Here is a 57,671-nt window from a genome sequence, read left to right on the forward strand (position 1 = left end):
CGCGGCGCTGGCTTTCAATCGCGGGCCATTCGCTGCAGCCGTCTGAATTTGCCAAGCCGGGGTTTGTAGTGCTGTCGGCGTGGCTGTTCGCCGAGAGCGGCAAGCGCGCAGACATGCCTGCGGTTCCGCTGGCGATCATCCTGCTGCTGTGCTTCACGGGCCTGTTGCTGTCGCAGCCGGACGTTGGCCAGACGCTGCTCGTCATTGCTGTCTGGACGTCGCTGTATTTTCTTTCCGGGCAGCCGCTGCTGGGCGCTGGCATCATTGCGGGTTGCGGCGTGCTGAGCTTCGCATTCGCCTATTCCACGTTCGACCATGTGCGCTATCGCATCGACAAGTTCCTGTTCGCGACGCCGGGTGATTTTTCGCAGCTTGATCGCGCGATGCGCTCGTTTTCCGAGGGCGGATTTTTAGGACGCGGGCCGGGCGAGGGCGTCATCAAAACGGTACTGCCCGACGCGCACACGGACTTCATCTTCGCGGTCGTGGCGGAGGAATATGGCATCATCGCCTGCATGGTTCTGCTGGGGCTGTTCGCGTTCATCGTCATGCGTGCCCTTGTCACCGCCGCGCAGGAGAGCGATGCCGGAATACGTCTTGCCATACAGGGTTTGGCAATCCTGTTCGGCACGCAGGCGCTCATCAACATGGGAGTGAACGTGGGCCTGCTGCCCGCGAAGGGCATCACGCTACCGTTCATTTCATCGGGCGGCTCGTCGATGATTGCGGTTTCGTTGACGCTTGGCATGCTATTGGCGTTGACGCGGCATCGCCCGCACGCGACCCGGCTGAGAAAGCCCCCACTGCTGAACGACATGGCTCCCATGGATCAACGTTTGCAGACATCAGGATCGGCGCAGAAGTGAACAATACGCAGCACACTGTACTGTTGGCAGCAGGCGGGACCGGCGGGCATCTGTTCCCCGCGCAGGCACTGGCCGAGGAACTGGCCCGGCGCGGTATCGAGGTTGATCTGGCAACGGATATGCGCGGCGACCGTTATGGCACCGGCTTTCCCGCGCGCACGGTTTATCGTCTGCCATCGGCGACGCTGGGCAGCCGCTCGCCGATGGCGGTGGCGCGCACCGGATGGCTGCTGACGCAAGGCCTGTTCAACGCGTATCAGCTGCTGGGCCGCGTGCGCCCGAAGGTGGTGGTGGGCTTCGGCGGCTATCCGACGTTCGCGCCGATCAAGGCTGCGCAACTGCGTGGCATCCCGACGTTGCTGCACGAGCAGAACGCTGTGCTGGGACGCGCCAACCGCATGCTGGCCAAGGGTGCGACGGGGATTGCGACGTCGTTTGGCCAGACCAAGTTTCTGCTGCCGGAATGGCAGCCAAAGGTGAGGCTGATCGGCAACCCGGTGCGCAGTTCCGTGATGGCCGCGGCGCAGCTCGCCTATCGGGCGCCTGACGCTGACGGCCCGCTGAAGCTGCTCGTGTTCGGTGGCAGCCAGGGTGCGCGCTTCTTTTCCGAGGCGGTCCCTCCGGCGTTGGCGCTGCTGCCGGAAAGTTTGCGGCGGCGCCTGGAGGTTGTGCAGCAGGCGCGTGCCGAGGACGCCGACGCGGTGAAAGCCGCTTATGCCGAAAGCGGCATAAGGGCTGAGGTATCACATTTCTTTGCTGATCTTCCTGAACGGATGGCTGCGACGCATCTGGTCATTGGCCGCTCCGGCGCCTCGACAGTTGCTGAACTGACAGTCATCGGACGCCCGTCAATTCTGGTTCCGCTGCCGCACGCGATCGATAACGATCAGCTCCAGAATGCCGGCAGGCTTGCCGAATCCGGGGCTGCCTGGTGTATCGAGCAGAAGGATTTGTCGTCGCAGCGGCTTGCGCATGACATCGCAAGGCTGTTGGGTGATCCTGGACTCCTGACCTTGGCGGCAGACGCCACCAAAAAACTTGGGTTGCCGGATGCGGCTGTGCGTCTGGCCGATATGGCCGAAGAACTGATACGTTTGAAGTGATTCGGACAGGTTGGTTGTGTTGCGGCTGTGGGGGCTAGAGCAGTCGTCGCCATCGGCGAGCCATGATGCTGCTGCCAGTGGCTGACGTATAAGAACGAGGGATTACCGCATGCAGATGCCCCGCGAGATCGGGACCTTCCACATCATCGGAATCGGCGGGATCGGCATGAGCGCCATCGCCGAGATTCTTCTCGCAAAAGGCTATGCGGTCCAGGGCAGCGACCAGAAAGATTCGCCCAACGTGCGCCGGTTGCGCGCCAAGGGTATGCGGGTTTTCATCGGCCACGATGCGGTGAACCTGGTGGGCGCGCGCTGCGTCGTCATCTCGACGGCGGTGAAGGCTGGTAATCCCGAGCTTGAGGCCGCCCGCGCGAAGGGCATTCCAGTCATCCGCCGCGCCGAGATGCTGGCCGAGCTGATGCGGCTCTATTCGACTGTCTCGATCACGGGCACGCACGGCAAGACGACGACGACCTCGCTGACGTCACACATCTTTGCCGCTTCGGGCACCGATCCCACGGTTATCTCCGGCGGCATCATCCAGGACTGGGGCACCAATGCGCGCCTCGGCAAGGGCGACTGGATGATCGTTGAGGCTGATGAATCCGACGGCACGTTCGTGCGTCTGCCGACGCAGATTGGCGTCGTGACCAACATCGATCCGGAGCACCTCGACTACTTCAAGTCGGTCGAGAACATGCACCGCGAATACGAGAACTTCCTGCGCAACATTCCGTTCTATGGCCTGGCGGTCGTGTGCGTCGATCATCCCGTTTCGCGCGAGATGGTTGAGCGGCTGGAACTGCGCCGCGACGGGCGCCCGCTGCTGACATACGGCACCATGCCGGGGGCGGATCTGCGTCTCGTCGGGCTGGTGCATGAAGCCGGTGGCATCGTCATCGATGCCGACCTGAGCTCGCGCGTTGCCGGTGGTGAGCGTCAGCTGCGCGGCTGGAAAATTTCAGTGTCGGGCCAGCACAACGCGCTGAACGCACTGGCGGCCATCGCTGTTGCAAGCGAAGCCGGCATCAACGATGGCGCCATTCGCCGGGCGCTTGGAACCTTTGCGGGTGTGAAGCGTCGCTTCGAGCTGACCGGCGAGTGGAACGGCGCAGCCATCTATGACGACTATGCGCATCATCCGGCCGAGATCAGCGCTGTTCTGGCGGCCGCACGTGGTGGCGCACGCGGTCGCATCATCGCGGTGTTCGAGCCGCACCGCTATTCGCGCGTGAATGATCTGTTCGGTGAATTCTGCACGTGCTTTGGCGATGCCGACACGGTGGTCGTAGCGCCGATGTATTCGGCCGGTGAGCAGCCGCTGCCGGGCATCGATCAGCGTTATATCGCCGAGGGCATCCGTGCTGCGGGTCATCTGTCAGCGATCCACCTCGACAGCATCCAGGATCTGACGCCGATGTTGCGGCATCATATTCGCCCCGGTGACACGGTGATCTGCCTTGGCGCAGGCACCTCCACCGAATGGGCGCATGCACTTCCCGGTTGGCTTGCGGTCGATGAGCCGCGGCGCGTCAACGCGTAAACTGCCTGTTCCATCAGACATTAGCGGAGGCGCGACGTTGACGGTTTCCGATCTCAGCGCTGATCTGGCGGCTATGATGCCGGATCTGCGTGGTCGTCTTGCTGCGGATGTGCGGCTGGCCGACATCACATGGTTCCGGGTTGGCGGCGCTGCGCAGGCGCTGTTCACTCCAGCCGATGAAGCCGACCTGGCTTACTTCCTCGCCAACTGTCCGCGCGATTTGCCGGTTACGGTGATCGGACTTGGCTCCAACCTGCTGGTGCGCGATGGCGGCGTTGAAGGCGTGGTGATCCGCCTTGGGCGCGGCTTTGCCAACGTCACCGCTGAGCCGGGCAACCGCATCCGCGCCGGCACGGCTGTGCCGGATGTGAAAGTTGCGCGTGCTGCTGCCGATGCAGGCATCGCGGGGCTGGCTTTCTATCGGGGTATTCCCGGTTCGATCGGTGGCGCGCTGCGCATGAACGCCGGTGCGCACGGCAGCGAAACCAAGGACGTTCTGTTTGAGGCCCGCGCGGTCGACCGTCAGGGCAACATCCACGTGCTGTCGAATGCCGACATGGGGTTCAGCTATCGCCACAGCTCGGTGCCGAAGGATTGGATTCTTACCGAAGCGCTGTATCAGGGCCGCCCCGGCGCTTCCGCCGCCATCCTGCAAGAGATGGAAGAGGTGGCGCAGTATCGTGAGAAGAACCAGCCGATCAAGGAACGCACTGGCGGCTCCACGTTCAAGAACCCGCCGGGCCAAAGTTCATGGCGGCTGGTGGATGAAGCCGGGTGCCGTGGCCTGCGTGTCGGCGGCGCCAAGGTTTCGGAGATGCACTGTAACTTCCTGATCAACGACGCCAACGCCACCGCCGAAGACATTGAACGTCTGGGCGAGACGGTGCGTGCGCGTGTGAAGGCGAGTTCCGGCGTTGAACTGCAATGGGAAATCATCCGCCTCGGAGAACCGCTGCCCGGATGCCCGACAGGTGAAGCACTCGCGGAGGCGGAAGTTCTATGATCGGTAAGGCGCCGGAGCGTACGCGCGAGCATGTCGCTGTGTTGATGGGCGGCTGGTCGGCGGAGCGCGATGTCAGTTTGCGGTCCGGCGCTGCATGCGCCAAGGCGCTTGAGGGCGAAGGTTATCGCGTCACGCAGATTGACGTCGATCGCGATATCGCCGCGCGCCTGAAAGAAGTGCAGCCGGATGTGTGCTTCAACGCACTTCATGGCCGCTTCGGTGAGGATGGCTGTCTGCAGGGCGTGCTGGAGTGCCTGGCCATTCCCTATACGCACTCGGGCGTGCTGGCATCGGCATTGGCCATGCATAAGGAACGCGCCAAGGATGTGATGCGCCTTGCCGGTGTGCCGGTCGCGGAAGCGGAAGTTGTGACGCGCCGCGAAGCCATGGAGCGCCATGCGATCAAGCCGCCCTACGTGGTGAAGCCGGTTGATGAGGGTTCGAGCGTCGGCGTCGTTATCGTCGAGGTGGGCGCTAACGGGCCGCCTGCGCGCATCGGCGAGATCGGCAAGCCGGACGACCTGGTGATGGTGGAGCGCTACATTCCCGGCCGCGAGCTGACCTGCGCGGTGATCGGCGATTTCGTTTCCAACATCATCGAGATCAAGCCGCTGAAGGGCCTCGAATTCTACGATTACGAGGCGAAGTACGCGCCCGGCGGCTCTCAGCATGTTTTGCCGGCAGATGTTTCACCGGATGTTTACCAATTGGTCCAGAAATACACGTTGGCGGCGTGCAGCGCATTGGGATGCCGGGGCGCCGCACGTGCCGATTTTCGTTTCGACGATGCGGCCGCCGGAGGGACGGGTGAACTGATCTGCCTTGAGGTCAATACACAGCCGGGCATGACGGAGACGTCGCTGGTGCCTGAGCTGGCGCAATACGCGGGCTGGTCGTTTGGCGAGCTCGTCAGGTTTTTGGTCGAGGATGCGAGTTGCAACAGGTAGGGGGCGAGTTGGGAGTTGCGCAGCGAGTGCCGAAGGCACCGTCGCTCAAATCCGCTACAGGCCGCACTACCACAGAGACTGAACGTCCCCGCCGTCAACGCAAGGCAGCCGCCGACGCCAAGGCTGCGCCAAACACCAAGACATCGAAGCCCAAGACAAGCGCGCGGTCCGGCTCCGCGAGATCCGGGGCTGCAGGATCTGGCACAGCTAGGTCCGGATCGCTGCAGCTGCGCCGCCGTCCGATGCCCCGCTATACAACCTATGGCCGCCGTCTTGGCATGGCGCTGTTCATGGGGCTTTTCGGTGCGCTTGCTTTCTCGTTGCTGACCGATGGCGGCACCCGCACGCGGGAGGTCGCCAGTTTCCTGCCGGCTGCGGATCAGGTCCTCAGCTGGACCGGTCTGCGGATCGAGCAGGTGGCACTCACCGGCCAGCGCTTTACGTCCGATGCGGATGTATTTGAAGCTATCGATCTACCGAACGCCGGCTCGCTCGCAACCTTCGACGTGGAAGCGGCGCGCGAACGCGTTGAGGCGTTGCCGTGGGTTTCAACCGCAGCCGTCAGTCGCGTTTATCCGGCTTCGCTCGACATCCGTATCACCGAACGGCGGCCGACAGCGCTGTGGGCAAATGGTGGGCGTGAGTTTCTGGTCGATAACACCGGACGCGTGCTGTCGGGCCTGAAGCCCGGCACGATGGTTCGCTTGCCGCGTCTTGCCGGCGAAGGCGCGCCGCAGGATGCCAGAGCGCTGCTTGAGCTTATCGTGCGCTATCCGAACATTGCTGAGCGCTTTGTCTTGGCCGAGCGTGTCGGTGGCCGTCGCTGGACGCTGCATCTGAAGAATGGGCTTGTCGTTCACCTCGGCGCCGATCGCGAAGCGGTGGCGTTTGCCGCGCTCTCCTCGCCGGACGAGCTTGGCGGATTTCTCAACGCACGCAATGTCGTCATCGATCTGAGGGCCCGTGGCCGCATCGTTGTGCGCCGGGCCCCCGCGTCGACATCCATTATTCAACCCCCAAGTCAGAGTTAGTAGGTCGAGGAAGACCGTGATGCTCAACCGCGAAAAATCAGCCCCCAAAGGCTCCGAAATTGTCGGCCTGCTCGATATCGGAACGAGCAAGGTGGTGTGCATCATTGCCGCTCTGGAGCCTTCGCCGGTGCCCGGCGAGCCGCGCGTTACGCGCCTGCTGGGCCTGGGACATCTGCGTTCGCGCGGGCTGAAGTCAGGGGTGATCATCGATCTGGCTGAAGCCGAGGCGACGGTGCGGGCGGCCATTGCCCAGGCTGAGCGTATGGCGCGGGTGACGCTGGAGGAAGTGCTGGTCTCCGTTTCCTGCGGCCGGCTGCAATCGTCGAATTTTTCCGCCAGCGTCGATGTTCCGGGCGGCGTGATCCGCACCGACGATATCGATCGGCTAATGGCTGGCGGCCATGCCTTCGCCGAGCGCGACGGGCGCACGCTGATCCATCTCAATCGCATCGGCTACCGCATCGACGGCGTTGCCGGCGCCAGCGACCCGCGCGGGCTGGCAGCCAGCAAGCTTGCCGCCGATCTGCACACGGTGGCGGCCGACGAAGCGCCGGTACGCAACCTCATGCTGGTGGTGGAGCGCTGTTATCTGAATGTGCGCGCGCTCATCGCCACGCCTTATGCCAGTGCTCTTTCGGCCACCACTGAGGAGGAGCGCGCCCTGGGTGTGACCTGCATCGATATTGGTGGCGGAACCGCAACGGTTGCATCGTTTGCCGATGGGCACTTCATCCACGCCGCCACGGTACCGTTGGGCGGGCACCACATCACGCTAGATATTGCCCAGTCCTTGCAGACACCACTTGCGGAGGCGGAGCGAATCAAGACGCTATACGGCTCACTTGTTGTCGCGCAGTCCGATGAGTTTGAAACGTTTTCGTTCCCGCTTGCGGGTGATGAGGATGGGGCGCTCGGGCAAGCTACGAAGGCCGAACTTGCCGGAATTATTCGACCACGCGTGTCGAACATCCTGGGGCTGGTGCGTGAACGACTGGAAAAAGCCGGTGTGCTGGATTTCGCCGGTGAGCGTGTAGTTCTGACCGGCGGTGCCAGCGCACTGGTCGGTTTTGGCGAGTTTGCCGCTAACGCGCTGGGGCGTCCGGCACGGGTTGCAACGCCGCAACCGATCGCTGGCATGCCGCACGGCACTGCGAGTCCGGCGTTTTCGACCGTTGCGGGGCTGCTGGCCGTTGCCGCTTCGGGAAGTGGAGAGGTTCCGGTCAGACGGAGCCGCGAGGCGCTCGGTGGAGGTTACCTCGAGCGCGTCGGTGAGTGGCTGAAGGCTGGCTTCGCGTAATCCGATCCCGGCCTCAACTTATGGATCGGCGCTTCCAGGCGTCCGACCGGGCACAGGGGGCGGCCGAACGCGATGAGCATCAAGCTGCAGCTTCCAAAGCTTACCGATCTTAAACCGCGCATCATTGTCGTCGGTGTCGGTGGCGCCGGCTGTAATGCCATTAACAACATGATTTCCGCCGGTCTTGAGGGCGTGGAATTTGTGGTCGCCAACACAGACGCGCAGGCGTTGGCGACATCCACTGCTGAGCACCGCCTGCAACTCGGCGCTAGTCTGACCGAAGGGCTTGGCGCTGGCTCAAAGCCCGAGATCGGCGAAGCCGCAGCCGAAGAAGCTATCGAGGACATTCGCGCGCAGATTGCCGGCGCGCACATGGTGTTCATCGCCGCCGGTATGGGCGGCGGCACCGGTACCGGCGCAGCGGCGGTTATCGCCCGCGCGGCGAAGGAACTGGGCATCCTAGCGGTCGGCATCGTAACGAAGCCGTTCCATTTCGAGGGCGCGCGCCGCATGCGTGTTGCCGAGGCCGGCATTGCCGAAATCCGCAAGCACGTCGATACGCTGATCGTTATCCCGAACCAGAACCTGTTCCGCATCGCCAACGAGAAGACCACTTTCGCGGAAGCCTTCGTACTGGCCGATCAGGTGCTGTATTCCGGCGTTGCCTGCATTGTCGATCTGATCATCAAGGAAGGTTTGATCAATCTCGACTTTGCGGATGTGCGCACGGTTATGAGCGGCATGGGTTCGGCCGTTATGGGGACGGGCGAAGCGTCCGGCGAGCATCGGGCCTCGATAGCCGCTGAGGAGGCCATCGCCAATCCGCTGCTCGACGACGTCTCACTGCGAGGCGCGCGCGGCCTGCTGCTGTCGATTACCGGTGGCAGTAACCTGACGCTTTATGAAGTTGATGAGGCCGCGAGCCGTGTCCGCCAGGAAGTCGATCCCGAGGCGAACATCATCGTCGGCGCGACGTTCGACGATTCGCTGGGCGACAAGGTCCGCGTGTCGATCGTTGCTTCAGGGTTGGTAACGCCGCCGGCCGCCGGTCAGGATCGGAACGACGCACACAGCGCTTCGGCTCCGCCGGCACCGCCGCATGGGTATACCGGCGCGCAGCAGCGGGAAGATATGCATCGCGCTCCGCCTTCTCAGCCCGGTGGAATGGCGATGCAGCAGGCCCCGGCTAACCACTTCCAGCCTGCCCCCGGTTTCCAGGCGGCGCCTGAAATGGCGCCTTCTGCATCGCGGCCGCTTGCACAGCAGCAGCCGACGCACCAACAGCCGCCGCCGCATCCCCAGCCCCAGCGATCCGACGCCGGACGCAGCTTTCCGCAGCCGACTCGCTCCTCAGAGGAGGACATGCAGCGCCGTTTGAGCGAGGCGATCGGCGGGGAGGCATCCGGAGATCAGGTTCAGGCGCACGGGCACGGCCAAAGCCAAAGCCAGAATCACAGTCAGGGGCAGCCGTCCAGTGGCGAGGTCTGGCGCGCGCCCGGCAACGTGGTGATCGAAGAAGGGTTTTCGCAGCTTTCATGGCCGCGCGAGAGTGCAGCGCGCCGTACCGGTCAGACACAGGGCCAGCCGCCGTCCGCGGCTCAATCGGCGGCCGGTGCGTTTGTGCCTGCTCCTCCGGCTGATCTGCGTCGGAACGGACGCCGGATGCCGGAAGTGGAAGACTTCCCGCCGTTGGCTCAGCGCGAATACCGGGCGAAGGCGACCTTTGCCGCGACCGCCCACACGGAAGATCTGGGGCAGTTGCCGCCCGCCGTGCCGCAATCGGCTGGCGAGGAACCGCAGCGCCGGGGTATCCTGCAGCGCATAATGGCGCGTACGCGTCGCGACGACGTTGAGGGTGGTGTTGCTCATCAGCAACGCGAGCGGCAGGGCGACGATCGCTACGATCAAGGTTACGATAACCGTCCTCGGGGCGGTGACGGTCGCCAGTCGTCGAGCCCGGTAACCGACTCATGGTGGGAGCCCGGTAACGAATCACAAGAGGTGGATTCCGGGGATGACCCCGGACCGCTGCCGGAGTTCTTCAATCGTCGTCGCTAGAATTTGCCGCTGAGCCGCCTTAAAAGTGCAGAAAATAAGGCTAAAACGGCGTGTGTATTATAGTGGTAACACATCGTAAGAAACCGTGATTTGGCGTGTAACCGAGGCCCGGCGTATCGTTTGACTCGTTAACGACAGCGTTCGCTAAGTCCCTGCACTTCCTAGGGCGCAGCCTAAAAAGACGCCCCGATAAGTTAACGAAGATCGCAGTTTGGGACTCGAACATTGTTGGGGGTGGTGGCAACCAGGACACACTGGGAAGCCACTGAAATAGCATCGAGGGACAGGGGCAGATGTCGAATCGATTTATCGGCGCGCGGCAGACCACAATCGCGCGCGAAATCGAGGTGACAGGGACGGGGGTCCACAGCGGAGCGCCAGTTTCGGTCATCCTGCATCCTGCAGCGATCGATACTGGCCTCCGTTTTCTTGTCACCAAACGTAACCGCATCATCGCGGAAATTCCGGCCACCGTTGAGCACGTCAAGAACCTGACGCTCTGCACGGTCATCGGCAACGACGCCGGTGTAACCGTCGGCACGATCGAGCACCTTCTCTCTGCGCTGCGCGGTCTTGCGGTCGATAACTGCATCATCGAAATCGACAGCAAAGAAGTGCCGATCATGGACGGCAGCGCGGCGCCGTTCGTCGATCTTATCGACGAAGCAGGCATCCGCGAACTGCAGGCTCCCCGCCGTTACATCAAGGTTCTGAAGCCGGTGCGGGTCCAGGAAGGCGAGAGCTACGGTGAGCTCCTTCCGCACGCAGGTTTCCACGTCGACGTCGAGATCGACTTCCCGACACCGCTGATCGGCAATCAGCGCGTTGCCTTTGAGATGAGCCCCGGTGTTTTCCGTCACGAGATTGCCAAGGCACGGACCTTCGGCTTCATGAGCGACGTTGAGCGTCTCTGGAAGGCCGGTCTGGCTCTCGGCGCCAACCTCTCCAACACTGTCGCCATCGGCGACGATAAGGTGATGAACCCCGAGGGTCTGCGCTTCCCGCAGGAGTTCGTCCGCCACAAGATGCTGGACGCTGTTGGCGACCTTGCTCTGGCCGGTAAGCCGCTGCTGGCTGCATTCCGCTCCGTGAAGGGTGGTCACCGTCTCAACTCGCTCGTCGTTCAGGCTCTCCTTGCCGATAAAGACGCCTGGACCGTAGCTACGGTTCCACACGTTCGCGAAACCAAGCACGTGGACATGCACTTCGCAGTTGCCGCAGGCGAGTGATACGCGCCTGCCGGGCTCCGGTTTAGACGTCGAGTTTTCCAGTCGAGCCGCTGCCGTTGTTTTTGTCCTGAGCCCAGTTGTGACTGTTGAGCTTCAGGCGGCACGCAAAGCGCCATCGACTAAGGCGCGGGAAGCGCTCTTAGCGCGCTTTAAGCGGCGCGGCCCATATCTGACATCATCGGCAGCTAACCCAGCCGTCGTACTCGGTATCGAAGCGGAGCACGGCCAGCTTCGCCGCCTATTTTGGCTTTGAAAAACGCTGTCTTAGGTCGCCGATGCCGGTCGAGCCATGCATGTCTTCGATGCGGTGCCAGGCTCTTCCATCAAGCGCCAGTGTCTAGGTTTGTTGCGGTGATGCTTCACCACCCGCTGCGCTTCTTTCAGGCTTGATGGATGGGCAACGCGATAGCGCTCAAGTCCCAGAAGAACCATAATCATCCCATAGCGATCACGACCGTGTGGAGCGTCGTTCCGCCGTGGTATCGCCGCGGTGGCGGGATGTGCTAGGGGTAGCGTACTGCTGGGGCATTCCCCCGGGGGACTAAAAGAAAGCAGGCGAATGCCGCACGTGGGGAAAATCAGGGAAATCGGCCCGGCGCGCCGTGCGTTCACCGTCGTTTCGGTGATCGCGTTTGCTGCAGTGCTGGCCGCTTGTTCTTCCAACGACGCCATTCGTGCCCTGAACCCGGATCCGCCGTCCAAGATGTTTGCGGACGCGGATGCGCTGATGGCCAAGGGCAGCTTTGAGACCGCCGCGAAGAAATTTGAAGACGTCGATCGTGAGCATCCCTATTCGCCTGAGGCGCGCCGCGCGATCGTGATGGCGGCCTATTCCTACTACAAGGCTGGCAAGACGCCGGAAGCTATCGCCGCAGCGGAACGCTATACGACGATGCATCCCGGCACCAAAGAAGCGCCGATGGCTCATCACATCATTGCGCAGTCGTACTTCGACCAGATGAAGACGCCGAACCGCGATCAGGACACGACGCGCAAAGCGTTGGCGCAGTTCAAGATCCTGAAGGCACGCTATCCCGAAAGCACTTACGCGCAGAAGGCCGATAACCAGATCCGCCTTTGCGAGGATACGCTGGCTGCTCAGGAAATGGAGGTAGGCCGCTACTACCTCAATAAGGGTAACCACATCGCCGCTATCAACCGCTTCAAGACGGTGGTGACGGAATATCAGACGACGGCGCACGTTGAAGAAGCGCTCTATCGTCTGTCGGCTTCGTATCTTGCGCTCGGCATCGCGCCAGAAGCGCAGAACGCGGTCGCCGTGCTGGGACACAACTTCCCGAATTCGAGCTGGTACAAAGAGTCTTACGCGCTGCTGCAAAAGCAGGGTCTGATGCCTCAGGTCAGCGCAGGCTCGTGGATGACGGATGTCCTGAGCGGCCCAAGCAAACCGCCGGCAGCGCCGCCAGCGGCCGCGCCTGCACCTGCACCGGCCCCCGCAGCGCCTTCGGTGCCGGACTGGCCGGCCGCGACCACCACGTCACCGCCGCCGCCATCGTCGCTGGGCGGACCTAGCAGCTAATTGGGATCGGGGCTGGCGCATTGGCGCGCCCCCGTCGCCAGTCTTTCCACATGAGCCGAGCGCTCCACGCATGACCTGCGGTTGTGTTCGGCATTTGAACGACAGCTGCATCATCTCGCTGTGCATTCGCGCGCTGCGCGGTTTGCGCGTGTGGTGGCATCCGCTATCTCTCGGGTGAAACGCCCGTAAGATCGGACTTCGATGAGCCAGGATTTCAGCACCAAGCCCGTTGAAGATTTGAAGCGCGCCGAGGCGGCAACTGAGCTGCAGCGTCTGGCGACGCTTATCCGGCATCACGATGACCTTTATTATCGGCAGGACGCGCCGGAGATTTCCGACGCCGAGTATGACGCCCTCCGTCAGCGCAACGACGCCATCGAGGTGCGGTTTCCGAAGCTTGTGCGGCCTGACAGCCCTTCAAAGCGCGTCGGCGCTCCCGCAGCTGAAGGGTTCGGCAAGGTCAAGCATCGGGTGCCGATGCTGTCGCTGGGCAACGCGTTCGCTGCCGAGCACGTGAGCGAATTCGTGCAGCGCGTGCATCGTTTTCTGCGTCTGCCGGAAGATGCGCCGCTTGCCTTCATGGCCGAACCGAAAATCGACGGCCTGTCTATTTCGCTGCGCTACGTGAATGGCGAGTTGATTGAAGCGGCGACACGCGGCGACGGCATGGAAGGCGAGAACGTCACTCGCAACGTGATGACGATTGCTGAGATCCCGCATCGACTGAATGGCGCCAAGGTGCCCGACGTGATCGACGTGCGCGGCGAGATCTACATGGGGCATGACGATTTTGCGGCACTGAATGAACGGCAGACTGCTGCCGGCGGCAAGGTGTTTGCTAATCCGCGCAATGCGGCTGCCGGATCGCTGCGGCAGCTCGATCCAACGATCACCGCGTCACGTCCGTTACGCTTTTTTGCCTACGCATGGGGCGAGGCTTCGTCGTTGCCCGCCGATACGCAGTCGGGCGTCGACGAGGCGTTTGCTTCGTGGGGGCTGCCGGTCAATCCGCTTGCACAAGTGTGCAACGGAGCGGACGAGCTGATTGCCTACTACGACAAGCTTGCGGTTGAGCGCGCGAGCCTGCCGTATGACATCGACGGCATCGTCTACAAGGTGAACCGCCTTGATTTGCAGGAGCGGCTGGGTTTCGTTTCGCGCTCGCCGCGCTGGGCGATTGCGCACAAGTTTCCTGCGCAGCAGGCGATGACCATCCTGCGCGACATTGAAATTCAGGTCGGCCGCACGGGCGCGCTGACGCCGGTTGCACGGCTGGAGCCGGTGACGGTGGGTGGCGTTGTCGTCACCAACGCTACGCTGCACAACGAAGATGAGATTAAGCGCAAGGATGTGCGCATCGGCGATACGGTGATCGTGCAGCGCGCGGGTGATGTCATTCCGCAGATACTTGGCTTTGTGCCTGACAAGCGTCCGGCCGATGCGACGCCGTATGTATTTCCTGAGCGCTGCCCTGTGTGTGACAGCCACGCGGTGCGCGAGGTGCATGAGAAAACCGGCAAGGTGGATGCGGTGCGGCGCTGTACCGGTGGGCTCATCTGTGCGGCGCAGCGGGTGGAGAGGCTGAAGCACTTCGTGTCGCGCAACGCCTTCGACATCGAGGGGCTGGGCGAGAAAAACATTCAGGCCTTCTATGACGAAAAGCTGATTCAATCGCCTGAAGATATTTTCACGCTGGCGGCTCGCGATGCGCGCGCCGAGAAGCGGCTTGAAAGCTGGGAAGGCTGGGGGCCGCAATCGGCGACCAAGCTGTTCAGCGCCATCGCCGCGCGGCGTGAGATCGCGCTCGATCGTTTCATCTTCGCGCTTGGCATCCGCCATGTAGGAGAGACGACGGCGAAGTTGCTCGCGCGTTTTTACGGCACGGTGGAAAATTTCCGCGCATCGATGATGGAAGCGGCGCAAGACAAGGACACCGAGGCCTTCAAGGAGCTGACCAACATCGAAGGCATTGGCGAAGTGGTGGCGCAGGCCATCGCCGACTTCTTCGCTGAGCCGCACAATGTGACTGTGGTTGACGATCTTTTGAAGGAAGTTTCGCCGCAGCCGCTGGAGGCCGTCGATGCAACATCGGCGATAGCGGGCAAAACCGTTGTATTCACCGGCACGCTCACTATTTTGACGCGTAGTGAAGCGAAAGCCCAAGCCGAACGCCTGGGTGCGAAAGTTGCCGGTTCTGTATCCAAGAAAACCGATTATGTTGTCGCCGGGGCTGACGCGGGCTCGAAGCTTGCCAAAGCGCGCGAACTTGGTGTCGCGGTGATCGACGAGGTTGAGTGGCTGCGGTTGACCGGCGAGCGCGATAGCGGCTAGTTGCCCGGATAGACATACAACATTGATTCATTGTCGGCGGGCCGAAAGCCGTCAGCGCAAAACAAAAAGGAAGACGCATGCTGAGGAGACGCCATCTTTCGTCGGGAGTACGCCTGGGGCCTCCGCTGCCGTTGCGCATGTTCAATCAGCTCGGGCCGCTCGTGCGCGCTGCGGGCAAGTGGCCGTCTATCGATGTCGACAAGATGATGCGTGGCATCGAGCGCAAGTATGGACGCGATGACTGGCCGGATGAAATCCGCCGGGCGCTGCCTGTGCGCGCGAAGGCGTTTAACGAGGATGCGGATCTTTCGCTGTTCGGAATGCTCGCGGTTCGCGATCAGTTCATCAAGAGCGCCGACAATGCGCTGGCGCTTGAAGATCTGATTGCGGCTCATCCCGAAATTCTGGACGAGAAGATCGAGCGTCCGCTGTTCGTGCTCGGTCTGGCGCGTACCGGCACGACGCTGCTGCAGCGGCTTTTGTCGATGCATCCCGGCGCGCGGTATCTGCCGTTCTGGGAAGGTTATTCGCCGTTCCCGCGCAAGTTCGGAAAGCACGAAGGTGGCCGCGATGGTCGCCACGCGGAAGCGGCCAGCCGACTCAAGTTGCTGAACTTCGTGGGGCCGGAATTCAACAAGATCCATCCGATCGAAGTTGATGATCCGGAGGAGTGCTATCACCTGTTCCGCAATCACTTCCTGGTGCCGCCGGGCTTTGACTTTGCCTATGTGCCGTCGTTCTGGAAGTGGTGGGATGCAAGTGCGCATGAAGATGCCTATCGCATGCACAAGCGTCAGCTCCAGGCGCTGCAATGGCTCAACCCCAATCAGCATTGGGTGCTGAAGTGCCCCAATCATCTTTCGGGCTTGAAGCAGCTGCTGGAAGTTTATCCCGATGCGCGCATCGTCAATACGCACCGCAGCGCCGATAAAACTGTGCCGTCGCTGTGCAGCCTTGCTGCCGTTACGTGGTGCATGACATCCGATACGGTCGATCTGAAGAAGGTGGGCGAGTTTGCGCTCGATCTGGCCGAAAGCTGTGAAGCAGCAGGCCGCGAAGCGCTGAAAATCGCGCCGCCCGGCCAGGTGATCCATGTCGAATATAATGATCTGGTTGCCGATCCGGTCGGCATGGCGATGTCGATCTACGAGCGCTTCGGATACGAGGCCCATTCGTCGCTGAGGGCGCGCATGTCACAATGGCTTGCCAGCCATCCGAGCGACAAGCACGGCCGACACCAGTACGTGTTGGAGGACTTCGGATTGACGCCGGAGATTATTGCGGAGCGTCTGGCGGTGAAGCAGCCGGCAGCGGTCAACGCATAAGTTTGAGAGATCGCCGCGTAGCTGTTCGCGGTGTATGCTGCTAAGTCGAGAATGCAAAAGAGAGGGCGTTGACCCTCTCTTTTTTGTTTCATCTGATCGCTGCGCGATGTGTGCACGCAAAGCCTAAATCGGCGCCGTTGCCTGCTTCAGCCATGCCCGCTCCTTAGTGTCGTCAATGAGCGGAGCAAGCTCGGCGAAGACGCGCGCGTGATAGGCGTTGAGCCATTCGATCTGCTCCGCCGTCAGCATCTCTTTCGCGATCAGCCGGCGATCAATCGGCGCCAGCGTGATGGTCTCGAAGCTCATCATCTCACGGTCGCCGCCCGCTGGCTTTTCCAGCGGCGTAACGAGCACGAGATTTTCGATGCGGATGCCGTACGCGCCCTCTTTGTAATAGCCGGGCTCGTTGGAAATGATCATGCCCGGTTCCAGCACGGCCATCCCCGCGCGCGAGATCGATTGCGGACCTTCGTGCACCGACAGATAGCTGCCGATGCCGTGGCCTGTACCGTGATCGTAGTCCAGCCCGGCCTGCCACAGAGCGCGGCGTGCGAACGGATCGAGGTCGATGCCGCGTGTACCCTTGGGGAAACGCGCCGTTGCAATGTCGATATGGCCCTTCAGCACCAGCGTGAAGCGCTCGCGCATTTCCGCTGAAGGTTTGCCGATGGCGACGGTACGCGTGATGTCGGTGGTGCCGTCGGAATACTGAGCGCCGCTGTCGATGAGAAACAGCTCGCCCGCTTTCAGATTGCGATTGGTGGCTTCGTTGACGCGGTAATGCACGATGGCGCCATTGGGACCGCTGCCGGAGATGGTGTCGAACGAAATCTCGCGCAGCTGGTTGGTGTCACGGCGGAAGCCTTCCAGCCGTCGCACGGCGTCGATCTCGTCAACCGTGCCGGACTGCACCGCGCCATCAAGCCACGCGAGAAAGCGCGTGACAGCAACGCCGTCGCGCACATGGGCAGCGCGTGCGCCCTTGATCTCGGTGGTGTTCTTGATTGCCTTCAGTGCAACGACAGGATCGCTGCCGCGCGCGATCCGGCGGACGCCGCCAAGCGACTTGGCAAACCAGTAGCTGGCAGCGTTGGGATCAAGGCGCACTTGCTTGCCAGATGTACGCAGCGCTTTGAGGCGGTCGGCCAACGCGTTGGGCGTGCTGACGCGCGCGAATGTTTCAAGCTGCTTGCGCACGGCATCGGGCACTTTGGCGTCAGCGATGAACAGCTCGGGCTTGCCCGTTGTGGGGACGATTGCGAACGCCAGGGGTGCGGGCGTGTGCGGAATGTCGGAGCCGCGGATGTTGAACGCCCATGCAACGGAATCGCTGAGCGTAAGAACGACGGCATCCTGATTGGCGGCTTTCAGCGCCTTTTGAATGTCGGCGATCTTGTCGGCAGCGGAGCGACCTGCAAACTTCATCGGGTGGAGGAAAATCGGGTCCGATGGCGGGGCGGGGCGTTCGCTGCCCCACACGAGGTCAACCGGGTTGCGCGGCGTCGGAACCATCTTGATCGCGCGTGGCTGCAGCGCAGCTTCGAGGCGTTCGATCTCAGAGACAGTGTGCAGGCGCGGATCGAAGCCGACACGAGCGCCCTTCGGCAGATTTTCCAGCAGCCATTCGCCAATGCGTCCGCGCGGCAGTAGCGAAACCGAGATGATATCGGGATCGACCTCTGCTTTGGCCTGCACGGTGTAGCGGCCATCGGTGAACAGTACTGCGGATTTCTTGGCGATGATCGCCAGACCGGCCGAGCCCGAGAAGCCTGTCAGCCAACCGAGCCGGGCAGATGATGCGGGCACATATTCGCCCTGATGCTCGTCAGCGCGCGGCACAAGAAAAGCATCGAGCTTTGCCGCAGCCAGATGGCGGCGAAGTTCTTTGATGCGCTCAGCGGCGGCACCGCGCTCGGACTGGCTTTCGAAGCTTTGGAACATGGGATCTGATCGGAGGCTGTTGCGAACGGGAAGAAACATGAAGCTAGCCTATTGCGCGGGGTCATGCACGCGTGCAGCGCCAAAGGGCGGCGCAAATGAAATTGCGCACGCCCACAGAGCCGTTCGGCCGTTAGATCAGGTTGTCCGGCGGTTAACTGCGCCGCCGCAGCGTCAGCGTTGTCCAGTCGCCCATGCGCCGGCGCTCCACCAGCGTAAAGCCGTGCGCCAGATATGATGCGACTACCGTTGGCGCCTCAGGGTTCAGAATGCCCGAGAGCACAGTGAAACCGCCCGGCCGCAGCCCCGCGCCAATGCCACCGGCAAGGCCCCGCAGCGGACCGGCGAGAATGTTGGCGATGATGAGATCGAACGGCGCCGCCGCGCGCAACGTTGGATGGGCGAGCCCAGCCGTGCAGGCGAACGTAATGTGCCGCACACCGTTTGCTTCGGCATTGGTGCGGGCAACATCGACGGCAATTGGATCGTTATCCGAGGCATAGACGCGAGCGGCCGGCAATGCGCGCGCCGCCGCAATGGCCAACACGCCCGACCCGCAACCCAGATCCAGAATGCGCGTGAAATTGTAAGAGCGCGTCAGCCGGTCGATGGCGATCAGACAGCCAAGCGTGGTTTCGTGATGGGCGGTGCCAAAGGCTTCACCCGCATCGATCAGGATCGATCGGGGCCCGTGCGGGATGCGATCGCGGTCATGGCTGCCGTGGACGACGAAACGCCCGGCGTTCACCGGCGGCAGTGCTGCCTGGGACATCGCCACCCAGTTGAGATCGGGCAGATCCTCAAGCGTTACAGCGGGCAGATCCGCGCCAACCGTAGCGCTCAGTTGTTCTACGGCGACATCCGCGGCGGCGCGGTCTTCCCAGTAGGCCTCGATGCGCCACGCGGCTGGGCCGTCCTCAAACAGGGTGACGGCATCGGCGGCCGGATCGGCTTGCGATAGGATGTCTTCGATCGTCTGCGCCAGGCCATGATCGGCCGCGCGCACGGAAAGCTTTGTGCTGGGCATGCGTATTCCAGATGTGTGAAGGGCAGCGCGCCCGAGCGGGTCAGCGGCTGCCCGAATATCCTTCGAACTCCATGCCCTCAGCGCTAACCGGATCGGGCAACTCGTCGAGGAAAAGATCCCACTTTTTGTCGATATGCAATGCGGCTTCTGCGGGAGGCATGGTTAGCAGGCGTCCATCGGGCTGCTCTACAACCAAACCGTCGGCCGTCAGACGTTCCAAAGCGTCGGAAATATCGAAATCGACGCTGACCCCAAAGCTGGAAGCCAGATATTGCTCAATTGCTGCGTCGATGGCCTCGATGTCCTGCATATAGGCATCTTCCTTGGCCAGCACCGAATAAAGCAGCATTTCCTCTTTGATGTCTTCCTCTGCGGCGCGGGCAGCAAGCTTGAGCATGACGCCGCGATTGTCCGCCATGGCATGGAAGTAAAGGTTCTGCGCCATCACCACCATGTAGCGCTGCTTCTGGTTCATGAAGTTCATCGTCTGGCGGAAGGCAATGCCGCCCAGGCCGAACAGCGCAGTAGCCGCGGCCACCGGATTTGACGCCAGCATGGCAATCTTGCCGGCCGCGCTGACAGTGCCGAGGGTGAGACCGCCGCCGGCCGTCGCGCTGAGCCGCAGCTTGTCATAGAAGCGGAAGCGCACGCGCGTGTTGGGAAACACCATCTCGATGTCGGAGCGCGGAATGTTCTTGAACAGCTTCATGTAAACGCACGATTCCTTCACTTCCGAAGGAATGGTCTCGCGTGCTTTTTTGACGAACTTCTCCGCATCGCGCCGATTGAGCTGCTGCGTTTGCATGACTTCGCGCACATGCTTTTCAAACGGCTTTACCTTGAACAGCAGGAATAGCCGCTGGAAGATCGGAACGTCGAATTCCTCGCGCAGATAAAACTTGTTCCAGCGGCGGCGATGATTGCGACGCGACGAGGCGCCACGATAAAACAACAGCAGCTCATCGAAGGCGCAAAGGTCGACATGCAGATCGAGACCGTAGGCGGAATCCTGTGTCAGGATTTGCGCGACATCCGAGTGCTGGATCTGGACATAGTTTGCCTGCTGCAGAATTCGTTCCATGCCGCGCAGAATGCGATGCTGCATCACGGCCCGCTCGTCGGGCGTGAAGGCGCGCGTCATCAGCAGATCGCTGTCGGGGCTGAACGGCTCATACGTTTCTTCAAGCTCGTGCAGCTCGGCAGTATATTGCTGACGGCGCCAGTGATCGAGATAGCGGAAGAAGCGGCGCGCCTCCTGTGCCTGGCCGTTGGGCCATGCAGTGGGGGATGTCAGCCGATCCAGAAGAGCGAAGCGGGTAACCGGGATGAAACGCTCGCGGGGGCGCTCGCTTTCCGGCTTGATAGCGTCGAAGGCGGAAACCTCGTCATCGGTGCCCGTAACTGTGCCGGGCGCCTCCTGCGGCGGGCCATCAGCTCGGGCGTTGGAATAATCGGTCGCGATAGGCGCAGAAGCCGCCTGCGCGTCGATTGATGACATTTTTCGCGCTCCCTCTAAACGCGGGCAAATACGATTTGCACGTGAGCCGGTGGGCCACGGTGCCCTATGTTGTTCTATTGTTGAAATAACTTGGTTGTCGAGACTTCGCCGGTGGAGGGGGCGATTTTGCGGCGCGCTTGTGGCCGGCTTTCGTCATTGTTTAATGGCCAGCGGTTCCAGGTGCGCGCCCCGGTTCCCATTGACCACGCGATTGCGTTGATAAAACGCATATCCGCCACAGTCGCGCCCTTGTTCACCATAAGAACACATCCATGCATGCCAACATGGAGAGGGCATAGCGGTGCGTGGCGTTTTCCGCTGTCTGTTTGTAACAGTTCTCGCATTGGCGGGGCTTCAGCCGCTTGGCTCAGCGCTGGCTGACGAACGCATATCTATGCCATTCGAGTGCGCGATCATAGATGGTCGCATTGTTCTTCAACCTGACCGCTTGACCGAATACGCCGTTTTGGGCGTGCGTCATGAACGCAAGACATCAACCTGCGCACGGGATAGGGCTGGCGGGTGCCGTGCCGTGACTGCACATCGATTTGATGTGGCCTGTAACGGTGGGGCCGCGGCATGGATCGATATCGCGGCTGAAATTCGCAATGCCTCTGCCAATCGTGTCTGGGTCGAAAACGGACAACTCAATCTGGTGATGCCGCGCCGGGATACTGGCGAAGCGCAGAGGGAATGTCACCTTCGCGAAGCGCAGGCGGCTGCATCGGGTCACGATGTTGTCATTGAGGGCAATTGCCTGCCGTGGATGCGCAAAGCGGCGTTCGATCGTCTGGTGCTCCCGGCTGGATTCGCTCCGGTTGATGAGCTCGGTGCGCGGCTGACGTATGCCGCCTCGCCGACCCCGCAATTTGCGCCCGTCTATGCCGCGCTGCTGTCTCCCGTGGCGATGACCACGCAGACCCGCACGCGCGAAACCACTGTCGCTGTTATCGATCCGGAGGCCATGCGCACTGCCGGCACGAGAATGCAGGCGTGGGATACGGTGCTGCAGCCGGAATACGGTCAAGATGATTGGGTGACGGTTGTGCATTCGGGCACCGCTGACGATGCGCCCGGCATTGTCGAGGTGAGCGTCGCACAAAACTCAGGACCAGAAGCGGCGGATAACGCTGCTGCGGGCGCGGTGCAGGTAACGAACGCGACGGAGCGCGGTTGGAGCGGCGTGTGGCTGGTGGCGTTTGGCTCTTTCAGCGTCGCCGCCATCGCTGCGCTGCTGATGAAGTTCATGCCGCTGGTGCGCAGCCGTGCCCTTCGCTCGGCCCGCTCGCGGCTACGGCGGCGCAATGTTTCCATCGCCAATGCATCGACGACAGTTGCCGCGCTTCTGGAGCAAACGGCCGTCGCGGTGACACAGCTCAGAGGGGCGGGGCCTTTGCGTGAAGTGTTGTTAGGCGAAGTGCAGGCGGTGCGCGAACGCTCGGCGCATATTGCACTTGCAGCAAGCAGAGCTGAAGTCGCGCCCGAAAAGGCAGGAATGCAGTATCGGGCGATGGTGCGCGATCTTGAGCGTATCCGGCGGATTGTCGACAGCGCTGCCGCAAGCTTGAAAAAGTCCCGCAATACGCAGTCGACGGTGCCCCAGACTACGAGTGAGGCCTATGACGTGTTGGGCGTCAATGCGCACGTGAGTGCGGGTGTGCTCAAGAAGATCGTCGACGCGCTGCGCATGAGCTGGCATCCGGACCACGCACGAGATGACGCGGACCGCGAGATGCGGGAGCAGCGCATTCGGCAGATCAACATCGCCTGGGATCTGATCAACGGTGAGCGCAAGGCAGCGTAGCTGGCGCTTATCGATCGCGGCATTCGTCAGATCTAAGTCGATTGCGATGGGGTCTGAATTCCGCTTGTAAACGGCTCGTGTGTTAGAAGCTCGGCATGTAATTGCTGACATGATGATGGAGGCTTCCATCGCACCTGGACCGAATGATGGGCGGGCAGCTGACCGTCAGCGCATGGTTGATGAGATCATCGCCATCGCTGCGGAGAGCATGCAAAGCTATCCTGCGGTTGCGCTCGATCCGGGGGTGTTGTCGGTGATGCGCCGGGTGCCGCGACATGAGTTCGTCCCTGGCGTCCGACGGCATGCGGCCTACCGTGACAGTCCGCTTGATATTGGTGATGGCCAGACGATATCGCAGCCTTTCATGGTCGCGCTTATGACCAGCCTGCTGCACCTAAAGCGTAGTGATCGCGTGTTGGAGATCGGCACCGGCTGCGGCTATCAAACCGCGATACTGGCCGAGCTGGCGGGCGAAGTGTTTACGGTCGAGATTGTTGAAAGCCTTGCGAAGCGGGCGGCAGCCACGCTGACGCGGATGGGGTATGCGAATGTGCGTACGCGCATCAGCGATGGAAACAGCGGCTGGCCGGAAGCGGCGCAGTTCGATTGCATCATCGTAACTGCGGCGCCCGATCGTATGCCTGACGCCATCGTTGCCCAGTTGAAAGAGGGTGGCCGCATGGTGATCCCGGTTGGCGGCAACGAGCAGACGCTAAAGGTGATTTGCAAGCGAGGCGGCGGACAAATATCTGAAGGCGATATTATGCCTGTGCGGTTCGTGCCGTTTACCCGCAATGCCGGTTGAACCTTAATCCTTAGCCCGGCCCGTAAGCAGCGTCGCGAAGCTCAATCCAACGCTCGCTGTTGCGATCAGCATGGAGTGCTTCCGGAAAAGTGGGAAGCGGTTTTCCGACAAGAAGCACGACAAAACAAACATCCAGAGCCGTTCCGCGATTCAACGAAACGCTGAAAGGGTCTAGCGGCTACTTCCAGCTCCATACCAGATCTGTCTGGCTGTAATCGAAGGCGCGGCTGGGTGCGTTCTCGTCGCTCATGTCGAGCTCGCGGCCTTCGTCGTCGAACAGGCGGACCGTGCCGTCGATCAGTAGCGTTTTGCCGCCGATCTCACACTCGTAGGGCACAGCCCGTGCGCCACCCAGTTCGTGCCAGTGGTTGCCAAAGCGCGAGCCGGTACAGATAAGCGTATCGGCGTCCAGCGTCTGTTGTTCCAGCTCAGCCCGGATGGCTGCGATCAGGCGTTGCTCGTGCTTGAGCTGCTCCATCACATCGGAAAGCGGTATCGTCCCGCCAGCATATGCGGGAGCGGCAGCAAGCAGCGTTACGGCAAGCGCGCCAAACATGCAGCGCTTGGTGATGTGCGTGACAACGAAAAACGCGGCTTTTGAAATATGCATTGCGCCTCACCCGGGCAAATTCACTTCAATTCAAACAGCCTATCGCAGGTCGCGGTGCCCGCCTAATAGTGTTGTGAAGGCACGGTGGTGCAAAGCATGGACAACGAAAAAAGGCCCCGCGCTTGCAGGGCCTTCGATCGTTACGGACACCTTTGACGCGACACGTCAGACGGCGGAGTTGATCCAGTCTTCAAGGCGCTTCTTCTGCACCAGGGCACCGGTGTGCTGAGCGGCAACCTGACCGTCCTTGAACAGGATGAGGGTCGGCATGGCGCGGATGCCATACTTGCCGGTGACGCCAGGGTTTGCGTCGACGTCAAGCTTCACTACCTTCACCTTGCCCTTCATCTCCAGGGCGACCTGGTCGAGAGCAGGGGCCATGGCCTTGCAGGGGCCGCACCATTCCGCGAAAAAGTCCACCAGAACCGGCTCCGAAGACTGCAAAACCTCCTGGTCGAAGGTGCTGTCGGACACTGCATTTGCCATTTGAATTCTCCATTTGAAGCGCAGGAAGCACCGCACGGGCGGCTACGCCTCTTCGTGCGGGGAAGTTAGGAATGCGACCTCTGCCCGTCAAGGTTATCCAGGTCAATGTTCCAGAGGCGCCCGGTATAGTCGTCCAGGAGGGCGTCCGGCAACATCATCATGCGGGGGCCATCGGTCCACAGCAGGGCCGCGCGCACAACCCTGCCGGGATAGATCTCCTGCAATGCAAGCCGGTAGGCCGCAAGCTGGTAAAGATAGGCTGGCGCGACCGTCTCGATGGTGCGGGGCGGCGGGCGATTGGTCTTGTAATCGACGATCAGCACCTCCGAACCGGTGTCCACCAGCCGGTCGATCTGGCCCATCAGTTTCAGCGGAGCGCTGCGTCCGTTGGGGTGCGGAATCAGGGCCACGATGGGCACCTCGGCCCGGCTGCTGGGCCCGAACAGATCGGTGAACTGCGGTGCTGTGAGGATTGCCAGCGTCTCTTTGGCGATGCTTGCGCGCATGCCAGCGCTGAGCGCGTCGCCGCGCAGCTCCAGAAATGTGTGTGCCGCCTGCTGCCATCCCGCAACCGGTAATGTCGGGAGATGTTGCAGCAACGCATGGGTGAGCGTGCCGCGCAGGAACCGATGCTCGCTGGTTTGCAGACGTGGCGAAGGGGCGGCGGGTTCTTCCTCGGCCGCCCGGCGGTGCTCCGGCTGCACCGGCAACGCTTCGCCTTCCTCGTCGGGCGCATAGGCCTCAAGGCGGGACGGGGCGAGCGGAATGGAAAGCGCAGCTTCCTTGGGCGCAGCAACGGCGGCCCATTCAGGCAGCGCCGTAATGGTGGTCTGGCGCCTGTGTTCGGACTTCGGCTTGCCGGGCGCCGCCGACTGCGGAACGCTGTAACGGCGCGCCGTTGTTCCGTCCCCGGTGTCGACCTTTTCCATCAGGCCCTCAAGGCCTAGCTCGATCAGCTCATACCAGCTGCCGGCGGCCGGACCGTTCTTGCCTGCGAATCCGGCGACGTAGAGTCTGTCGCGGGCGCGGGTCATGGCGACGTAGAGCAGGCGATTGCGCTCTTCCAGTTCGCGCCGGGATTCTTCCGCCTTTGCCGCTTCGATCAGCGGATGTTTGCCAGTGCCTTTGACAACCCATACGAACGGCTTGTCCTTCGTGCCCTCTGGCAACGCGACGCCGTCCAGTGTCAGCAACTCGTCGCCCTTGCCGGAGTTGGAGCGCGTGCCGCAGGTGTCGGGCAGAAAGACAATTGGCGCTTCCAGGCCCTTGGCGCCGTGCACGGTCATGACGCGAACTTCATCGCGCCCCTGTTCCATGTCGCGCTTCACTTCGCTCTCTGCTTTGCGCAGGAAGGTCAGGAAGCCAGTGAGCGAAGGCGCTTCGGCATCGTCATATCGCAGTGCGAGGTTGAGAAACTCGTCGATCGGGTCGGCGGCCTCGCTGCCGAGACGCGCCAGCAGACGCGAACGGGCACCCTCGCGATCGAGGATCGACGCGAAGAATTCGAACGGCGGTACAAAGTCCGCGCGCGAGCGCCAGCGCTTGAGCGTTTCGAACGCGGTGCGGAAGCGTTCGTTGTCGCCTTTATGTGCGATCAGCCCTTTCCACAACGAGCCGTTGCGTCCATGCGCGATGGCCAGCAGGTCGTCGTCGTCGAGGCCGATCAACGGCGACTTCAGCACTTCAGCCAGTGCCAGATCGTCTTCGGGCAGGGTGAGGAAATCACCGAGCGAAACCAGATCCTGCACCGCGATCTGATCGGACAAGCGCAGGCGATCGGAACCGGCGACCGGAATGTTGCGCGCCTTGAGAGCGGCGACCATCGGATCGGCAAATGGCCTGCGTTTGCGCACCAGGATGATGATGTCGCCCGCGTGTATTGGACGCCCTTCAGAGGCGAGCATCTCGCCTTTGTCCAGCCACGAGCGAATGGTGTTGGCGACGCGGTCGGCAACACGCGCGATCGGCTTTTGCTCGTGTTCCTCTTCCAGCGGCGCCCAGCGGTCGGACTTGACCGCGTCCTCCGCCAGCTCCGGTGGCCAAAGCTCGACAACACCACCGTGCCCCATCCGGTGTACGGCGTGATGGATGCGGCTGCGATCAGCCGTGAGCCCCGGTGTACGCAAATGGTCGGAGAACACGCGGTCAACGGCTTCAAGTATCGGCGCAACGGTGCGGAACGACAGATCGAGCGGGATGCGACGCCACGCATCGGGGCCGCTCATTTCGGCGAAGCGCGCGCCCATGGCTGCGAACTGGCGCGGATCGGCACCCTGGAAGCTGTAGATCGATTGCTTCTCATCGCCGACGCCGAACAGCGTGCGGATGGTTTCCATCTGCCCTTCGCCGGTGAAGAATTCGCGCGCCAGCGATGCAACGATCTGCCATTGCTCCGGACTGGTGTCCTGCGCTTCATCGACGAGGATGTGATCGATGCCGCGATCCAGTTTGAACATCACCCACGATGCCAGATCCTGCCCGCTGAGCAGGTAAACGCTTTTGGTGATGAGATCGTCATAGTCCAGCGCCGCGCGCCGCATTTTCGCAACCGAGTATCGTTGCAGCACGACACTGGCGATACGGTGAAGCGCAATGGTCGCCTCGACTGCGCGGACCGCTCGGCTCTCGTTCTGAAGGTCGAGGCAGCGCGTCTGTGCATCGGTCGCCGTGTCCATCAGGCCGGTGGAAGCTTCGCTCACCCCTTTCGTCATCAGACGCTTGCGGGCGGCGCCCTCGCTGGTCAGCAAATACCCTTTCAATGCGGCCGCGCGTGCTGCTGCTGATCGTGCCGAGATCGCTTTGATGATGTGCGCGGCCAGATCCTGATCGGACTTTGATCCACCGGTCAGTGCATCGCGCAAGTGAGACAGTGTTGAGTCGTCGAACAGGTCGGCGATGTCGTCGTCGATTTGTTTTGCTGTTACGCCTTCGCGTACACTGAAGGCGCGGCGGAACGCACGGTCGAGGCCTTGGAACTCGTCGTCCGGACCAGCGCCGAAATCGATCCGCAGGGCGCTATCCAGCCATTGGCGCTGATGCAACGCGTTGGCCAGAACTTTGTCGAAGACGTCTTCCGATGCGAACGGGATGATGGCGGCAAGGGCCTGTGCCTGTGCACCGCTGTCGGCGCTGCCGGTTACATCGAACAGGGTTGCGTCGATTGCCTCGCGCAGCAGCTTGCGCGCCAGCGTGTCGTCGAGAACAGAGAACCCCGGCGTTACACCGGCTTCAAGCGGAAAGCGCTGCAACAGACGTTCGCAGAACGAATGGATCGTCTGCACCTTCAACCCGCCCGGCGTTTCAATGGCAACGGCGAACAGCGTGCGTGCGAACTGAACTTCGTCGAATGTCGGCGTCCGGTTGTTGAGCTCCTGCAATCTTGCTTGCAGCGCGTCGTCCGGCAGGCTCACCCAGCTCGCTAGCGTGTCGAACACACGCTTCGACATTTCGGCAGCAGCGGCTTTGGTGTAGGTGAGGCAGAGGATGCGCTCCGGCTTGGTGCCGGCCAGCATCAGGCGCAACACCCGTTGCGTCAGTACATGCGTCTTGCCGGTTCCGGCGTTGGCGCTGACCCAAACGGAGGCTGCAGGATCAGCAGCATCGCGCTGGGACTTTTTTGTGCGTTCGAGATCGTTGATGGGCGGATCAATGCTCATGATGCGGCCCCTTCATCTTCGCCGGGCATGGACCATTCGGCCACGCGCGCCAGATGCGCATAGTCGTCATAGAGGTAGGTGAAACCTGGCCGTCGCAGCGCGCGGTAAGGCGTCGCCGGATCATCGAACTGGCTGATGAGGGCGGTTACATTTGCGAGCACCGAGGCAACAACCTGATTGAGATCTGCCTCGCTCGGGTCAATGAACAGCTGCTCGCCCGGTGGCTCTGCGCCGGTCGCGCGTATGTATCGCAGACCGGCGACAGCGCCGTTGGGCACCTTGGCGAAACCGCTGGAGCTCTGTGCAATCGCTGCTTCCAGCGACAGCTGCGGACTGGTGCCATCGAGCACGGATTTCCTGGCCGGTATGCCGCCGGTCTTGTAGTCGACAATGACAATGCCGTTGCTGCGCACATCGATGCGATCGGCGCGCGCTGAAAGCGTGAACGGTCCGGCAGGTGCTTCGATGATCAGCCTGCCTGAAACCTCCGACACGATGCGCTCCATGCCTTCGCGCCATTGCGGCTCATGCTCGGCGAACCATTGCGCGAACCGCTCAAACCGCCCTTGCCAGAAGGCTTTTATCCTGGGGTTCTGCGCATAATTGGCCAGCGTATCCTGCGCCATGGCTGTCAGCTCGCCATGGATATTTTCGGGTAGCTGATCGGGAAACTTCGCCGCAAAGCGGTTCATGATTTCGTGCACGACGCTGCCGCGCAGTGCGTTGGTCGGGTCTGCGCCCAGCTCCGGCAACGACTCGAGATTGAGAATCTCGCTGGCGAAAATTGCATAGGGATTTGCAAGCCATTGATCGATGCGAGTCACGCTGATGCGGCGCGGACGCATGTCCACCGGTGGGCACGGCGCAGGCGCGTTAAGCCGGATGCGAGTGCCGATGTGGTCGCGCATACGCGCCCAACCGAGCCACGGCTTGTCTGAATTGAGCGCGTCGCTAACACCAAGCCCGGACAGCAGCGCCTGCATGCGCATCAGCCAGCGCGACGGCACCGTTGGTACGCCATCGATCTTTTCTGCACGCGTCAGGTAAACGCGCGGCGCACCGAGTTGCGATGTAAAATCGTGCGCAGCGTAGCCGATCTTTTCTTCCGGTGACGGCAGGCCAAGCTCGGCGCGCATCGGGCGATTGAGCCATGGTCCAGGGTCGGCTGCCTCCGGCCAGGTGCCGTCGTTCAGCGAGCCCAGAATAACGACATCCGGCTGTTGCAGACGTGCCTCGAACGGTCCCCAGATTGCAAGCCGAGGATGAACGGCAACGTGCTGGCGCACATTTTCAGCGCTGATGAGGCTGCGATAAAGGTCGGCGTAGTCATGGGCGCGCACCGACAGTTGCGGCGCCTCGGGCGCGATCAGCCCGGCAAAGAAGCTGGCGCCTGCGCGGCCCGCTTCCTCGCGCCAGAGCGGCGAGCTGCCATCGTCAGCATCCGCGTCTTCCGGCAGGCGGCATATCGCTTCGGCGGCAGCAATGTGTGCCTCGGCAAGCTGCGCCAGCGGTTGCTCGTCGCGATCGGCAAACGCTTCCGTCAGAGGCGCGTAGGCCTCACGCAGAAGATCGACCAGCGTGTGCGCGGCGGCCCAGTCTTCCTCCCACAGGCGCTTCACCGCCCGTTGGCGGCGGCGGCCTTCGTCGACATTCGCGCGCGCCATTTCCAGTGCATCGGCAATGCCGTCGATGCCGCTGCCGAGATACACATCTCGGAATGCGATAAGTTCCAATGCGCGTGCCGAGCGGCGAATGGTGAAAGCGTCGAGGCCAAGACGCGCCAGCGGATGCTTGAGCAGAGCCATTACAGCTGCGGGCGCAAAGTCCTCGGCGGCGGTGGCGACAACGAGATCAAGGAATGTTCCCGGCGGTGTTTTGGCAAACGGCCGGCCAGCGGAATCGTCAACACGGATGCCCCACGCTTCCAGCCGCACGGCAACGCGGCGGGCCAGCAGTCGATCCGGTGAGATCAACGCGGCGGTGCGGCCCGGTGTTTCAGCCGCTTCACGCAGAATAAGTGCGATGGTTTCGGCTTCGTCCTGCGCAGTGGGCGCCTCGATAAGCGACATGCCGTCGAGCGCGTTGCGCACGGCGTCGGGCATCGTCGATGCAACGTATCGGCGCCACTTCGCGGTCGTGCTGGAAGGACGCATCATCTCGGAAATCAGCGCATCGCGTTCGTGCAGGATCGGAAGCGTTTCCGTTCCGGGCAACATCTGCACGTCGGAGCGCTGCACGCCGAGAGCGGTGAGCAACTTATGGAAACCGAACTGAGGATGCTCCGGGTGGTGAGCAATCGCGTTCCAGCTTTCGGTATCGAGATAGAGATCAATGCCCGGCAGCACGATCGCGCCTTCCGGCAACTGCGCGACCGCACGCATCAGCTCCACCGTTGCAGGAACCGAGCCCGTTACGCCCGCAACAATCACTGGCCCTTTGGGCGGCAGCTTTGCGAGCTGTTCGGCCTGCAGAAGTATTGCCCGGTTGCGCCGCTCCGCTGGAGAGAGAAGCTGTTTCTCCTCAAGGTGCGCGGGCCAGAACGCTGTGATGATTTCGAGAAACTTCAGCGTATCTTGCCAGTGCGCGGCGTATTCATCCGGCACCAGCGTCGCGAGGCGATCGAGCGGAACGTTTTCCGTTTCGATCATGTCCATCAGGCGCGCAAGTTCAGCGGCGAGGTGGGCAGCCTGCGCGGGTGTATTGGCCCCTGCGGCGACGGCGTGATCGGAAAGATGCGCTGCATCCCCGCCCGCACTGCGAATGGCTTCGGACCAGCGCTGCACCAGCATGGTGAGCACCAGCCGTCGCTCGATCTCGCTTGCGGCGGGCGGCAGGTCGAGGGCGTCGGTGCCAAGCGTTCCGGGGCCCGCAAGTCCGGCCAGCAGCGTGGCATCTTCCTCGCTGGCGGAAATGGGCCGTATCTGCGGTAGTGTCAGCGCGCGCCCACCGGCCGCCGACAAGAATGCCTCCTGCATGCTGCGCGTTGCGCGTCGGGTCGGCAGCAGCAATGTGATATCAGGCAATTCAAGCGGCGTTGGTGGTTTGCCGGTTGCGCCGGCCAGATCGCCGCTCAGGATGGCGTGCGCAACCGAATAGAGAAACGGCCTGCCGCTGGGGACGGTGAACACGCGCGCACCGGCAACCGGTGTGTCCGATGTCCCGAAAACCCCTTCCATATCGTCAGGCTGCGTCCCCACTGTCGATCAACCTTTCCGCATCGCCCAGAGCTTCCGGCGTGCCAACGTGCATCCATGTTCCGTCGAGGCGGATACCATAGAGTCTGCCATTGTCGATGGCGCGATCCCATAGTTTGTTGAGCGAGAACGGCCCCGTAGGCGCGCCTTCGAACAAACGCGGATGCGCGATGGATACGCCGGCAAATACGAACGGCGCCATCCGCCCTTCAGCGCGGCGGTGAAGGCGGCCGTCGTTGTCCATCACGAAGTCGCCGGAACCATCGTAGCCCAGACTGGTCGCGGTTGAGGCGAGCAGCATTGCGCTGTCCATGATGTCCGGGTTCCAGAACGAAAACAGACGCTCCAGATTCGGAGTTACGCTTTCGAGCCACACCGAGTCAGAGTTTTGAATGAGGAATGGTTCCGGGCCGAGCAACGGCAACGCCTTGACGACGCCGCCGCCGGTGTCGAGCAACTCCGCGCGCTCATCCGATATGGTGATCTGCGGGTGCGTCCGCGTTTTTACATGCGCTTCAAGTACGTCGGCGCAGTAGTGCACATTCACGACAGCACGTGGCACGCGGGCCGCCGCAATGCGATCAAGCACATGATCGATCAGCGGACGCCCTTTCAGCGGCACCATGGGCTTGGGAATATCGCGCGTCAGAGGCAGCATGCGCTTGCCGAAACCACCGGCGAGAACCATCGCAGCCTCAGGGCGCCACGTGGCTTCCGAAGTGTCCGCCATGGGATCGTTGTCATTCTGCGCGGTCATGAAATGCCTCTGTCAGCCGGGGATGGCGCCGCGCAATTCAGCTGGAAAATGCGCATCGTACCAGTGTCGCAACGGTTCAAGCGCCGGATGGGCAAGGTCGCGTTCCAGATACTGCCATAGCCGCGGAATGTGACGCAGGTAGCCCGGCTTGTTATCGCGCTTGGCGAGGCGGGCGAAGATGCCGACGATCTTGGTGTTGCGCTGGGCGCCGAGCGCTGCATAGGAAAACGCGAAACGCTCGCGGTCGAAGCCCTCGCGGCCCGCCGACGCGTTGCAATAATAGTCAAGCAGTTCGGTCTCAAGCTCGGCTGGCACATCAACGCGCGCGTCCTGCAGAAGTGAGACGAGATCATAGGCCGCCGGCCCGCACATGGCATCCTGAAAGTCAATTAGTCCGACACGTGCAACGCCTTCGCGCTCCGGCAGCCACAGCAGGTTGGGCGAGTGATAGTCACGCAACACCCAGGCGGGCGGCATTTTCTCAAGCTCGGCAATCACATCGCGCCACAGCGCAACAAATTGCGCGCGTGCGGCATCGTCGATAGGTGCACCCTTCACCGCCGGCCAAAACCAATCGGTGATCAGCTCGGTTTCGATGGCCATAGCAGTACCATCGTAGCGGGGTAGTTCGTGTTCGCCATCGCCTGCAACCGGTAACGTACGTGGTGGCGGTGCGGCGTGCAGTGCAAGCAGCACATCGGTTGCGGCGCGCCACAGCGTGGCCTGGTCAGCAGTGCCTGCCAGCACTTCCGCGCCGAACACGCGATCGCCGAGATCGTCGATGATGAGAAACCCGTTTGCCAAATCCTGCGCCCTGATGCGCGGAACCGTTGCGCCAACTGCGCGCAACGCATCGGCCACCGCAACGAATGGCCGGACGTCCTCGGCGAGATGCGCGATGCGGCTATAGGGCAATCCGTTGCGAATGACCGGGCCATCGGGCTGGCGCGGCGCATCCATCAGGATCGCCTCGCACTGCGTGCCTGCATAAATGCGGCCGTATCGGCGCGCCGAAGCATCGCCTTGCAGGTAGCGGATCTGGCGCGGGTTGGCGGCATCGCTTTCGCCACCGTTGCCGTAGACGAGCGTGCGCATGGCGATGAAGCGGTGCAGCCGCGATGCCCATGCGCCGAAGCCGGTCAGCGTGACACGGCGGCTTGCGTTTTCGTATTCGCCGTTGACGTCATCGTCTGCGGTGTCATCGCGTCCGGTATCGGTGCCTTCATCCGGATCGTCGATGCGCACTTCCAGCCGGTCGTGCGGCAGGAAACTATCAGCGCGCTCTGGCCATTCCACCAGCGCAATGCCTTCCGTCAGCGCCAGATCCAGACCCAGCTCGTCCAGTTCTTCCGGCGCGCCAAGGCGATAAAGGTCGAAATGCGCAACGCCCATGCGCGGCGTCGTATAGGTCTGCACCAGCGTGAAGGTGGGGCTCGGAATTTCTTCCTGCGCACCGTCCATCAGCGTGTGGATGATGGAACGCGCGAGTGTGGTCTTGCCCGCACCCAATTCGCCGCTGAGCGTCAGCAGATCGCCGATGCGGGCGACAAACGCGAGATCCGCGCCGAGGTTGGCAAGCTGGGCCTCGTTGAGGCAGGGAAACACATGGGTGAAAACGTCGGGCGCCGGCATACGGGCTCACATCAGGCTGATTTACTACCGGCCGATAACTGAGCCGCAGGGCCTTCATAAGGCAAGGCCGGATCTGCTTTATCAGGGCGTCCGTTGGCCGGAAGGCGCACAGTGACGCGTGTGCCCAGGTCAGGTTCCGATTCCAGCGTAACGGTGCCGCCGTGCAACTCGACGAGGCTCTTGACGATTGAAAGCCCCAGGCCGGCGCCCCGGTGGCCGGCGCTGTGATTGCCGCTCTCGAAGCGATCGAACACCCGCCACAGGTCTTCCTTGGCGATGCCAACGCCCTCATCGGCCACGGTGAACACAACCATCTCGCCGTCGCGACGGCAGTTGATCTCGATGGTGTCGCCGGGCTTGGAGAAGCTGACCGCATTGGACAGCAGATTGAACAATATCTGCCGCACCCGTGCTTCGTCGCCAATGAATGAGCGCGCGTCGTCGGCAACGCCGATGCTCAGCGACAGTCGGGAATGGGAGGCAGCTTCGCGCACGCCGACAATGGCGGCATCGATAACCGTCGAAACGTCAATCGGCGCCTGCTTCAGATCCATCGAGCCCGCGTCAATCGAAGCCAGCGTCAGGATGTCGTCGATAGTGGTGAGCAGTTCCGTCGACGAATTGGAGATGTCGGCGAGATACTCTTCCTGCTTGTCATTAAGCGGCCCGATGATCGGATTGCTCAGCATCTCGCTGAAGCCGATGATGGATGTCAGCGGTGTGCGCAGCTTGTAGGAAACGTGGCTGATAAAGGCGTTCTTGATGCGGTCGGCGGCAACGAGCGCGGCGTTGCGCTCTTCCAGCATGCGCTCATACCGCTTGGCGTTGGTCACATCGCTGAACGTTAGCAGCGTTGCGCCATCGGGCAGCGGCATGGCGGCATAGTCGATGAGCGTTTCGTTGGAGCGCATCATCTGGCCGGTGAACTCTTCGCGGTGCTCGGAGATCGATGTGACCGAATGATTTAGCCGGTTCCAGATTGTCGGATCGTCATACAGCGGCCGCGACTGTTCGATGAAGGCATCGATGTGAGGATGCTCCGCCAATGCCCGCTTCGGCAGATCCCAGATTTCTGCCAGCGCTGCGTTGAAAAGCTTCAGGCGACCATCGGTGCCGAAAACCGCAACGCCTTCCTTCAGCGTGTCGAGTGTCTCGCGCTGCACATTGACGAGCGCATTGATCTCGCGCTCCAGCGCCAGTCTGTCGGTATCGTCGATGAACAGATAGGTGATGCCACCGTCGGAGTTCTTTTCCGGGCGGACCTGCAGCGTGCGTCCGTCCGGCAGCGACCAGGTATCGTCGCTGACTGAAGGGCTGGCGTAAGCGTCGAGAATGTTTTCCTTCCACTCGGCATAGTTCACGACCTGCGGCAGACGGCCAAGCTCGCGGAGTCGATCGAGGATGGCGCCAGCGGAGGGACGAGATTTCAGCCAGGCTTCATCAAGACGCCACAGCTTGCGGAATGCTTCGTTGAAGAACACGAGCTGCTGGCGATCGTTGAAGACAGCCACAGCGGTTGCAACGCGATTGAGCGTGCTGTCGTAGAACTGCGGCCGCTCACCTTCGCCCTGCGGTTTTTCCAGCGACGGCACTTCAACGGCCACCGCCGCCGTTGCTTCATCGAATGGCAGCATCGTCACATCGAACAGCCGCCGATCGCGGCCAACAATCAGATGCAGGCGGTCGCGGTATCCTTCGCCGCGAGCCAGCACGCGGGCGGCATTGCGGCGTTGGCGCTGCTCCAGCAACTCGATCTGACGCTCATGCACTTCTGAGCGGCCGCGCGCCTCAACGGCGCGAACGTATGCGTTGTTCACCCAGGTGATACGGCCGTCCTTGGCACGCAGCCACACGGGTATGGGCAGAGCATCAAGCAACGCACGGCTGGCGCGGACTTCGCGGGCCAGCCGTTGATGCTGAGCCATGACTCGCGCAACTTCATCGCGATGGCCGGCAACATCGCGGAAGCGCAGTATCGCGCGGCCGCCCGAGGTACGGCCCTCAGCTTCGAGGTGGCCGTCGGCTGTCGTGCGGACAATCAGGTTGAACGGGTGGCCGGAAGCGAACAGGGCATCGATGGCGGGTTTCAATACGGCCGCGGAAGCCGGTTCCAGCCAGTTGCCGAAGCGCAGGAATTTTTCAGGCGAGTCCGGCAGGCCGGGGATGCCATGCAACGTATAGGCAGCGACAGCCAGAGGCTTGTCCTGCTCCCAATAGAGCAACACCTGCGGCTCGGAACGGATGACAGAGTCCGCTGCAGTGAGAGAGCGCTTCAGCGCGGTTATTTCCGCACGAGATTGGCTCTCCTTGCTGCGCAGACGATCAAACGCCATCCAGCCGATCCCGCCCGCAATGATCAGGGCGGCTGCGGTTGCGCCGAGCAGAATGCCGGCCTGGGCGCCCAGCAATGGCAGATTGAATCCGGCGCCGGATGTGACGCTGGCGGCGAGCAGCAGCACGCATGCAAAGCTCGCCGTTGCTAATGCGGCCAGCCCATACGGCTTTCTTGCAAGTCGGGTCAGGGTCGCAAACTGCATCGGGATCCGGGACAGGAAAGGGGGCACCCGAGGCCAAAGACGCAACGAACAACGGACAAAGGCCCGGCGCCATCGCCCTCAGGGGCGAATCACATCCGAGTATGCGGCAGGCAGGACCGCCGTGGCCAGCCGTGCAGCCGTCGCAGAAGCAAGGGCGGGAGCTTTTGGCAGCGAGGTGCTGCCGACAAGACGCACGCGCACGGTGGTGATGGCTGAATCCAGACCATGATCGCCGCGTGCCGTATCAGCGCGCGGCGTGATCATCGGTTCCAGGGAGACCATGATCGCTGCGGGCATTCTCAACCCGCAGCGATCAGTCGTTGGCTCCGGCAAGCGGCAGCAGCCGCGTTGCGGTTCGCAAGAGGGCAGGACTTAGTAACGGTAATGGTCGGCCTTGAACGGGCCTTCCTGGGTGACGCCGATGTAAGCCGCCTGTTCCGGGCTCAGCTTGGTCAGCTCAACGCCGATCTTCTCAAGGTGCAGACGGGCAACCTTTTCATCGAGATGCTTGGGCAACGTATAGACTTCGTTCTTGTACTTGCCCGAGGCGGCCCACAGCTCCATCTGCGCCAGCGTCTGGTTGGTGAACGACGCCGACATCACGAATGAGGGGTGCCCCATTGCGTTGCCAAGGTTCACCAGACGGCCTTCGGACAGCAGAATGATGCGGTGACCATCGGGGAACTCGATCTCGTCGACCTGCGGCTTGATGTTGTTCCACTTCAGGTTCTTCAGGCCCGCAACTTCGATCTCGTTGTCGAAGTGGCCGATGTTGCACACGATGGCGCGATCCTTCATGCCGCGCATGTGCTCGGACGTGATGACGTCCTTGTTGCCGGTGGCGGTCACGAAGATGTCGGCGCGGGGAACAGCGTTCTCCATCGTCACGACCTCATAACCTTCCATCGCCGCCTGCAGCGCGCAGATCGGATCGATTTCGGAAACAAGCACGCGGCAGCCTGCGTTGCGCAGCGATGCGGCCGAACCCTTGCCCACGTCGCCAAAGCCAGCGACCATGGCAACCTTGCCAGCCATCATCACGTCGGTGCCGCGGCGGATGCCGTCGACCAGCGATTCGCGGCAGCCATAGAGGTTGTCGAATTTCGACTTGGTGACGCTGTCATTGACGTTGATGGCCGGGAACAGCAGCTCACCGCGCTTCTGCATGTCGTAAAGACGATGCACGCCGGTGGTGGTTTCTTCCGAGACGCCCTTGATGTTCTTGGCCAGCTCGGCAAACCAACCGGGCTTTTCGTTCAGCGTCTTCTTGATCAGGTTGAACAGCACCGTTTCTTCTTCAGAGCCGGGCTTGTCGAGGAATGCCGTGTCGCCCTTTTCGGCACGCAGGCCGAGGTGGACCAGCATGGTGGCGTCGCCGCCATCGTCGAGAATCAGGTTCGGCGTGCCGCCATCGCCCCACTCAAGCAGCCGGCGCGTGAAGTCCCAGTATTCCTGCAGGGTTTCGCCCTTGTAAGCGAACACCGGGATGCCGGCAGCGGCGATCGCGGCGGCGGCATGGTCCTGGGTTGAATAGATGTTGCAGGAGACCCAACGCACATCGGCGCCAAGGGCGACCAGCGTCTCGATGAGCACAGCGGTCTGGATGGTCATGTGCAGCGAGCCGGCGATGCGCGCGCCCTTGAGCGGCTGAGAAGCGCCGAATTCTTCGCGGGTGGCCATCAAGCCGGGCATCTCGGTTTCGGCGATGGCGATTTCCTTGCGACCCCAATCGGCGAGGCTGATGTCTTTGACGACGTAGTCGACGGGCTTACCCATGCGCGTGTGCTCCTTGACTGACGACCCGAGAGGCCGGTGGACGGCGGCTTTGGCCACCTTTAGCGGCTCTTCTAGCGAGACACGTCCCGCACCGCAACAAGATATAAACAAGTCCTTATATGTGTTCCAGGGATGCCGGGCTCGAGTCTGCGGGGCGTGCTGGCCGGGGCGGTAGCCATAAGCACATGCATCTCGAGCTGATTTTTCGGGAAATAACGATTTATTAATCTAAATAAATTGCGAAGCTAATGGCCGGAATAATAAATTATTATGCATCAGAAGCGGGCGTTTGATCTTTTAATAACATTCAATCTTTGAACGATGCATATTCCTGCGAACAACAACTGATATTTGCAGGGTGAGGGCGTCGATGAACCGTTTCTGGGTGCGCCGGGCAGGTCATTTTGGTCAGGGATTGCGCCGTTTCAGACGCGACGATCGCGGCGGCGTAGCCATTGTATTCGGGCTTTCAATTCTTGTGGTCATGCTGGCCGCGGGTGCCGCCATCGATTTCAGCCGTTGGCTCCACGCGCGTGACAAGACGCTCGATGCAATTGACGCCGCAGTCCTGGCTGGCGGACGCGTGCTGCAGACCGGTGGAACTGAGACCGCGGCGCTCGAAGCTGCCAAAGGCTACTACGACGAGAACGTGAAGAGCCGGCTGGATGTAGTGTCGGATTCGGTGAGCTTCACGGTGCGCGATGACAAGAAGGGCATCAGCGCTTCAGGAACCGCCGAGATCGCGACACCTTTGCTGGCGCTCACGAAGCTCATGGGCGGAGAGGGCATATCCAAGCTGGCGTTGATCAGCGCCGCTGAAGCAAAGTTTGCGCAGTCGCAAATTCAGGTTGGCGGCAATGGCGGCCAAAGTGTTGAGGTGTCGCTCATTCTCGATATTACCGGCTCGATGTCGGGTTCGAAGATCCGTGATTTGAAGGATGCGGCGAAGGATCTCATTAACACGGTGATCTGGGACGATCAGAGCGAGTACTATTCCAAGGTGGCGCTGGTGCCATACGCCGCCGCGGTCAACGTGGGATCGAGCTTGGCGACGACCGCACGCGGATCAATCAAGTCTGGTACGTCGACGACACCGGGATCGCAAAAATTCACTTTCACCAACGCTGCATCACGGTCGAGCCAGAAGACGTTTTCCGTCAGCAATTGCGCAACAGAGCGTATCGGCTCGGAAAAGTTTACCGACAAGGGCCCGTCGACGGCGAAGGTCGGTCTCAACTATCCGGCGTCGAGCAATCCATGCCCCACAGCCCAACTCGTTCCGCTCACGAAGAACAAGACCGTCCTTAATGCTGCGATCGACGCCTATCAGGCCGCAGGTTCTACTGCAGGCCACATCGGCGTCGCCTGGGGGTGGTATACGCTGTCGCCGAACTGGAACACCGTGTTTACCGGCGAAAGCGCACCTGCCTCCTACAGCAAGCTGACCGAGAAGGGACGAAAGGGGCAGCCGTTGCTGCGCAAGATTGCAGTGCTGATGACCGACGGTGAATTCAACACCGCCTACTGTAATGGCGTGATCGCCAAGGACTCCGGTGATGGCAGCGGCAGCGATGCCGATCACATCAATTGCAATGCCAGCAACGGTGATTCAACCAGTCAGGCACTGAAGCTCTGCACGGCGATGAAAGCGACCGGCATTGAAGTTTACACCATCGGATTTGCGGTGGGTAACATACAGGCGGCGAAGAAGCTAATGAACGACTGCGCCACGGACCCGAACAAGGTCTACATCGCTGACAACGGTGACCAGCTCAAGCAGGCGTTCCGCGATATCGCGCTGAAAATGTCGTCGCTTTATCTGTCGCGATAAGCCGGAATAAAAAATCTGGTAGATTTTGAAGGGAGCGCGCAGCGGTGTGCTCCTTTTTTCTATGCGCGCATCTATATCGCAAGTGGGCTAAAACACCTGACGCCGCCTTAGCAGCGCTCAGCCGTCTTCGACGCATTCCTCGCCAAAACCATCCTCGACCAACGAAACCAGCGCCTGCAGCGCTTCCGGCCCCTGTGGGCCCTGCGCCGTCATGTGCAGCGTCGATCCGGGTCCAGCGGCAAGCATCATCAGCCCCATGATTGAGGTGCCTCCCACCGACTGTCCATCGCGCGTCACGGTGATGACGGCATCATAGGTCTCAGCGCATTTGACGAATTTTGCGGAAGCACGGGCATGCAGCCCTTTGCAATTGCGTATCGTCACCAGCGCTTCAGGGCGGGAGCTGTTCTCGATCTCTGGCATACTCAACTCGAACCTTCTCCCGACAGCTCCTGGCTGGCGATCTTGATGTACTTGCGGCCCGCATCGCGCGCGCATTGTACCGCATCGGCCAGCGGCTTCTCGCTGCGGATGCTGGCGAGTTTGACAAGAATGGGCAGGTTGATGCCTGCAATGACTTCCACGTTGGCTTCGTCCATCACCGAGATGGCGAGATTGGAGGGCGTGCCTCCGAACATGTCGGTAAGGAGAATAACGCCGTCGCCGGTATCGACGCGCCGGATGGCCTCGATGATCTGACCGCGCCTGAGGGCAGCATCGTCATCCGGTCCGATGGAGACCGTTTCAAGCTGTGTCTGGGGCCCCACCACGTGTTCGAGCGCAGAACGAAACTCTAGCGCGAGTCCGCAATGGGTAACGATGACAAGTCCGATCATGGAATAAAGCCGATCTCGTCTGTTGCCCTGCCGCTAGTGGGCGAGGGGCTTGATCGTTGCGATCGCTGACTGCTTTCGCCGGGCAAATCCCTGGCAGGGCCTATTCGCAGCGCGGCAGAATTTACAAGGCTTCTTACGGGGCGCAAGTGGATTTGGCTTCTCCCTATGCAACTGTCCGTGGGGTATCCAACGCTAGTCTTTGCAAGTTTCCAAGGCCAGAAGCAGCTTTATCGGTGCTGAGGCCTCAAACGGAGCCAACCGCAGCAAAGGCAGATTTATGCCCAGCAGGTTCGTGCGCAAGGGCGGATCGGGCAGCCGATCGACCTCGGCCGGCGCCGTAAGGTCCACTACCAGCTCAACAAATGCCCACGGCACATAGGGCATCGCAACGATTCCCAGCCCTCGCACCTCCATGCGGCCGGCCAGGGTGCTGGGCGGTTCAATGCGCAGTCGATTGCCATCGCTCGCCATAACGACCCGGTCGTCGGCAACGAGCTCAGCCGGTGACGGCAACAGCAGGGACGGCGGCAGGGTGATACAACGCAATGCCAGATCGGATTTGCCGGCACCTGAAGCGCCGCGAATAAGCGCTGCCCGTCCATCAACCGCGATTGCGGTACCGTGATGGGTTGCGGGCAGGTGCTCAGGCACGGCGGCCACCCGAAGCGCTGCCCCGGTGCGTGGGATTGGCCATCGGCAACCGAACGGTGAACCGGGCGCCGCATGGCGTGGCATCGGGCACATCATCGGGCCCGGCATTCGACGGATAGCGGTTCTCTGCGAGGATGTCGCCACCGTGCGCAAGCACGATCTCGCGTGAGATGCTGAGGCCTAGCCCGGAGTTCTTGCCGCGGCTGGTGTCCGTTGCCGGGCGGTCGGAGTAGAAGCGGTCGAAGATGATTTCCAGACGGTCGGCGGGGATGCCGGGGCCTTCATCTTCGACGAAAATTTCAAGGTGCGGGGAGGCGACCCGCGCCAGCACCTTCACGTTGCCGCCTTCGGGCGAAAACGAGATTGCGTTGTCGATCAGGTTTGTCAGCACCTGTCCGAGCCGGCCTTCATCACCGACGATGTAAAATGCGCCAGAGAAGGGTTCGGCGCCGATTTCCAGAGTTACTCTGCGGCTGTCATCGCCAATGATGTCGCTGAAAATCGATACGACGTTTTCAAGCATCGTAGGCACATGAACGTGGCGCATTTCCTTGCGCGCCAGTTCGGCATCGAGCCGCGAAAACTTCGATACGTCGGTGATCAGGCGATTGAGACGCTTCAACTCGTCCTGAATTTGCCCGACCAGATGCATGCGCTGTTCATCGGTCTTGGCGTAGCCCAGCGATTCAGCGGTGGAGCGTGCGGCGGTAAGCGGATTTTTTAGCTCGTGCGCAACGTCGGCGGCAAATTTCTCGCTGGCCTCGATGCGGCGGCACAGCGCTCCGGTCATCGCCTGGAATGCTTCGGCCATCTGCGCAACTTCATCGGTGCGGTTGCGATATTGCGGCAGCTGCGTGCGTGCGTCGATGCTCTGGCTGACGCGTTCGGCGGCAGCGGAAAGGCGGCGGATCGGGCCGGCAACCGTGCGCGCCAGCAACAGCGAAGTCACCACCGAGGCAAGCAGCGCAACGGCCGCAAAAATCAGAATGATGACGCGTTCTTCGTTGAGGATCTTGTCGATCTGGCCCGGCCGGGTTGAAAGCAACAACACGCCCTGCACTTCGCCGAAGCGCTTGATCGGCTGAGCAATCGAAACAATCTGCTCGCCCTTGCGGTTGAGCAGCAGCATGCTGGTTTCCTGGCCGGTCAGTGCTTCACGCACTTCCTTGTAGGCCATGCCGTTGCCGGTGCCGATCTCCTGATAAACCGACAGCGGTTCGCGGAAGAGATAGCGCGTCAGGCGCGTCCAGAAATTCTGCGTTTTGGTTCTGTCACCGTCCGCGCCGGTCGGCTCATTGCGCAGCGCTTTCCAGCGCGCCAGCGTCTGCTGCGTATCGACGATCAGCGTGCCGTCGCGGCCATAAATCCGTGCACGCGTGTTCGTCGGTTGAATCAGCTTGCGTACAATTGGCGTCACATCTTCGGGATGGATCGACAGTTCCAGCGATGCCAGTCCGTCGTCGCGGTAACGCGTTACGGCCGGTGGCGCATCGGGGAGGGAGTCCGGGTCGATGACGATCTGCTCGCGCACGACCTTGGCGTTGCCCGCGATGGCGTCGGCGATGATCTTGCCTTGCGTGGTCAGCGCTTCGACCTTGGCGTCGATCAGCCAGGTGTGGAACGAGCTTAGATAGAGAATGCCGCCCAGCAGGATGATGAAGCCGAGCAGATTCGAGATCAGGATGCGCCGTAGCAAACTGGCAGAAAAGAAGCGCACGATCCGCTGACGGGAAAACCAGGCCTGCAACGGTGCTAATGCACTCGGACGGGATGCGGCATCGCCGGCATCGGCAGCCGCTGCCGGAGATCCCAATGCGATTGAAGTGGCGGCGCTGTGAATGAAATTGAATGCGTTGCGCGCAACATTGCCGATTGCAGCGGTCATTGGTGAGACTGCCGCATAAACGGCCCTATACATCGCCGTTACTTTGGCTGCGGCAGCGGAAAACACAGGCATGGTCGCGCTCCGGACGTCGCCCGCCAGCCCTTGCGGGTTGGCGAACTGATCCGGTGGCAGCGGTTGCTCTTTAGATCGCCCGGATTCGAGCGTCATCTTCCCTCCGCGCTTCAAGCTTCCTTGAAGCGGTAGCCAACGCCATACAGGGTTTCAATGACGTCGAAGTTGTCATCGACCTGTTTGAACTTTTTGCGCAGGCGCTTGATGTGGCTGTCGATCGTGCGGTCATCAACGTAGACCTGATCGTCATACGCGGCATCCATCAGCGCGTCACGCGTCTTGACGACGCCGGGGCGTGCGGCAAGTGCCTGCAGGATCAGAAACTCCGTCACGGTGAGCGTAACGGGCTTGTTGTCCCAGTGGCAGTTGTGGCGCTCGGGATCAAGCTTCAGCTTGCCGCGCTCCAGGATACGTGCCGCTTCCGTTTCAGTTACAGCCGCCGGATCCTTCGGCTGGAAGCGACGCAGAACCGCTTTCACCCGTTCAACGACGAGACGCTGCGAGAACGGCTTGGCGACGTAATCGTCGGCGCCCATCTTCAAGCCGAACAGTTCGTCGATCTCTTCGTCCTTGGAGGTGAGGAAGATGACCGGCATGTCGGAGCGTTGGCGGATTCGACGCAGAAGTTCCATGCCATCCATACGCGGCATCTTGATATCGAAGATGCCGAGATCGGCGGGATCTTCGGTCAAGGCTTCCAGTGCGGACACGCCGTCGTTATACGTGCGTACCTTGTAGCCTTCGGCCTCAAGCGCCATACGTAGCGATGTGAGAATGTTCCGCTCGTCATCAACCAGCGCGATCGTGCTTTTTTCTTTCATCATGTCCCGACCCTGCGGCAGAGTACCACCCCGCCGCGCTTTATGGCTCCAAGGTGTATCAATTGTGGCAGAGCCAATTTCGTGATTTCTGCCTGAACGTTATCTGAATAGCTTGTCCACAGGAAGCGGGGGAGCGCCCATGTCTGTTGAAGAGCCTGCAAAACAGCCGTCTTTTTCCGATATTAAGGAAACCGATGTGCTGGCGCGAACAATAATCAGATCAGCGATGAAGGGTTCGCTCGCGACGCTGCTGACGCCGGGCAGCCATCCATATGCTTCGCTGCTGCTGACAGCAACAACGGCCGATGGAACGCCTATTTTCCTGATCTCCAAGCTGGCGCTGCATACCCGGAATCTGCTGGAAGATGCGCGCGCTAGCCTGTTGATCGACGCGACCGGAACTGAGGCCGATCCCATGCAGGGCTCGCGAATCACGCTGGTCGGCGAGGCGCGGCCCGTGACGGACGAATCGGTTGCGCGCCGTTTTCTGGCCCGCCATCCAAGTGCAGCGGGCTATGCGAGCTTCCCTGATTTCTCGTTTTATACGCTGCAGGTCGAAACCGCCCACTACATTGGCGGCTTCGGGCGCATCTTCGATCTTCCGCGCGAGCAATTGCTCGTCGACCTGTCTGGAGCGGAGGCTCTGGTGGAGGCCGAGCAGGGCATCGTGTCTCACATGAACGAAGATCACGCCGATGCGATCGGGCTTTATGCCACGCAGCTTCTCGGCGCTCCTGCCGGCGATTGGCGCATGACTGGCGTCGACCCGGAAGGCTGCGATCTTGTGCTTGGCGCCCGTGCGCTACGCCTGCGGTTTGCGGCGCGTGTCAGCAATGGCGATGAAGTCCGCAAGGAGCTGGTGCGTCTCGTTGGCGTCGCGCGCGATCAGGCTGCGTAATCAAAGCCAGTTAGAAGTCTTTTAGAGCCGCATCGAATAGAGCGGCTCTAAAACACTTGCAGAACGCGATTGCGGAAGCTTCTTGCTCCGCACCGGATCAGTTCCGGAAATCATCCAGCGTCAGGATGGCCGTGAGCGTGAGGCCAGCGGCTGCAAATGCCGCGCCCGCGCCGTCCAGTCGATCGACGATCGTCACGACGCCGACGACATCGGCTCCCTCATCGCGCACGTTTTGCGCGGCTTTCACCGCCGAACCGCCGGTGGTGGTTACGTCTTCCACGATCACCACGCGCTTGCCCTTCAGCGTCTCGCCGGCGGGCAGCCCTTCAATCAGGCTCTGGGTACCATGGTCCTTGGCCTGCTTGCGGACGAAGAACGCCCCGACCGGCTGTTCCGTGGTGTGGCTGACGGCTGTTACCGCCGCAGCGATGGGTACTGCGCCCATCTCCAGGCCACCGACGAAATCCGGCTTCAGCTCCGCGATCGAGTCCAGGATCAGGGTGGCGATCAGGTGCGCGCCTTCGGCGTCCAGCATCGTTGGCTTCAAATTGAAATAGTAGGTTGAGATCTTGCCCGAGGCCAATTTGATCTCGCGCCCCGACTGAAACGAGCGACGCTTAATAATTTCAATGAGTTGCGCCTTGAGCGCCGCTCTGTTCGCATCAGTTGCCATCGTGCCGCGCCCTCCGCCGGAAATTCCACCGCTTGCGCAATCGCTTAAGTGCGGTATCAGTGTCAACCCCGCACGGCGCGTCCTGGCGGATTTCCCAGCATTGTGGGCTAAAGCTTGCGCTTAACAGGCAGTCCACCGGTTCGGTTGCCTGACCGCTCATGAGCACATCGGTTTCAGTCCTGCAGCGCCTTGAGCGTGATACGGTTCGCCTGCTCGATTTTCTGGCGTTGAGGCCGGGGCTTGCGGCGCTGGTGCTCGGCGCGCTGGCGCTGTTTGTCTACCTGCCCGGCGTCATCATGCTTTCGCCCGTAGATCGCACCGAGGTGATCTACACCCTGACATCCCAGAAGATGCTGGCGCAGGACACTGCTATCGACGCCAGCTTCGACGGCGAGCATTTTCAATTCCGCCCCATCGGCATTTACTGGTTTCAGATCGCGGCCGGCAAACTGCTCGGCGAATGGAGCTGGGACGACGTCATCACCTACCGTCTGCCGTCACTGCTTGGCGGTGTCCTCGCGGTCGTCGCGTTGTGGTGGCTGAGTCGGCCGTTGATAGGGCCGCGTCGCGCCATTATCGCCGCCGCGCTGTTTGCCGTTTCGCCGATCGTCGCGCTGCAGGCGACGTTAGCGATACCGGAAGGGCCGCTGCTGCTGACCATCGTCATCACGCAGCTTTGCCTGATGCGGATCTACGCAAGCGAGCCGCAGGAAAACCGGCACGAGTTGTGGCTGGCGATGGGGTTCTGGGTTGCGCAGGGTGTCAGCATCCTGCTCAACGCGCTGGCGGTGCCGATCCTGTCGCTGGTCACCGTCGTGCTGCTCTATGTGTTTGACCGCAGGCTTGACTGGTTGCGGCGCCTGCGTCCCCTCATCGGCGTGCTGCTGATGTGCGCTATTGCGGCGCCGTGGCTTCTGATCCGCGCCCATTTCGATGGCGGCGTTCCCTTCGCCGGCATGTCCTGGGACAAGTTCATCCGTGCCCTTGGCGGTGCGCAGAACATGAAGTGGCACGCCGCGCCGCTCACGTTCACGCTGGCCATTTTGCTGGGTACATTGCCGGCCGCGATCTTCCTTTTTCCAGCGCTTCGCAACCTTTGGCAGACGCGCAGTCTTGCCGTCGAGCGCTTCCTGTTCGCATGGATCGTCGGCTACTGGCTCTATCTGGAGCTGATTGCATCGAAGCCCGCGCTGTACACCGTGCAGGCAATTTTCCCGGCCATTGCATTGGCGATTGCGCTTGTCATCGATCCGACGCGCTCACCATCGCAGGCGCAGGCGAATACCGGCCAGGGGCTGATCGTGCCGCCGCAAACCCTGCGCATGCCGTGGTGGCTGGTCGCAATCGGATTGTCAGGCATTTACATCGGCGGTCTGTGGCTCGCCGGTGCTGTCTTCGACTGGACGATTGCACTGGTCATTGCGGTCGTTGCCGCGATGCTGACGCTTTCCGCCGCCGCAATCCTGCGCAACTACGCCACTGCCTGGTTTGCTGCAGCGGTTAGTGGCTTTGCGCTGTTCATCCCCTCCACATTCGCGCTCGTGATGCCGCACATGGAAATTGGCTGGCCCGCGCAACGCATGGAGGAAGCGCTCGCCCCGTTGCGCCGCTGCGTCTCTGGCCCGGTTGGGGTGATCGGTTTCCGCGAACCATCGGCCACCTTCGCATTCGGCCGCACCGCCTATTCCAACATCCCGGCGGTGGCGGACTGGATGGCGGCCGGCGATAACGCCATCGCGCTGGTGGACGACCGCTGGCAGCCCGATCTCGATGAAGCGTTGGCCGCGCGCAAAACCAGCAAGCCGCAGCGGCTGGGCTGCATCGAAACCTTCAACGTCATGCGCGGCTGCCCGTTGCATTTCTCCATTTATGCGGCTGGGCGTGAAAAGCTCGACCCTGAATGCCAGCTTAGCGAGGAATACGCCTGCACCCGCCCACTGCCTGCGCAGGCAGATCCGGATTCCCGCTGCCGTTGAATATCCGTTTACGGCTTCCGCGCGAGGCTGTCGCTTGAGTGCGTCAGTTGCGTACGGTATGCCGAGCCCCAATATGCACTGCACTTTAATACTGCACCCGGCCGCCCATCTGACGGCCTATCCGCGCCCAACACCCAAATCGAGAAAGCCTGCCCATGGCCTCCCAGCAATTCAATCCCGAGCAGCCGCCTGAGCTGGTCGTTTCGCAGTGGTTCAACACGGAGCCGCTTTCCCTGAAGGCGCTTAAGGGCAAAGTGGTGGTGCTGGTTGCATTCCAGATGCAGTGCGCCGGATCGCTGCGCCACGCGCTGCCGCAGGCCACGCGCATTGCGCGCGCCTTTACGCCGGAAGAGGTGGCGGTCGTCGGCCTGCACATGGTGTTTGAGAACCACAAGGATATGGCGCCGGAACATCTGGCGGAGTTCCTGAAGACAGAACACATCGACATCCCTGTTGCAGTCGATGCTCACTCCGCTGATGGTTTGCCGCAGACCATGGAAGCCTACGGCATGCAGGGCACGCCCACCGTTCTGGTGTTCGACCGCCAGGGCCGTCTGCGCCGCCATTATCTGGGCGCGGTGGATGACGTGCGCCTCGGCGCTGAGATCATGGCGCTGTGCATCGAAGATCGCGATGCCCCGCGCGAGCAGGCCGTGGCGATTGAACAAAAGCTGCATGCGGCGCTGGTTGATCCGAACGAGCATCACCACGACCATGATGGCGGGTGCTGTGGTGGTCATCACGACCATGACCACGGGCACAGTCACGATCACGGTCACGAGGGCGGCTGCTGCGGCGGACACGACCACTCGCACGACCATGGTCACAAACATGAGCACGCTCACGGCGAAGGCTGCGGCTGCAAGCACTAAGCAACAACGGAGCGGGGCAAGTTCGCGCCGATGCGCAACGCAAAATCCGCGCTGCTGCCCCGTTTTTCCGCCACCGTCTTTAATTCGCCGCCCGAATCACGCGATGGTCGCCGATGCAAGTCATCGGCGGCGCGCCCATGGCTGCAGCCCGTTGCGTGCGGGTTCTCTGGGGCTGGCGCGCCAAGCCGGAGTGAGCGGCAATGGCTGACGACGTGGCGGACATCGAAGACACAATGACATCCGAGGCTGATGTAAAGCCGCGTGAATCAGCGCGCGCGACGTTCGAGAAGAAAACCATCGCGCTCGTCTATGATTTCGACGGCACGCTGTCACCGCGGCCGATGCAGGACTATGCGTTCCTGCCGCAGATCGGAATCGATCCGGAAGAATTCTGGCGGGAATCCAATGAGATTGCGCGACAGGAAGGTGCCGACGGTCTCATCTCATACATGCGGTTGATGTATCGCAAGGCGAAGGAAAAAGGCATCCGCATCGACCGAGAGGATCTTGTCGCGCAGGGCAAGAAGGTTGAGCTGTTCCCCGGCGTCGAAGAATGGTTCGAAGAGATCAACAACTACATCAAGCTGAAGTCCGAGACGCATGGCGTTTCACTACGCCATTATATCGTGTCGGCCGGCCTTACCGAGATCATCGAAGGCACCAGCATCTACAAGCGTTTTCACAATGTTTTCGCGTCGGAATACTGGTTCGACGCTTACGATTTGCCGTACCCTAAGCGCGTCATCACCGACACCGGCAAAACGCAGTATCTGTTCCGCATCAACAAGGGCATCGAGGATCTCGGCCAGGGCATCAACGAGCACATGGACGAGAGCAAGCGACCGATTCCGTTCTCGAACATGATCTATTTCGGCGACGGCGATACGGATGTGCCGTCGATGGCGGTGATGCGCAAGAACGGCGGCTACGCCATCGCCGTGCACCGGCCGGGTAAGGCGCGCAAGAAATGCGTTGATCTGTTCAAGGCCAAGCGCTGCGATTTCTTTGCGCCTGCCGATTACCGTCGCGGCTCAGACCTCTTCAAGCGCACATGCCTGCTGCTTGATCGCGTGCTGGCGGACATCCGTGTGCAGGAAGAAATGTGGCGCCTCAATCGCGATGTGAAATGACGCCCGGCACACTGAACGTCCGTCATTGTGGATATTGCTGCATCGGCCCATTTGCGGCGCGCCGTTTCAGCTAAGGTTGATGCAACGATTCTGCGCGCTTTCACGCAGCTATCCGGCGGCATAGTTCGGCCGCATGCGCCATCTCAGTCTGTCGAAGTCTCTCGTACGTGTTCGATGCGTCCAAGGCGCGATACCGAACGCACGAATGTGCTCTTGCATGTCGCACGGGGGCACGTCGCATTGGGGGGATGATGTCGATGATGAAACCGACCCTGCTTGTTTTAGCCGCCGCCATTGCCATCCCGGCATACAACGCGCCGGTTCACGCCACCGAATACTGGGACTGGAGCATGGGCAGCGGTGCGCCGACCGCCCGCCAGAAGGCTCAGGTGAAGCACGCGAAGCGCTATCGCAAGAAAGCGAAGGCGAAGACAACCAGCGTAGCGTCGTCGGCTGCAGCCAAAACAACAAACGACGCGACACGTGTGATGGCTTATGTGCGCCGTGAGGGCGAGAACGTTGCGCGCGCGGATTTGCAGTGCGCTGAAAAGGTGCGCGGTCTTGGGACGCAATGGATCGGCACCGAGGGCGCGCTTGATGCAGCCAAGAAGGACTGGATGGAGCGCGTGCGCTATGATTACGGCGAATCCTATCTCGACATGACCAACGCGCACGATTTCGTTTCCCGCTGCGGCCGCGTTTCAATCGGCGAAACGATGGGGCAGGTGATGTATCGCTGCGAAATTCTGGCGCGGCCATGCAAGGGCGTGATGGCGGAGACAACCGCAAAGAAATAACGCTTTTCGGCAACTTGCGTATTCATGATCGGGCGGCAGCGGGCAAACCCGTTGCTGCCCGTTTGTATTTTGAGCGTGCGAACAGTTGTCTCTTTGACGTGGCGCAAAGAGGAGATGCGCAACGGCGCTACTGTTCCAAGTCAGCCAAACGGGGATGCCATGACCGATTCTTTTCAAACCATCCGCTCAGATCGCGTGCGGAAGCTGGCGCTGGGGGCCGTATCCGCAAGTGTCGCGCTGCTGATCGCGGGCGCCGCGCATGCTGCGGGAATGGCCGACTGCCGCAAGAGCGGATCACCTGATGCCCGGATTACAGCATGCAGCAAGATGATAGCATCACCCGCCACATCGACGCCGGATCGCATCGAGGCTTTGCGCCGGCGCGGTTCCGCGCACGACGCACGTGGTGCCTACAGGCAGGCTGAAGCGGATTACACCGAAGCGCTGCGGTTGCAGCCGAACTCTGGCGCGGCGTTGATCGGACGTGCCGAAGCGCGCCTGGCGATGGGCGAACATGCCGCCGCCATCTCCGATCTGACGGACGCCATGCGCTTTGAAGGCGCCACCGGCGGGCTCCACGTCGCGCGTGGCTATGCATGGCTTTTGCAGGGCAACGCTGACGAGGCGATTGCGGATTTCACCGCCGCCATCGGCAAGCAGAAGGATAACGCGTCAGCCTATAACAATCGGGGTCTGGCCCATCGCAAGAAGGGCGACAACGCCAGCGCGATCGCTGACTATTCGGCCGCGATCCGGCTCAATCCGTCGTTCGCGCAGGCGTATGCGAATCGCGGTTATGTTTATGAATCGCAGGGTGACAAGCTGGCAGCGACGGCAGATCTGGAGCGAGCGTTAGCGCTTGATCCGGCATTGACCGGCGCGGCGAAGGGATTAAAGCGGCTGGGCGGCGCTGACGCTCAGGTTGCGGAACGCAGCAAGGCTCTCGTTGCCCACGGCAAGGAGCTGGCGCAGAAAAACTGCGCCTGGTGCCATGCGATCGGACGTACCGGTGAAAGCCCGAACCCCCGTGCGCCGCGCTGGATCGATATGGCCGGCCGCCACCCCATCCTGGCGCTGCGCGAGCCGTTGTCGCGGGGAATTGCCCGGCCGCATGACGAAATGCCCAAGTTTGAGCTTTCCGAGGCCGAGGTCGACACCATCATCGCCTACATCAACAGCCTGTCGCCATGATCGTTGGTGTACGCTAAATGGGTAGCAGCGGCGCCGCTTGGTGGCCGCCGCTGCCGCTCAACGATGGTGATGGAGTGTGAATGTCGATAGATGATCCAATGCGCCGACCGCTGACGCGCGTGCGGCAGGGCAAGATGATTGCCGGTGTGTGCGGTGGTCTGGCGAAATGGCTGGGTTGGGATCCAACGCTGGTTCGGCTTGGTTATCTCGTTCTGACCGTGCTCTCGGCGGCCTTCCCCGGTCTGTTGATCTACATTCTGCTGTGGGTGCTGATGCCTCAGGAAAAGTAGTGATCGCGGCTTTGCTTCGTGACGTGCGGGCAGCGATAGGCCCGAAGCGATCATGGTCTGGAAGCTGCTCAGGATCTGGCAGGCAATCGGGTGCGTGATGGGCGACAATAACTCCGGCCGTATCAACCGCAGCGCGGCAGATGTGCGCGCTGAACGCCTGGCGGCGGAACTGCGCGCCAATCTGAAGCGACGCAAGGATCAGGCGCGGGCACGCTCCAAGGCGGCCGATATGCGCCCATCGGCCGATGCCAAGACGGATGAGGACTAGGCCGCTCTATAGCATTTGACGGTGCGCGAGTTCAGTGCGCCCATTCAAGCCGATGCAGGACATGCGCCTCATTCAACTGCACCCATGACATCCAACGCTTTGATCACTGCGGCAGCTTGCATCCCAACCTTCAGTTTCAGACCGATGGGACGCCGCATTATGCCCAGATAATTTGGCAACGATATTTTTCACTACTACGAGATAACTCGAATTAGATTGGCCGATATTGTCGGGCGCCCTTACTGGCGAGCAAGGAGAGTTCTTTGGCTGAGCAGAAACCTGCGCGCAAAGGCGCAGCTAAGGCTGCTGCGAAGACTGCAGCCAAAGCACATCCTGCGGCAACTGCCGGTGGCGCCGACAAAGCGCCGGCGCCCAAGCGTCGCCGGCGAGAGCATGCGTTTCCGCGCGTGCGCATCCGCATCGGCGATGAGATGGTGCTGGGGCCGGGTAAGGTCGAACTGCTTGAAGCGATTGGCCGGACGGGATCAATCTCCGCAGCGGGACGCGAACTTGGCATGTCCTATCGCCGCGCCTGGCTGTTGGTTGACGCGCTGAATCGCATGTTCCCGGACCTGCTGGTGAAGGCGTCGCCGGGTGGTTCCCACGGTGGCGGTGCGAAGCTGACCGAGTATGGGATGGAGGTCGCCGCCGCTTACCGGCGCGTCGAGGAGCGGGCGCGCATTGCCATGCAGGAAGAAATGGCGCGCTTCAATGTGCGTGTCGATTCCGACTAGCGCGTTTGCGGAATCCACAATGCGATATCGGGCGATGATTTCCCGATGGCACGGCGGGCCGGCCATCGGAAATCTGGTCTAGCGGAGCAGGCGATTTTTCAGGCCTGACGCAACGGTGAAGTGATCAGCGCCGAAGTGCATGCTGTAGCGTGTGCCAACATCAGGTTCGTCGGTGATTGCCGTCATGACGTTGGCAGCTCATGACATGGCGATTTCCTTTTCACGCAATGCGCGCTCAATCGAAACGTGCAAATCGTTGATGACGGCTGAGCGGTGCGCCAGCTGCAAAACAAAAGCGCGAACCTCGAATTCGAGGCCTTTTGAACCGAAGCCAATGAAGAACACGCTGGGTGCAGGTGAATCGAGCACCTGCGGCGTTGCTTTCACGGCGTCGAGGATCAAGAGCTGCGCACGCAGTGTGTCCGTGCCATAGGCGATGCCGATTTTAAGCGTCACGCGTGTGATGCTGTCGGTCAATGTCCAGTTGATGACCTTCTCGGTAATCAGCGATTTGTTCGGAATGATAATTTCGCGGTTTTCGCCATCGGTCATGGAAGTCGCGCGTATGTGGATGCGCGAAACCGTGCCGGTGAGATTGCCGATCGTCACCGTATCGCCGACGCGGACGGGGCGTTCAAACAGGATGATCAAACCGGAGATGAAATTGGCGACGATCTCCTGCAGACCAAAGCCGACGCCAACACCCAGTGCGGCCACGATCCACTGCACCTGACTCCAATCGAACCCGATGCTGCGGAAGGCGAATATCAAACCGACGATCGCGATCAGATACCGGCTGACGGCGCTGATTGCATATCGAGTACCGGCTTCGATCCGCAAGCGGTGCAAAGCCGTGATCTCCAGCAGTCCAGGCAGGTTGCGGGCAGCAATAAGGGTGATGATGCCGATTGCCAGCGCCACGAACACATTGGAAACGGTAACGGGCATGCTGCGCGGCGCACCATCTACCGTTATCACCTGCTGCCACAGCGGCACATCGAGCAGCGCTAGCGACGGCAATGCCTCTCGCCAGAAGAAATACAGCGTCGTGCCGAGTAGCAAAAATACGGTCAGGCGTACGAGCTGGCGCGTCTGATCGCTGATGGAAGCGATGTCAACTTCCGGCTCGGCCACGACTGGCGCGGGCTGCAGCTCGCCCGTTGCTTCCGTTTCCTGCAGTGCGGCTGCCTTAGCACGTGCCTGTTCGCGTCGTTCCAGCGCGCGGGCGATCTCAAGTTGGCGACGCGCCACCAGCACTTGGCGCATGATCACGCTATAGATCAGATAGGCGCCCGCGATGAGTGTAACGGAAAGCAGCAATCCATCGCGGATCTGCGAGGCGCCGTCGTAGTATCCCCGCAGCGCTATGCCGGCGATTGCAAGCGGCACCGATGAAATCAATGGATACCATATCATGCGCATCGCCCACAGCGGATGGCCGGTCCCAATCCGCTCGGCGACAACGCCGCGCCGCGGATCAGCGATGCGGGCGATGAACAACGCAACGGCAAATGCACCTGCCAGAAATGCGAAGCGGCCGAGCCCGTCGCGTACGCTTTGGGCGCTGCTGACGTTGATCATCCCGAGAATGAGCGCGATGGGGGTGATGGTGTATTTCAGCCAGATCACGTTCCGGTGCAGCACGGCGCGCGCACGTTCGCTCCAACCGAAGTGGGCTGAAAACAGGCCGTTCTCTGCGCTGATGAACTGGATCAGTCGCAGGAACAGCAGCAGATACGCGACAGCGAGAAGGCCTGCCCCGACCGCTGCGGAGAACTCGGATGCGGGCGGCGGTGGTGGAAGCGTCAGCAACCATCCGGCGTATCCGATCAGCAGCGGCGTCTTCACGCTAAGCAGTGCTGTAATCGCCATGGCCTCGGGCGTGCGCATGTAATTATCGCTAGAATAGCGGCGTACAGCGTCGGCGATCGTGGCGAGGCGCCGCGTCATTTTCCGCGTGAACAGCACAAGGGCACTAAAAACAAGCAGCACCAGCGCTGTCGGCAACGGCAATTGCGCCGCGCGCGAGAGCAGGGTACTGGCGGTTTCCTGCCATGCCTCGACGTTTAGAATCCAGCCGAAGCTGGTGCGCACCTGATCGAGCCAGCCGATGCCGATTGTGCCGGAAGTCGGCAACCAGAGCAGGCGACTGTTCAGCAGCGCCCGAAGCTGAGTTGTCTGATTGAGCAGATCGCGCTCGGCGGCGTTCGATTCCGCAAGCTGAGAAATGCGGGTCACCAGCGTATCATGAAGCTGGACGTACAGATCTCTGCGCGCATCGACGAGCTTTTCCAATGACTCGCGCACTTCTGCCGGCGGTGTCTCCCCGTGGCGCTGCGCATACAGCCCGAGGATGCGCTCCGCCATGTTTCCGGTGTCTGTCAGAGCCCGGCGGGCTTCCTCCGCTTGCAGTCGCTTGAGGCGACCGTCAACGATTGCCTGATTGCGATCGGCTATGCGCCGCTGCAAGCGCGACGTTTCCGGCAATTGGTTGCGCATCGTCCGCAACAGTTCGCTGAACTCTCCGCCGATGCTGCCGATTTCCAGCACCTGTTGCGCAGCGACCTTGCTGTCCCGCACGCGCGCCAGTTCTGCCTGTATGTCATTGAAACGCGACTTGCTCTGGTCCAGCAGGCGCACGGCCTCTGCTTCCCGCTGGCGAATAATCTCGGTGTCTTTGACATAGGCTTCGAGCACCGGATGCTTGGCGGCAAGCTTGCGTGCATCGCGGTCGGCCTCGGCCTGACGCAGCGCCGTATCCGCCGCCTGCAGCGCGTTGACGCGTGCTTCGATAATGGGGATCCGCTTCGTAAGCCTGTCGAGCTTTAACGCGGCCAGGTCGCGCCGGGCGGTCGCTGAAGCCTGGCGGGCAGGCAGACTTATCAGCTCCTGCTCGAATGTATTGAGCTTGGCCGCTCTTGCCCGGCGTTCGGCCGCGATTGCAGCGCGGCGAGCGTCAGCAAGAATGGGATGCGCATCACTGGACGTTGTCTCGTCGCCACCTTCCAGTGCATCGAGAGCCTGTCTCTCTGCTGTCTGCTCCTCGCGTGCGGCGGTGGCGCGAGTCGACATCTCGCGCAGGCGGCCCTCAAGCTGATCGAGATCGGCTTTGATTGTTGCCGCCGAAGCGTTGGAAGCATCAAGAGCCTGCTGCGCTTCGGCCAGCGGAAGTTTGCTGATGCGATTCTCGAAGTCGGCGTCGGCCGCGTCCTTTTGTGCGGCTTCCAATTGCTGTTTGGCCTCAGCAATTCGTTCGGCCGACCTTTGCACCGAATCCTGAAAACGCTTCGATGCTGCCGTGCTGGCTGACGCTGCCTCAAGCTGGCCGAGCGCATTCCGCAATTGTGCGATTGCCTGATCACGAATATCGGGCGCCACATCGGAGCGTGCTTCGAGTTCCTGGATGCGAGCCTTCATGCGCTCTATGGCGCGATCGGACGCTTCCGTTGCCTCGTCGGTCGTCGCTGGAGCGGGTGCGGCGGCGGCTGCAGCAGCGCCCGGTGCGTTTTGATCCGACGGCGGTTCAGCGGCAACCGGCGCGGACGCGCCCGCTTTTGCCTCCGGAGCCGCAGCATCAGGCACGGTTGCATCGATGGCAGCCGGTACGCTGGCGTCCACTGCCACGGGCGGCGGCTGCGCCGCTGGCTGCTGGGCCTGCAGGACTGCGGGCATTGCGATGAGGGCGAACAGGAACGCGATGCGTCCAGATTTCAGACGGGAGAATGTGAGCATGCTGGGACGTAGCCTGATCGCTTTGTGGCAATTATGGCGGCGCAAGCGCGGCGGCTTTCTGAAGCACCCGCGAGCCATCCCCTCGGCACGCTACACCGGAAAATTGCCTTAAAGAGGAAGGCGATTAACTTTAATGACAGCCAATCCGGCTAGTGTTCGCTGCTGCTTGTTTCAGGACAGACACGGGGTATTTCGGTCGCACTTGCTGCGGGCGTCCCGAAGCGCTTAATCACATCTTAATCGTTGCCGGTACGACCGGAGCAGAGGGATGACGCATGGATCGCATCAAGATCATCGGTGGCCAGAAGCTCAACGGCACAATTCCGATTTCAGGTGCCAAGAACGCGGCGCTGCCGTTGATGATTGCCAGCTTGCTCACGCCGGATCGGCTGACGCTTAAAAACGTTCCCAATCTTGCGGACGTCAATCTGCTGGCTCGCATTCTGCGCAACCACGGCGTTGATCTGGCTGTCGACGGCAAGCGTACCGGCCCGGCGCAGCACATCGGTGAGACGTTCCATCTTTCCGCGCGCGACATCGTCGATACGGTGGCGCCGTACGAGATGGTCAGCCGTATGCGTGCCAGCTTCTGGGTGCTCGGTCCGCTGCTCGCACGTTGCGGTCAGGCCAAGGTTTCGCTGCCGGGCGGTTGCGCCATCGGCACGCGTCCGGTCGATCTGCATCTCACCGGCCTGAAGGAACTGGGCGCCGAAATCGAAATCGAAAACGGCTACGTCATCGCCAAGGCCAAGGGCGGTTCACTCCGCGGCGGCCGCGTCACCTTCCCGAAGGTGTCGGTTGGTGCCACGCATAACGTGCTGCTGGCCGCTGCGCTGGCGCGTGGCGAAACGGTGATTGAAAACGCCGCGCGCGAACCGGAAATCGGTGACGTTGCGGAATGCCTCGTGAAGATGGGCGTCAAGATCGACGGCATCGGCACGTCGACGCTTACCATTCAGGGCGCGAACCAGCTTGAGGGCGCGGTACATTCGGTGCTGGCTGACCGCATCGAGACCGGCAC

45 protein-coding genes (2 of these 45 running past the window's edge) are annotated in these 57,671 nt (G+C 61.5%); 25 read left to right on the forward strand and 20 right to left on the reverse strand.

The window, feature by feature from the left end; genetic code table 11:
- The 12 genes from C6Y62_RS06245 to C6Y62_RS06300 all read left to right on the forward strand — a co-directional run.
- On the forward strand, nucleotides 1-866 hold the 3' portion of the coding sequence (locus C6Y62_RS06245) for an FtsW/RodA/SpoVE family cell cycle protein (RefSeq protein ID WP_068464757.1). 325 nt of this gene lie to the left of the window's left edge; 866 of the gene's 1,191 nt are visible here — the last part of the coding sequence; its start codon lies beyond the left edge, outside the window; it ends in the stop codon at nucleotides 864-866.
- Nucleotides 863-1,969, forward strand: coding sequence for an undecaprenyldiphospho-muramoylpentapeptide beta-N-acetylglucosaminyltransferase (murG, locus tag C6Y62_RS06250; RefSeq protein ID WP_173953224.1), 1,107 nt, complete (start codon nucleotides 863-865; stop codon nucleotides 1,967-1,969). Before C6Y62_RS06245 ends, murG begins: the two co-directional genes overlap by 4 nt.
- Nucleotides 1,970-2,078: 109 nt before the next feature.
- The gene (gene murC, locus C6Y62_RS06255; protein ID WP_173953225.1) at nucleotides 2,079-3,512 is read left to right on the forward strand and encodes a UDP-N-acetylmuramate--L-alanine ligase; all 1,434 of its coding nucleotides are present in this window, start codon (nucleotides 2,079-2,081) and stop codon (nucleotides 3,510-3,512) included.
- A gap of 37 nt (nucleotides 3,513-3,549) precedes the next feature.
- Nucleotides 3,550-4,515 carry a UDP-N-acetylmuramate dehydrogenase gene (gene murB / locus C6Y62_RS06260; RefSeq protein ID WP_246274419.1) on the forward strand — a complete coding sequence of 322 codons (966 nt, stop codon included), beginning with the start codon at nucleotides 3,550-3,552 and terminating at the stop codon, nucleotides 4,513-4,515.
- Nucleotides 4,512-5,462, forward strand: coding sequence for a D-alanine--D-alanine ligase (locus C6Y62_RS06265; protein WP_173953227.1), 951 nt, complete (start codon nucleotides 4,512-4,514; stop codon nucleotides 5,460-5,462). Before murB ends, C6Y62_RS06265 begins: the two co-directional genes overlap by 4 nt.
- A gap of 242 nt (nucleotides 5,463-5,704) precedes the next feature.
- A complete protein-coding gene (locus C6Y62_RS06270) occupies nucleotides 5,705-6,493 on the forward strand; it encodes a cell division protein FtsQ/DivIB (protein WP_173953228.1) in 789 nt (262 codons plus the stop codon).
- Between the two features lie 19 nt (nucleotides 6,494-6,512).
- Nucleotides 6,513-7,790, forward strand: a complete 1,278-nt coding sequence (gene ftsA, locus C6Y62_RS06275) for a cell division protein FtsA (RefSeq protein ID WP_173953229.1) — start codon at nucleotides 6,513-6,515, stop codon at nucleotides 7,788-7,790.
- A gap of 72 nt (nucleotides 7,791-7,862) precedes the next feature.
- Nucleotides 7,863-9,848, forward strand: coding sequence for a cell division protein FtsZ (gene ftsZ / locus C6Y62_RS06280; protein ID WP_246274421.1), 1,986 nt, complete (start codon nucleotides 7,863-7,865; stop codon nucleotides 9,846-9,848).
- A 293-nt stretch (nucleotides 9,849-10,141) separates the two neighbouring features.
- On the forward strand, nucleotides 10,142-11,077 hold the full coding sequence (lpxC, locus tag C6Y62_RS06285; protein ID WP_173953230.1) for a UDP-3-O-acyl-N-acetylglucosamine deacetylase: 936 nt from the start codon (nucleotides 10,142-10,144) through the stop codon (nucleotides 11,075-11,077).
- Between the two features lie 568 nt (nucleotides 11,078-11,645).
- Nucleotides 11,646-12,617, forward strand: a complete 972-nt coding sequence (locus C6Y62_RS06290; protein ID WP_338074332.1) for an outer membrane protein assembly factor BamD — start codon at nucleotides 11,646-11,648, stop codon at nucleotides 12,615-12,617.
- 201 nt (nucleotides 12,618-12,818) lie between these two features.
- Nucleotides 12,819-14,948, forward strand: coding sequence for an NAD-dependent DNA ligase LigA (ligA, locus tag C6Y62_RS06295; RefSeq protein ID WP_173953231.1), 2,130 nt, complete (start codon nucleotides 12,819-12,821; stop codon nucleotides 14,946-14,948).
- A gap of 77 nt (nucleotides 14,949-15,025) precedes the next feature.
- Nucleotides 15,026-16,273, forward strand: coding sequence for a sulfotransferase family protein (locus C6Y62_RS06300; RefSeq protein WP_173953232.1), 1,248 nt, complete (start codon nucleotides 15,026-15,028; stop codon nucleotides 16,271-16,273).
- Nucleotides 16,274-16,396: 123 nt separating this feature from the next.
- On the opposite strand, the gene C6Y62_RS06305 is transcribed toward C6Y62_RS06300, so the two are convergent.
- The 4 genes from C6Y62_RS06305 to C6Y62_RS06320 all read right to left on the reverse strand — a co-directional run bounded on the left by C6Y62_RS06305 (nucleotide 16,397) and on the right by C6Y62_RS06320 (nucleotide 20,996).
- Nucleotides 16,397-18,214 (reverse strand): aminopeptidase P family protein, encoded by a 1,818-nt coding sequence (locus C6Y62_RS06305; protein ID WP_173953233.1) that lies wholly within the window; start codon nucleotides 18,212-18,214, stop codon nucleotides 16,397-16,399.
- A 151-nt stretch (nucleotides 18,215-18,365) separates the two neighbouring features.
- Nucleotides 18,366-19,238 carry a 50S ribosomal protein L11 methyltransferase gene (locus C6Y62_RS06310; protein ID WP_173953234.1) on the reverse strand — a complete coding sequence of 291 codons (873 nt, stop codon included), beginning with the start codon at nucleotides 19,236-19,238 and terminating at the stop codon, nucleotides 18,366-18,368.
- A 40-nt stretch (nucleotides 19,239-19,278) separates the two neighbouring features.
- A complete protein-coding gene (locus C6Y62_RS06315; RefSeq protein ID WP_173953235.1) occupies nucleotides 19,279-20,736 on the reverse strand; it encodes a TMEM143 family protein in 1,458 nt (485 codons plus the stop codon).
- A gap of 74 nt (nucleotides 20,737-20,810) precedes the next feature.
- Nucleotides 20,811-20,996, reverse strand: a complete 186-nt coding sequence (locus C6Y62_RS06320; RefSeq protein WP_157066872.1) for a hypothetical protein — start codon at nucleotides 20,994-20,996, stop codon at nucleotides 20,811-20,813.
- A 272-nt stretch (nucleotides 20,997-21,268) separates the two neighbouring features.
- Between C6Y62_RS06320 and C6Y62_RS06325 the strand changes: the two genes are divergently transcribed.
- Together C6Y62_RS06325 and C6Y62_RS06330 are read left to right on the forward strand one after the other, a co-directional pair.
- Entirely contained in the window at nucleotides 21,269-22,540 is a 1,272-nt protein-coding gene (locus C6Y62_RS06325; protein ID WP_173953236.1) for a J domain-containing protein, read from the forward strand.
- Between the two features lie 172 nt (nucleotides 22,541-22,712).
- Nucleotides 22,713-23,345: a protein-L-isoaspartate(D-aspartate) O-methyltransferase gene (locus C6Y62_RS06330; protein ID WP_246274423.1), complete on the forward strand. Its 633-nt coding sequence runs from the start codon at nucleotides 22,713-22,715 to the stop codon at nucleotides 23,343-23,345.
- Nucleotides 23,346-23,523: 178 nt separating this feature from the next.
- Here the strand turns inward: C6Y62_RS06330 and C6Y62_RS06335 are convergent, their stop codons facing one another.
- The 9 genes from C6Y62_RS06335 to ahcY all read right to left on the reverse strand — a co-directional run bounded on the left by C6Y62_RS06335 (nucleotide 23,524) and on the right by ahcY (nucleotide 37,993).
- A complete protein-coding gene (locus C6Y62_RS06335) occupies nucleotides 23,524-23,955 on the reverse strand; it encodes a hypothetical protein (protein ID WP_173953238.1) in 432 nt (143 codons plus the stop codon).
- A gap of 165 nt (nucleotides 23,956-24,120) precedes the next feature.
- Entirely contained in the window at nucleotides 24,121-24,441 is a 321-nt protein-coding gene (trxA, locus tag C6Y62_RS06340) for a thioredoxin (RefSeq protein ID WP_068460105.1), read from the reverse strand.
- A 65-nt stretch (nucleotides 24,442-24,506) separates the two neighbouring features.
- Entirely contained in the window at nucleotides 24,507-28,097 is a 3,591-nt protein-coding gene (gene addA, locus C6Y62_RS06345) for a double-strand break repair helicase AddA (RefSeq protein WP_173953239.1), read from the reverse strand.
- Complete coding sequence (addB, locus tag C6Y62_RS06350; RefSeq protein ID WP_173953240.1) at nucleotides 28,094-31,273, reverse strand: double-strand break repair protein AddB; 3,180 nt, start codon at nucleotides 31,271-31,273, stop codon at nucleotides 28,094-28,096. The genes addA and addB overlap by 4 nt, the downstream gene beginning before the upstream one ends.
- Nucleotides 31,274-31,277: 4 nt before the next feature.
- Nucleotides 31,278-32,048 (reverse strand): nucleotidyltransferase family protein, encoded by a 771-nt coding sequence (locus tag C6Y62_RS06355; RefSeq protein ID WP_246274425.1) that lies wholly within the window; start codon nucleotides 32,046-32,048, stop codon nucleotides 31,278-31,280.
- Between the two features lie 12 nt (nucleotides 32,049-32,060).
- The gene (tsaE, locus tag C6Y62_RS06360; RefSeq protein ID WP_173953241.1) at nucleotides 32,061-33,680 is read right to left on the reverse strand and encodes a tRNA (adenosine(37)-N6)-threonylcarbamoyltransferase complex ATPase subunit type 1 TsaE; all 1,620 of its coding nucleotides are present in this window, start codon (nucleotides 33,678-33,680) and stop codon (nucleotides 32,061-32,063) included.
- Nucleotides 33,681-33,691: 11 nt separating this feature from the next.
- Nucleotides 33,692-36,217, reverse strand: coding sequence for a sensor histidine kinase (locus C6Y62_RS06365; RefSeq protein WP_246274427.1), 2,526 nt, complete (start codon nucleotides 36,215-36,217; stop codon nucleotides 33,692-33,694).
- 78 nt (nucleotides 36,218-36,295) lie between these two features.
- Nucleotides 36,296-36,514: a hypothetical protein gene (locus C6Y62_RS06370; protein ID WP_173953243.1), complete on the reverse strand. Its 219-nt coding sequence runs from the start codon at nucleotides 36,512-36,514 to the stop codon at nucleotides 36,296-36,298.
- A gap of 75 nt (nucleotides 36,515-36,589) precedes the next feature.
- Complete coding sequence (gene ahcY, locus C6Y62_RS06375; RefSeq protein WP_173953244.1) at nucleotides 36,590-37,993, reverse strand: adenosylhomocysteinase; 1,404 nt, start codon at nucleotides 37,991-37,993, stop codon at nucleotides 36,590-36,592.
- A 370-nt stretch (nucleotides 37,994-38,363) separates the two neighbouring features.
- Here ahcY and C6Y62_RS06380 point away from each other — a divergent pair, with 370 nt between their 5' ends.
- A complete protein-coding gene (locus tag C6Y62_RS06380; RefSeq protein WP_173953245.1) occupies nucleotides 38,364-39,824 on the forward strand; it encodes a pilus assembly protein TadG-related protein in 1,461 nt (486 codons plus the stop codon).
- Between the two features lie 117 nt (nucleotides 39,825-39,941).
- Here the strand turns inward: C6Y62_RS06380 and C6Y62_RS06385 are convergent, their stop codons facing one another.
- The 5 genes from C6Y62_RS06385 to C6Y62_RS06405 form a co-directional block, all read right to left on the reverse strand.
- Nucleotides 39,942-40,247 (reverse strand): HPr family phosphocarrier protein, encoded by a 306-nt coding sequence (locus C6Y62_RS06385; RefSeq protein WP_068460093.1) that lies wholly within the window; start codon nucleotides 40,245-40,247, stop codon nucleotides 39,942-39,944.
- 2 nt (nucleotides 40,248-40,249) lie between these two features.
- A complete protein-coding gene (locus tag C6Y62_RS06390; RefSeq protein ID WP_068460091.1) occupies nucleotides 40,250-40,660 on the reverse strand; it encodes a PTS sugar transporter subunit IIA in 411 nt (136 codons plus the stop codon).
- 192 nt (nucleotides 40,661-40,852) lie between these two features.
- Nucleotides 40,853-41,320, reverse strand: a complete 468-nt coding sequence (locus tag C6Y62_RS06395) for an HPr kinase/phosphorylase (protein WP_338074473.1) — start codon at nucleotides 41,318-41,320, stop codon at nucleotides 40,853-40,855.
- Nucleotides 41,304-43,196 (reverse strand): sensor histidine kinase, encoded by a 1,893-nt coding sequence (locus tag C6Y62_RS06400; protein WP_173953247.1) that lies wholly within the window; start codon nucleotides 43,194-43,196, stop codon nucleotides 41,304-41,306. Before C6Y62_RS06400 ends, C6Y62_RS06395 begins: the two co-directional genes overlap by 17 nt.
- A 182-nt stretch (nucleotides 43,197-43,378) precedes the next feature.
- A complete protein-coding gene (locus C6Y62_RS06405) occupies nucleotides 43,379-44,089 on the reverse strand; it encodes a response regulator transcription factor (RefSeq protein WP_068460126.1) in 711 nt (236 codons plus the stop codon).
- 139 nt (nucleotides 44,090-44,228) lie between these two features.
- Here C6Y62_RS06405 and C6Y62_RS06410 point away from each other — a divergent pair, with 139 nt between their 5' ends.
- Entirely contained in the window at nucleotides 44,229-44,987 is a 759-nt protein-coding gene (locus tag C6Y62_RS06410) for a HugZ family pyridoxamine 5'-phosphate oxidase (RefSeq protein WP_173953248.1), read from the forward strand.
- A gap of 97 nt (nucleotides 44,988-45,084) precedes the next feature.
- Here C6Y62_RS06410 and pyrE read toward each other — a convergent pair whose 3' ends face one another.
- The gene (pyrE, locus tag C6Y62_RS06415; RefSeq protein ID WP_173953249.1) at nucleotides 45,085-45,660 is read right to left on the reverse strand and encodes an orotate phosphoribosyltransferase; all 576 of its coding nucleotides are present in this window, start codon (nucleotides 45,658-45,660) and stop codon (nucleotides 45,085-45,087) included.
- A gap of 158 nt (nucleotides 45,661-45,818) precedes the next feature.
- On the opposite strand from pyrE, the gene C6Y62_RS06420 reads away from it, so the two are divergent.
- The 8 genes from C6Y62_RS06420 to C6Y62_RS16715 all read left to right on the forward strand — a co-directional run bounded on the left by C6Y62_RS06420 (nucleotide 45,819) and on the right by C6Y62_RS16715 (nucleotide 52,918).
- Nucleotides 45,819-47,636, forward strand: coding sequence for an ArnT family glycosyltransferase (locus tag C6Y62_RS06420; RefSeq protein WP_173953250.1), 1,818 nt, complete (start codon nucleotides 45,819-45,821; stop codon nucleotides 47,634-47,636).
- 155 nt (nucleotides 47,637-47,791) lie between these two features.
- On the forward strand, nucleotides 47,792-48,508 hold the full coding sequence (locus tag C6Y62_RS06425; protein WP_173953251.1) for a TlpA disulfide reductase family protein: 717 nt from the start codon (nucleotides 47,792-47,794) through the stop codon (nucleotides 48,506-48,508).
- Nucleotides 48,509-48,708: 200 nt separating this feature from the next.
- Nucleotides 48,709-49,638 carry an HAD family hydrolase gene (locus tag C6Y62_RS06430; RefSeq protein WP_083509473.1) on the forward strand — a complete coding sequence of 310 codons (930 nt, stop codon included), beginning with the start codon at nucleotides 48,709-48,711 and terminating at the stop codon, nucleotides 49,636-49,638.
- Between the two features lie 257 nt (nucleotides 49,639-49,895).
- Nucleotides 49,896-50,435 carry a hypothetical protein gene (locus C6Y62_RS06435; protein WP_173953252.1) on the forward strand — a complete coding sequence of 180 codons (540 nt, stop codon included), beginning with the start codon at nucleotides 49,896-49,898 and terminating at the stop codon, nucleotides 50,433-50,435.
- A gap of 159 nt (nucleotides 50,436-50,594) precedes the next feature.
- Entirely contained in the window at nucleotides 50,595-51,626 is a 1,032-nt protein-coding gene (locus C6Y62_RS06440; RefSeq protein ID WP_173953253.1) for a tetratricopeptide repeat protein, read from the forward strand.
- 80 nt (nucleotides 51,627-51,706) lie between these two features.
- Nucleotides 51,707-51,916, forward strand: a complete 210-nt coding sequence (locus tag C6Y62_RS06445) for a PspC domain-containing protein (RefSeq protein WP_198151038.1) — start codon at nucleotides 51,707-51,709, stop codon at nucleotides 51,914-51,916.
- Between the two features lie 52 nt (nucleotides 51,917-51,968).
- Nucleotides 51,969-52,184, forward strand: coding sequence for a hypothetical protein (locus tag C6Y62_RS06450; protein WP_173953091.1), 216 nt, complete (start codon nucleotides 51,969-51,971; stop codon nucleotides 52,182-52,184).
- Between the two features lie 263 nt (nucleotides 52,185-52,447).
- A complete protein-coding gene (locus C6Y62_RS16715) occupies nucleotides 52,448-52,918 on the forward strand; it encodes a winged helix-turn-helix domain-containing protein (protein WP_335338972.1) in 471 nt (156 codons plus the stop codon).
- A 198-nt stretch (nucleotides 52,919-53,116) separates the two neighbouring features.
- On the opposite strand, the gene C6Y62_RS06460 is transcribed toward C6Y62_RS16715, so the two are convergent.
- Entirely contained in the window at nucleotides 53,117-56,650 is a 3,534-nt protein-coding gene (locus C6Y62_RS06460) for a mechanosensitive ion channel domain-containing protein (protein ID WP_173953254.1), read from the reverse strand.
- A gap of 275 nt (nucleotides 56,651-56,925) precedes the next feature.
- Between C6Y62_RS06460 and murA the strand changes: the two genes are divergently transcribed.
- A protein-coding gene (gene murA, locus C6Y62_RS06465) for a UDP-N-acetylglucosamine 1-carboxyvinyltransferase (RefSeq protein ID WP_068460075.1) crosses the window boundary here: on the forward strand, nucleotides 56,926-57,671 show its 5' portion. 547 nt of this gene lie beyond the right edge of the window; 746 of the gene's 1,293 nt are visible here — the first part of the coding sequence; the start codon lies at nucleotides 56,926-56,928; its stop codon lies off the right edge, out of view.

This window comes from Hyphomicrobium sulfonivorans, from assembly GCF_013306565.1.
In the GTDB taxonomy this organism is placed as follows: domain Bacteria; phylum Pseudomonadota; class Alphaproteobacteria; order Rhizobiales; family Hyphomicrobiaceae; genus Hyphomicrobium_A; species Hyphomicrobium_A sulfonivorans.

What these genes read in the sequence shown, in the direction of transcription:
- murC (WP_173953225.1), top strand. Translation starts at nt 2,079, where the DNA reads ATGCAGATGCCCCGCGAGATCGGGACCTTCCACATCATCGGAATCGGC.
- C6Y62_RS06265 (WP_173953227.1), top strand. Translation starts at nt 4,512, where the DNA reads ATGATCGGTAAGGCGCCGGAGCGTACGCGCGAGCATGTCGCTGTGTTG.
- C6Y62_RS06270 (WP_173953228.1), top strand. Translation starts at nt 5,705, where the DNA reads ATGCCCCGCTATACAACCTATGGCCGCCGTCTTGGCATGGCGCTGTTC.
- ftsA (WP_173953229.1), top strand. Translation starts at nt 6,513, where the DNA reads ATGCTCAACCGCGAAAAATCAGCCCCCAAAGGCTCCGAAATTGTCGGC.
- ftsZ (WP_246274421.1), top strand. Translation starts at nt 7,863, where the DNA reads ATGAGCATCAAGCTGCAGCTTCCAAAGCTTACCGATCTTAAACCGCGC.
- lpxC (WP_173953230.1), top strand. Translation starts at nt 10,142, where the DNA reads ATGTCGAATCGATTTATCGGCGCGCGGCAGACCACAATCGCGCGCGAA.
- ligA (WP_173953231.1), top strand. Translation starts at nt 12,819, where the DNA reads ATGAGCCAGGATTTCAGCACCAAGCCCGTTGAAGATTTGAAGCGCGCC.
- C6Y62_RS06300 (WP_173953232.1), top strand. Translation starts at nt 15,026, where the DNA reads ATGCTGAGGAGACGCCATCTTTCGTCGGGAGTACGCCTGGGGCCTCCG.
- C6Y62_RS06305 (WP_173953233.1), bottom strand. Translation starts at nt 18,214, where the DNA reads ATGTTCCAAAGCTTCGAAAGCCAGTCCGAGCGCGGTGCCGCCGCTGAG.
- C6Y62_RS06310 (WP_173953234.1), bottom strand. Translation starts at nt 19,238, where the DNA reads ATGCCCAGCACAAAGCTTTCCGTGCGCGCGGCCGATCATGGCCTGGCG.
- C6Y62_RS06315 (WP_173953235.1), bottom strand. Translation starts at nt 20,736, where the DNA reads ATGTCATCAATCGACGCGCAGGCGGCTTCTGCGCCTATCGCGACCGAT.
- C6Y62_RS06320 (WP_157066872.1), bottom strand. Translation starts at nt 20,996, where the DNA reads ATGGTGAACAAGGGCGCGACTGTGGCGGATATGCGTTTTATCAACGCA.
- C6Y62_RS06330 (WP_246274423.1), top strand. Translation starts at nt 22,713, where the DNA reads ATGGTTGATGAGATCATCGCCATCGCTGCGGAGAGCATGCAAAGCTAT.
- C6Y62_RS06335 (WP_173953238.1), bottom strand. Translation starts at nt 23,955, where the DNA reads ATGCATATTTCAAAAGCCGCGTTTTTCGTTGTCACGCACATCACCAAG.
- trxA (WP_068460105.1), bottom strand. Translation starts at nt 24,441, where the DNA reads ATGGCAAATGCAGTGTCCGACAGCACCTTCGACCAGGAGGTTTTGCAG.
- addA (WP_173953239.1), bottom strand. Translation starts at nt 28,097, where the DNA reads ATGAGCATTGATCCGCCCATCAACGATCTCGAACGCACAAAAAAGTCC.
- addB (WP_173953240.1), bottom strand. Translation starts at nt 31,273, where the DNA reads ATGGAAGGGGTTTTCGGGACATCGGACACACCGGTTGCCGGTGCGCGC.
- C6Y62_RS06355 (WP_246274425.1), bottom strand. Translation starts at nt 32,048, where the DNA reads ATGACCGCGCAGAATGACAACGATCCCATGGCGGACACTTCGGAAGCC.
- tsaE (WP_173953241.1), bottom strand. Translation starts at nt 33,680, where the DNA reads ATGCCGGCGCCCGACGTTTTCACCCATGTGTTTCCCTGCCTCAACGAG.
- C6Y62_RS06365 (WP_246274427.1), bottom strand. Translation starts at nt 36,217, where the DNA reads ATGCAGTTTGCGACCCTGACCCGACTTGCAAGAAAGCCGTATGGGCTG.
- C6Y62_RS06370 (WP_173953243.1), bottom strand. Translation starts at nt 36,514, where the DNA reads ATGCCCGCAGCGATCATGGTCTCCCTGGAACCGATGATCACGCCGCGC.
- ahcY (WP_173953244.1), bottom strand. Translation starts at nt 37,993, where the DNA reads ATGGGTAAGCCCGTCGACTACGTCGTCAAAGACATCAGCCTCGCCGAT.
- C6Y62_RS06380 (WP_173953245.1), top strand. Translation starts at nt 38,364, where the DNA reads ATGAACCGTTTCTGGGTGCGCCGGGCAGGTCATTTTGGTCAGGGATTG.
- C6Y62_RS06385 (WP_068460093.1), bottom strand. Translation starts at nt 40,247, where the DNA reads ATGCCAGAGATCGAGAACAGCTCCCGCCCTGAAGCGCTGGTGACGATA.
- C6Y62_RS06390 (WP_068460091.1), bottom strand. Translation starts at nt 40,660, where the DNA reads ATGATCGGACTTGTCATCGTTACCCATTGCGGACTCGCGCTAGAGTTT.
- C6Y62_RS06400 (WP_173953247.1), bottom strand. Translation starts at nt 43,196, where the DNA reads ATGACCGCTGCAATCGGCAATGTTGCGCGCAACGCATTCAATTTCATT.
- C6Y62_RS06405 (WP_068460126.1), bottom strand. Translation starts at nt 44,089, where the DNA reads ATGAAAGAAAAAAGCACGATCGCGCTGGTTGATGACGAGCGGAACATT.
- C6Y62_RS06410 (WP_173953248.1), top strand. Translation starts at nt 44,229, where the DNA reads ATGTCTGTTGAAGAGCCTGCAAAACAGCCGTCTTTTTCCGATATTAAG.
- pyrE (WP_173953249.1), bottom strand. Translation starts at nt 45,660, where the DNA reads ATGGCAACTGATGCGAACAGAGCGGCGCTCAAGGCGCAACTCATTGAA.
- C6Y62_RS06420 (WP_173953250.1), top strand. Translation starts at nt 45,819, where the DNA reads ATGAGCACATCGGTTTCAGTCCTGCAGCGCCTTGAGCGTGATACGGTT.
- C6Y62_RS06425 (WP_173953251.1), top strand. Translation starts at nt 47,792, where the DNA reads ATGGCCTCCCAGCAATTCAATCCCGAGCAGCCGCCTGAGCTGGTCGTT.
- C6Y62_RS06430 (WP_083509473.1), top strand. Translation starts at nt 48,709, where the DNA reads ATGGCTGACGACGTGGCGGACATCGAAGACACAATGACATCCGAGGCT.
- C6Y62_RS06435 (WP_173953252.1), top strand. Translation starts at nt 49,896, where the DNA reads ATGATGAAACCGACCCTGCTTGTTTTAGCCGCCGCCATTGCCATCCCG.
- C6Y62_RS06440 (WP_173953253.1), top strand. Translation starts at nt 50,595, where the DNA reads ATGACCGATTCTTTTCAAACCATCCGCTCAGATCGCGTGCGGAAGCTG.
- C6Y62_RS06445 (WP_198151038.1), top strand. Translation starts at nt 51,707, where the DNA reads ATGTCGATAGATGATCCAATGCGCCGACCGCTGACGCGCGTGCGGCAG.
- C6Y62_RS06450 (WP_173953091.1), top strand. Translation starts at nt 51,969, where the DNA reads ATGGTCTGGAAGCTGCTCAGGATCTGGCAGGCAATCGGGTGCGTGATG.
- C6Y62_RS06460 (WP_173953254.1), bottom strand. Translation starts at nt 56,650, where the DNA reads ATGCTCACATTCTCCCGTCTGAAATCTGGACGCATCGCGTTCCTGTTC.